Here is a 57,671-nt window from a genome sequence, read left to right as displayed (position 1 = left end):
ATCCGCTTCTTCGATGTGCCAAGCAGAACAGGATACCCGATGGCCACAAGCTTATCCAAATCCCTCATCATTTCGAGATTATAGTTCAAGTCCTTAGCAAAGCCGATGCCCGGGTCAAGGATAATATTCTCGTCTTTAACACCTGCAGACTTTACAAGCGCAATGCTTTCGTACAGGTCATTCATAACATCACGGAAAAAGGATGTGTATTCCATATCCTTGCGGTTATGCATTAAGATGATCGGCGCTCCCGTTTCCGCTGCGGTTGATGCCATTTCAGGATCCGCTTTGGCTCCCCATACATCATTGATGATATGGGCCCCGGCTTCAATGGCCTGCCTGGCGACTTCAGCTTTATAGGTATCAATGGATATCGGAACATCCACTTCTTTTGAAATTGCCTCGATAACAGGAAGAACACGTCTCAGCTCTTCATCTGCAGATACCGGATCGAATCCCGGACGGGTTGACTCTCCGCCGACATCGATGATATCTGCTCCGTTTTCAACCATCTCCAAAGCACGCTTGACGGCCAGATCCTGATGACAGTATTTGCCGCCATCCGAAAAGGAGTCAGGCGTTGCATTTAAAATTCCCATTACAATGGTTTTCTTCCCGTAATCTAGCGTATATGGCCCACACTGAATTGTTGTTTTAGACATTCTGAATCCTCCTACAGTTCATTCCTGCTCCATAAGTGTTCACAGTTGTTTTCATAGTGCATCTGGAGCTCCGATGTTTTCTTCCCGGATAACCCTGGCATTGAATGGCCGTCAAACGAGGAGATTGGCACAATTTCCTGGATGGAGTTCGTGACAAAAACTTCATCCGCATCTCTTACAGCTTCTGGTCTGTACAGGCCTTCCTCCACATTCATCCCCATCTTTCCGGCAAGCCTGATTACAAATTCCCGGGTAATGCCGTTTAGTATGCCGGTATGAAGAGACGGGGTAAATAAATGGCCATCACGAATCCAGAATAAGTTCGAAGTGATTCCTTCTGCCAGGTAGCCATCCCTGGTCAGGAAGATCCCTTCTATGCCTGGATCGTCCCCCGCTTCCTTTTTAGCCAGAATGTTATTTAAATAATGGTGGGACTTCAGACGTTCGGCCCCTTCAGGTGTATTGCGGGGAATCTCAAGCATCACTGCCTGCTTTTCTGCGCTTGCACTTCTTGGCGGAAGCGGTTTGCAGAAAATAATCGTATTCGGGTTTTTGTACGAATCTGTCTGCAGGCCAATCTCCCCGTTACCCGCTGACACATTCATCCGGATATAGGCATTATGGAATCCGTTTTTTCCGAGCAGCATATCCAGCGCTGCGAGCACCTGTTCCCTGGTATAAAATGCTTCGATATTTATCGCTTTAAGGCTTCGGTTCAGCCTCTCCAGATGATCGTCCAATAAAAAGGGATGCCCATTATAGACACGGAACGTCTCAAACAGCCCCATTCCATATAAAAAGCCATGATCAAAAGGAGAGATCCTGGCCTCCTCTTTCCTGACAATTTCCCCATTCATATAAATATACAAGGTTTACAGCCCCTCTGCCTGCAGTGAAGCTTTGTAATGCTGAATAAAATTCTGAAGGAGTTCCTTTCCGGCCGTGGTCATAATTGACTCAGGGTGGAATTGGACACCTTCTACAGGCAATTCCTTATGGCGAATGGCCATAATCTCTCCCTCAGCTGTCCATGCTGAAACCTCAAGACATTCAGGAAGTGTTTCCTTTTTGACAATCAGCGAATGGTAGCGGGTAGCAGGAAAAGGGTTGGGCAGGTCTTTAAATATAGACTTTCCATCATGAAAAATGTCAGAGGTTTTTCCATGCATCAGACGCTCTGCCTGCACCACATCGCCTCCGAATACTTGAGCAATTGACTGATGTCCAAGACAAACGCCAAAGACCGGGATTTTGCCTGCAAAAGCTTCAATGGCTTTCAGGCTGATGCCTGCTTCATTCGGGCTGCACGGACCCGGAGAGATCATCAGGAACTTCGGCTGCATACTGCCTATTTCAGAAATCGATGTTTCATCGTTTCTTTTGACAACTAGCTCTTCGCCTAATTCACCGAGATACTGTACGAGATTATACGTAAAAGAATCATAATTATCGATCATATAAATCATAGCTGATCCCCTTTTGCCTGTTCTGCGAGTTCTTTTGCTTTCCAAAGAGCAATTGCCTTTTTCAGCGACTCTTTGTATTCATTTTTCGGATTAGAGTCAATAACAATGCCTGCACCTGCCTGCACATGGGCCTGTCCATCTTTCACGAGCATGGTGCGGATGATGATATTCAGCTCAAGATCACCGCTGAAATTGATCCAGCCAAGAGAGCCGGTGTATGGTCCCCTTGTGACCGGTTCAAGCTCTTCAATGATTTCCATGGTGCGCACCTTAGGGGCACCCGTAATCGTTCCCCCGGGAAATACAGCGTCAATGATATCAACTGCATTTTTGCCTTCTGCCAGCTCGCCTTTTACATTGGAAACGATATGCATCACATGTGAGTATTTTTCAATGACCATGAACTCATCCACTTCAACTGTCCCATATTCGCAGACTCTGCCCAGGTCATTTCTCTCCAGGTCAACCAGCATTACGTGCTCTGCACGCTCTTTCTCATTTTCAATCAGTTCACTGGCGAGCTTGAGGTCCTCCTCATGATCCTTCCCCCGGGATCTTGTCCCGGCAATCGGCCGCGTGCTGACGGTGTTTCCTTTTTTCTTAATCAGCAGCTCAGGCGATGCGCTCACAAGCTGGTATGCAGGTGTATGGAAATACCCCATGTATGGAGAGGGATTTAACACCCTCAGCTGCTCGTATACATCCATAGCCTGTATATGTATCGGGCGGCTTTGTCGTACCGAAAGATTCACCTGAAAGACATCTCCCTGTGAAATATAACCCTGAACACTTCGGACAGCAGACTGGAATTCTTCTTCGTTCATGGATACACCAAGTGTTTGTTCTGCCGGTCTGTATCCGGCTTTCTTAGAAGGCTCTCCGCTCTCATTCTTCCATCTCTGCTCCCAATTATCTGCCCGTTCCTCGATCGAGTGCTCTTCCCCTTTTTCATATAAGAATAGAAGCCAGAGCTGTTCCGTTTCATGATCAAAGACAAAGCAATCTTTATAAATAAAAAAGTGGATATCAGGTATTTGCAGATCATCCCGGGCTTCATCTGGGAGCTTTTCGATATATCGTGCGTAGTCATAGCTGATGAACCCGATTGCACCTCCCTGAAAGTCAGGAAGTTCTTCAAGCTTATCTGCATTATATTGATTCAGCCATTCCTGCATCAGGTGAAGGGGGTTGCCTTCGAGCACCTGCTTTTCCCCGTCTGCAGTGATTTCAAGCTGTGAATTTTTGCCTGTTAAAATGGCTTCCGGCTCAAAAGCTGCAATACTGTACCTGCCGCCCCGTCCGCTTTCAAGTAAAACATGATGCGGCAATCCCTCAGACAGCGAGCGGTATGTGCGGAAAAACCGGTTATATGTGTATGGTATTTTTTTTGCATGGATCTGAAGATGCTTCACTAAAAGTCACCCCTATATATTTCTCTTTTTTCATCATACATGATACGGGGCATGCTTTCATAATTTTTATTACACAAAAAACAGCGGCCATCAGAGACCGCTGTCTTATCAATTATTCAGCTTCAAATTGGTATAAAGGAGTACTTAAATAACGTTCGCCGTTACTTGGGAGAATGGCCAGAACTTTTTTGCCCTTGCCAAGCTCTTTAGCGACCTTCAGTGCCGCACTGATCGCCGCACCGGAGGAAATTCCTCCAAGGATACCTTCTTCTTTGGCCGCACGGCGGGCATAATTAAATGCCTCATCGTTCGCAATCTGGATTACTTCATCATAAATCTTTGTATCCAGTGTATCCGGTACAAACCCCGCTCCAATGCCCTGGATTTTATGCGGGCCCGGCTTTCCGCCTGATAGGACAGGTGAATCAGTTGGCTCCACTGCGTAAATTTTGATGTTTTTATATTTTTCTTTAAGCACCTGGCCGGCTCCTGTAATGGTTCCGCCTGTTCCGATTCCGGAAATGAAGGCATCCAGCTGGTCGCCCATTTGCTCTGTAATTTCAGGTCCAGTTGTTAAACGGTGAACTTCAGGGTTCGCAGGGTTTTCAAACTGCTGAGGAACGAAATAGCCATGTTCCTTTGCCAGCTCCTCCGCCTTGCGGATCGCACCGCCCATTCCTTCCGGTCCAGGTGTGAGGACAAGGTCAGCCCCGTAAGCACGCAGCAGATTGCGGCGCTCCATACTCATTGTCTCCGGCATCACAAGAACGGCTTTATAGCCTTTGGCTGCGGCAATCATCGCTAATCCAATTCCTGTATTTCCGCTTGTCGGTTCAATGATGGTATCACCTGGTTTAAGACTTCCATCTTTCTCTGCAGCCGTAATCATTGCCAGGGCAATACGGTCTTTTACGCTGCTCCCCGGATTCATGTACTCCAATTTTAGATAAACATCTGCGCTATTATCATCAACTAGACGGTTTAGTTTCACAATTGGCGTATGGCCAACAAGATCTGAAATTGAATTTGCTACACGTACCATTTTCCCCACTCCTTATTTCCGACTATTTTTATTGGTTTAATCTAAATTTACCAATTTCCAATGGGAATGTCAATGAATTTGACTGCCATTTAAAAGAAAATTCATACTTTTGTCATTATAGATAAGTACCCATCTCTATTCATGATACTCAATTTATGCAGAAAAAAACACGGAATTCGCTCCGTGTTTTTATATTTACTGCTCACCGTAAAACCATTCCACATCCGTCTCTTTCCAAAATGGCTTGGCAGAGACAGGAACATCCATCTGCTCAAGAGCTATCTGGCGGCGAATCATGTTCTTTACCTCTTTAAAGGAATACTTTTCTCCCTTTAAATGCTCATGAAGCATGACAACAGCATAGCCATCTTCTGTTTTAACCGGTTTAGTCCATTTGCCGGGCTTCAGGTCTTTGACCTGTTCCAGTACTTCTGCCGGTATGTGCTCATCATCTTCACTGACATACCCTGCATTTCCCCCAAGGTTGGCAGTGAATTCATCAATGGATCGCTCCATCGCCAGCACAGAGAAGCTGGAGCCTTCTTCCAGCTCCTTCACTGTCTGTTCTGCTTCTTCTTTTGTTTTTACAATGATTTGAGAGATGTGATAGGTGTCAGGAATATGAAATTGGCTGCTGTTCTCTTCATAATAGCTCTTCATTTCCTCTTCTGAGACAGAGACATCAGACGTCAGCAGCTCTTCAAGAATAAGATTGTTCTTGATTTGCCTGCGCCATTTGTCTTCACTCATCTCATCAGTGAAATTGCCGCCATACATCGTCTTGACCATTTTCAGCTCAAGGTCTACTGCCTTATCAGAGATTTTCACCCCGTATTTTTCCCCGGCTTCTTCAATGACCTTCTGATCAATTAATTCGCTTAAGGTGCTTTTTCCGTACTTCGTTTCCATCTCACTCATCCAATCCTGGCGAGTGATTTTTTCTCCGCCGATTTTGGCTACTGCTTCCCTGCTGCCATCGCCTTTAAAAAGCAAAAAGGCTAATGTGATAAGATTCAGTAACACTAAACCGGCAATGATCATTAAAAGCTGTCTCTTTTCCAAGTGCTCCTCCCCCTAAGAAAAGCGCAAGCACCATCCCCTCCTCGACAATCGAGGAGGCAGGCACTGAAGCTGGACATTTCTCTAAGTTCAAAAAACAAAAGCGTTTGGCCCCGGCCTAAAGGGCAGACTTTTAGGAGACCGGCAAACGCTTATTTTATCACTTTACTTCGTTTTTTAATTCTTCCAGTTCTTCTTTTGTATAATGATATTTCTCGTTGCAGAAGTGGCAGGAAGCTTCAGCCTGGCCGTCTTCATCGATCATCTGCTGGATTTCGTCTTCACCGAGGCTGATAATCGCATTGGCAAAACGCTCTTTTGAACATGTGCAAGTGAAGGATACTGGAAGCTTCTCGAGGAACTTCACATTATCTTTGCCAAGAATCGTTTCCAATAGCTCTTCAGGCGTTAAGCCCTGCTGAATCAATTTGGATACAGGCGGGATTTCTTTCAGTCTGTTCTCAATTAAAGTAATCGTCTCTTCATCTGTTCCCGGCATAAGCTGAAGAATGAATCCTCCAGCAGCAAGAATAGAGTTATCAGGATTAACGAGAACCCCCACTCCAACGGATGAAGGAACCTGTTCAGAAGTAACGAAGTAATAAGTGAAATCTTCCCCAAGTTCTCCCGAAACCAGCGGAACCTGTCCTGTGAAGTGTTCTCTCATTCCAATGTCCTTCACGACCGTCAGGGTCCCTTCAGTGCCGACCGCACGGCGCACGTCAAGCTTGCCCTGCTCATTAAGGTCGAAGTGCGTCTGCGGGTTTGTTACATATCCGCGAACCTCTCCATTTGCATTGCTGTCTACCAGAATGGCCCCAATTGGGCCGCCGCCTTCGATTTTGATCGTCAGTTTGTTATCGCCCTTCAGCATGGCACCCATCATCACGCCTGCCGTCATGGCTCTTCCTAAAGCAGCTGACGCAGTTGGCCATGTATAATGTCTGCGCTGGCCCTCTCCAACTGTTTCGGTAGTGCAAGATGCATAGGCACGGACTTGTCCATCATATGCAAGTGCTTTTACTAGATAATCGCTCATTTTTTGCTCCTTTCCACGAAAAGCGCAAGCGCCTTGCCCACCCCCAATACCCTCAGGGGGGCAGGCTGCTTGCGCTAGACAATTTTCGAAGTTCAAAGTTTAAATCCTTGTTATCTTTCAGAGAAACTGCTTTATTAGCAGCAGCTTTTTAAGCTTACTATTTTTTTATGTTCTCCATATTTCGTTTATAAATAATCTGCAGGCCCTTTAAAGTTAAAAATGGATCCACAACATCGATGATATCCGACTCTTGAGCGATGAGCCCCGCAAGGCCTCCCGTGGCAATGACAGTCGGCTTTTCATCTGCCTGATCTTTCATTCTTTTTACTATACCTTCCACCTGGCCGACGTAACCATAAAGAATTCCCGCCTGCATGGCAGATACTGTATTTTTGCCGACAATATGATCAGGACGGGCAATTTCTATTCGTGGAAGCTTCGCTGCACGGGAATAAAGAGCCTCTGTTGAAATCCCGATTCCCGGGGCAATGGCGCCGCCCATATATTGTTTATTTTCATTGATATAGCAATAGGTAGTGGCTGTCCCAAAATCGACAATAACTAACGGGCTTCCATATTCATGAATGGCCGCTATAGCATTGACGATGCGGTCTGCCCCCACTTCTCTCGGGTTATCATACTTGATGTTTAAGCCTGTCTTGATGCCAGGACCTACAACAAGAGGCTTCACATGGAAATATTTCTGGCACATTCTTTCAAGCGAAAACATGATTGGCGGCACCACTGAGGAAATGATAATGCCATCTATATCTGAAAAGGAAAGATTCTCATGCTCAAACAGAGACTTCACAATCATTCCATATTCATCTTCTGTTTTATTCCGGTTGGTTTCAATTCGCCAATGATGCTTTAATTCATCTTGGTCATAGACACCCAGAACGATATTCGTATTCCCTACGTCGAAAACAAAGATCAACATTCTCACCACTTTATGATTATTTAAATGAAGTTTTATTTTTGGCTCTTTTTCAAAGATTATTGTTTTTTGCCTATGAACTCAGCCCGTTGATCTCCGCTCCAGGCACTTGCACTTGCTTTCCGCGGGGAGGAATGCGAGCCTCCTCGGCTTCGCCTGCGGGGTCTCACACTTCCCTCTCCTCCCGCAGGACATTGAATAGGCTTCCTCGATTGAACACCGCACGAAGGAAATGCGTCAGCATTTTCGAGGATCAAGTGCCTTCCGCTCCAATCAACTCAGAGGTCTAATTAAGTTACATGCCCAAATAACAACAAACCTTACGAATACAGCCTTATTTTTTCACTGAAAACATCATATCACAACTGCTGTTGTTTCGCGTAATCGAAAATTCCGGGCGGTCTTGGAATTGATGTTTTCCGGCAAAAAAAAAGCGCCCCTAGAGGCGCTTTTCGATTATTATTTGTCTTTGCGTTCTTCGTCGATGGCAGGTGGCACATCCGCTTCTGCGGGGCTTGAGCCTTCCCTTGTTTCAGGGATTTCGCCTGTTTCAGCAGGATCCTCTTTCTTGATGTTGATGTTTACTTTCACATCTTCATCCGTTGAAATGGAAGTTGCTGAACGGTCAGGCAGTCTGCCGTGGTCTGATAAGTGCTTGATTTGTTCCGCATCAAGCGTTTCAACTTCAAGCAATGTATTTGCGATCAGATTCAGCTTATCACGGTTTTCTGTTAAGAGCTTTCTTGCTCTTTCATATGATTCCTTGATAATGCGCTGGATTTCAAGATCGATTTCATATGCGATTGCATCTGAATAGTTCTGTTCATTATGGAAGTCACGTCCAAGGAATACCTGGCCGCCCTGAGACTGTCCGAACTGCAATGGTCCAAGCTTGTCGCTCATTCCGAATTCGGTTACCATGCGGCGGGCAATGCCTGTCGCACGCTGGAAGTCATTATGGGCACCTGTGCTTACTTCACCGAAGACGATTTCTTCAGCCACACGTCCGCCAAGCAATCCGACAATTTTGTCGAGAAGCTCAGGCTTCGTCTGGAAGTAGCGGTCTTCTTTCGGAAGCATTACTGCATATCCTCCGGCCTGGCCGCGCGGCACGATTGTAACCTTATGAACCATTTCTGCTTCATCAAGCACTAAACCGATGACTGTATGACCTGCTTCATGGAAAGCAACGATGTTTCTTTCCTTCTTAGAAATAACACGGCTTTTCTTAGCGGGACCAGCAATTACACGGTCTGATGCTTCATCTAAATCTGTCATGTCTATCTTTTTCTTATTTCGACGGGCTGCGACAAGGGCCGCCTCATTCAATAAGTTTTCTAAGTCTGCTCCTGAGAAACCAGGTGTACGCTGTGCAATAGCCTTTAGGTTGACACTCTCATCAAGAGGTTTATTGCGTGCGTGTACTTTAAGTACAGCTTCACGACCTGTTACATCCGGGCGGTCAACTGTAATCTGTCTGTCAAAACGTCCCGGACGCAATAATGCCGGGTCAAGAATATCCGGACGGTTAGTGGCAGCAACGATGATAATTCCTTCGTTTGCTCCAAATCCATCCATTTCAACGAGAAGCTGGTTAAGGGTCTGCTCGCGTTCATCATGTCCGCCGCCTAGGCCGGCACCACGCTGGCGCCCTACAGCATCAATTTCATCGATAAAAATAATACAAGGCGCGTTCTTTTTCGCATTTTCGAATAAGTCGCGGACACGGGAAGCACCCACACCGACGAACATTTCAACGAAATCAGAACCGCTTATAGAGAAGAACGGAACGCCCGCTTCACCGGCAGCTGCCCGTGCAAGCAAGGTTTTACCTGTTCCCGGAGGTCCTACAAGAAGAACCCCTTTAGGAATTCTTGCTCCCAATTCAGCAAACTTGCGCGGGTCTTTAAGGAACTCAACGACCTCAACAAGCTCCTGCTTTTCTTCATCGGCGCCTGCAACATCTTTAAAGCGCACTTTCTTTTTGCTTTCATCATACAGCTTGGCTTTGCTTTTGCCGAAGTTCATCACACGGCTGCCTCCGCCCTGCGCCTGGTTCAGCAGGAAGAAGAATAGTATGAAGATGATGATGAAGGGAATGATTGACGTAAAGAATGTAACCCAGCCGCTTGTTTCCTTAGCCGGCATCACATCGACATCCGATGTCTGGGCTAATTGATCGACACGGTCAAGGATATTATCATTGTTCATGATATAAGTCAGGAAGTATTTGCCTTCCTCATATCCCTCAAGCTGACCCCGTACTTCAAAAACACCTCTCTCAGGCTGAAGGGAAATGGACGTAATATCGCCGCTTTCCAAGTGATCAACAAATTTATTATAAGAGATGTGCTCCGTTGGTTCATTGTTGCCGTTAAAGAAGCTGACAACTCCAATAATGACTAAAAATATTAATAAATAAAAGATGGTATTCCGGAAGATCCGATTCATCCCTTACCTCCTCCCACGGTAAACAAACTATAGTGTATAGTATCATAGAAAATCGTGCCAATACAAGGAATTAGACTTCTTAAAACCGGGTGATTCTTGTTTCAGTAAAGGGCTTTAATCCAAGATCATACTTAGGATTTCCTTAATCGTTATTGCTGTATACTTCCGGCTTAAGCACTCCAATATATGGAAGGTTGCGGTACTTTTCCGCATAATCAAGGCCATAGCCGACTACGAACTCATCAGGAACAATAAATCCTACATAATCCGCTTTGATATCAGCCTTTCTTCCAGTTGGCTTGTCAAGCAGTGTTACAATCTTAATGCTTTTCGCTTTTCTGTAGCGGAACAGCTCAACCAGATAGCTGAGTGTCAAGCCGCTGTCGATGATATCTTCAATGATCAGAATATCTCTGCCTTCAACAGAAGTATCAAGGTCTTTCAGGATTTTCACTTCTCCTGAAGAAACCATTGAATTCCCATAGCTGGATACATCCATGAAGTCCATCTCAAGATATGTATCCACACGCTTTAAAAGGTCGCTCATGAATGGCATTGCCCCTTTTAAAACCCCAATGGCAAGCGGGAATCGGTCCTGGTATTCTTCAGTAAGTTCAGCAGCAAGGGATTTAATCTTATCCTGCAGCTCCTCTTCCGAAATCAGTACTTTTTCAATATCATTTTTCATCATTTATTGTGCCCCCTAGAAGATCATTGCTTTATGTATTTTAAAATAATATAACTGGTGCAGAATTGCTGCTGCCTATCATCATGCGATTTCTTCAAACCAGGCACCCATAGAATCCTGCCTTGTGCATCTGTCACGATTGGCCAGGTTTTCCGATCATGCAGCGGTATTTTATGATCGATGAAAATATCCTTAATCTTTCGGGAACCCTGCATTCCTTTAAGCGTCATGCGGTCTCCCTTTTCTCTCGTCCTGATGATGATTGGAAAATATTCACCTTCCCTGTCCAGTACCAGGGTTTCATTGTTTAGATTTCCTTCAGGACAGTCAGCATATTCAAGGATAATCGATCCGCCGTTTGGGAGTTTAATGCTTGCAGGTTTGAAGATTTCATATCGATAGGATTGTACAGGTTCCTTCGGGAATAAAAAGTGGCATTGCCGGTAGGAGCGTACAATATGTAAACCGCCTGGAAAATCTAAATTTCCCGATGGATGAGGACTTTTCATTAAGGAAAAAATACTCTCTATATGAGATGCCGATAACGATGCCGGCCTTTCCTTATAAAGATAGTTTAATATTAGTTGAATCCCTCTCCTTTGTAAAGGCATTGGCATTGCCTCAAAAGCATCGATATCCACACTAATTTCCTCATTGGCATTCTTTTTCATTACTGTATTCATTTTATGGACGGTTAATTCCTGCAGATATGCTTCATCACTTTGCAAATCTTCACTGAATTTTTGAAAATGCTCATGCACCTGGGGATTTTCTTTTCTCAGGAATGGGAGCACTTCCTGCCTGAAGCGGTTCCGGCTGTATATGCCTTTTTCATTGCTTGGATCCCGCCGGGGGTTCAGGTGTTCTTTCAGGCAGTAGCTTTCGATTTCCGCTCTATTCAAGCACAGAAACGGGCGGATGATCGTATAATCACCAAACAGACGCGTAACGGGGATACCTGCTCTTGCGCTGCCTGCGCTTCCCCTTGTGAGGCGCATTAAAATGGTTTCAACCTGATCATCACCATGATGCCCAAGCGCTATATAGTCTGCCCCATATTTCCCGGCTATTCTTTGATAGAAGCTGTAGCGGCAATCCCTGGCAGCTGTCTGTGAACTCTTCCCGGACTTCTCCATATACTCAGGCACATTCACTCTTTCCATTTCAAATGGAATAGCTTTGTCCCTGCAGTAATCCCTCACAAACATGGCGTCCTGAAGCGATTCTTCACCTCTGAACATATGATCGACATGTGCGGCAATCAGTTCTGTCTGATACTGCTGCTGTCTGCTCCAAAAATAATGGAGCAGGGCGATGGAATCCGGCCCTCCTGATACACCGATTACTATTTTCTTATTTTTTAAATCCAATCCCTTTTTCTTAAGGAAAGCACTCACTTTCTCTTCGAGCATAGGCTTCTTCCTTATCCAATTTAAATATATTTATTACTACCCCTGCAAAAGGCAGGATAATCCTTCCTACAGAAAAGCATATCATTTTTAAAGGGTAAATATCAAAAGGGATTAAGCTTATAATACGGATCACCGAAAAGAAAGTTTCATTTCTTTCAAATTCAAAGCAGCTGCCCATAAATATATAAGAAATATAGCACGGTTACAATAAGGGTGATGAGCAGAGTTTCAAAGAAGCTCCCTTTCTGTTTTTTCTGCCTGTGCATTTGCCTGCTGGCAGGCTGAGTGCTGGCGGTTTGTCCGGGATTCCTGCTTACCTTGCTCCTTTGCGCCGGGTTTGCACGTGTGAGCTGGAGCATATCATTTCTCATTTCACCGGCTGAGCTATACTGGCCCTGCAGAGCATTCAGGATAACATCTTCGTATTTCAGCAGTTCTTTCTTTTGGCGGACCATCTGTTTGAGCTGTTTAAGGTCACCAGTTGTCTTGGCAAATCTTTTAGGATAGGCCGTATTGATTAATACCATGGCTGCAGCAAAAAGATCATAAGCAGGATCAGCCTTTCTGGTCCCCATCCCCCAGTAGCCGCGATCATAAAACTCGGTGAATTCCTTTATTGCCCTGCCCTGAATGGTGGTACCGCCCACATCAATGGTGCGTATTTTCGATGGAGGGCCTGTTACGATCAGATTGTCCGGCTTTAAATCACCGAACACCCAGCCCGCTTTATGCAATGCATCCAGATCATTCAGGAGCTGTACAATTAAAACACCTGTCCAGGATGGCCCCTTTTGCTGTATGAATGTCAGCAAATCAGGACCCTGTATATATTCCATTACATAGAATGATACCTTACCGCTCCTTCTTTCCCAATCATCGACATCAAGCAAAGAAGGCCCGAGGGCAGAGCCTTGGACCTTTGCAAAGGATTTAAGGACGTTCACTTCGGACGTGATGGACATCCCGTTATCACTCATTTTCAAAGCAACCTGCTGATTTTGGTTTTTGGCGAGATAAACAATCCCATTAGCACCATACCCCAATTCCTTTACAATGGTATATCGGCTGCGGTGCCACTTTCCTTCAATCACAGTACCAGGGTTTACTTTACACTGACTCTTCAAAGAATGATTCATCATCACGGGAAAGCAGACTCCTTAATGAACGTTTTTTCTTGAAATGGTTTAGTGCCTCATGAATGGCCGGGCCTGTTGGCGTAATCCCGCCCGTTGTCAATTTCGAAAATATGCTGGTCAGCGATTCAAGATTTGGTGTCCAATCCAGCAGTTTTTCGACATCTTTCTTTTTCCCGGGAAATACGAATACAGAAAAACGGTTATCACCAGAGCGGGCATTCAGGCTCAAGGATAGATCCAGCAGGGCTTCCTTAACGGTCGGGAGCTTATGTTTCATGCTTGCACTGGTATCCACGAGGACCAGCACCTCAAGCTCGACAGTCTCACCCAATTCATCCACAACCTCCATCACTTCGCCGCGCTGGTCAGGCGGGAGGTCCTCCATCGTTTTTGCACCGCCCAGAATCTGCTGGAGCTCTTTATTGACCACTCCCTGAAGTGTCTGGGTCATGGCTTTTCTCGTCACCATCTGTACCGTCTGGGAAAGCTGCTGAGAGTAGACTACCTGACTGACTCCGCCTCCTGACATGGCGATTCCTTCAATTTCGTTCATTCCCTGTTCATCAATGACATCCTGCTCCATGACTCCGATGACATTCACGGTTATTCCCTGCTCCTTGGCGAGAGCCGCCATGGCAATGGGATCTTCACCCTGATTTGAACAGCCATCCGTTATCAATAAAATCTGCTTCAGTGTTCCTGTTTTCATTTGAAACTCCCCTCCACATATGAGTTGTTAGCATTTTCGACTGAAAGGAGGGGATTTATACATATAAACATGTCTCGATGAGCAAATTAATCAGTTGGCCTTTTGGCGGATGGCATGTACAGGGATGCTTGTCCATTTCGGTGTATTATGCTTAACCTTTGAGACCACCACTGTCATATCATCCTCTATATTTCCGGACCTTGACCTGATCACCTCTTCCATAATCAGATCGGCCACTTCCTGAGGATCATCCGTCTTCAGCTCGGAAATCTTGCGCTTCATCCACAAATCAAAATTCTCCACATGCTTCGGCCCTTCAAACACGCCATCACTCATCATGATCAATAAATCGCCGGCTTTGAGCTGCTCACTGACCACATCGACATCAAATTCCTGAATGATGCCCATCGGCAGGTTGCTGGCCTGAATTTTCATGACCTTAGGACCTCGTTTTACGAAACTTGGAGTTGATCCAATTTTCAAAAATTTTGCGTCAGCATTCTGCAGATCAATCATGGCCAGATCCAGGGTGGAAAAAATTTCGTCTGTGGTTCGTAAAGATAGAACGGAATTGACGGATTTAATAGCAACCTGCTCTTCAATGCCCGATTGTAGAATTTTCTGCAATAGCTGAAGTGTCTCCTGGCTTTCTGCATGGGCCCTTTCCCCATTGCCCATTCCATCACTGATGGCTATCGCATACTTTCCGCAGCCCAGCTCGATGGTGGAATAGCTGTCCCCGGACACTAAGCCGCCGTCCTTCGCAGCATGGGCCACGCCTGTTTCAACCACGAATGCCTTGGCTGACCGGAATGTGACATGGCAGTATCCATTCGGAAACGCGGCACATTCCTCTGAATTTACTAATATCGTTTCTCCCAAAATATCAGATAGCATCGGTGCAATGAGCTTTTCACATTCCCCATGTCCCTGGCAGTAGGGAATAGTCATATCAATGTCGACATTTCCCTGCTCCAGGCTGTAGATTTCCACCTGCTCGATATGAATGCCAAACTCCTGAAGCGCTTCAAGGATCTGTTCTTCCTGTTTATGATGATTTTCCCGCTCTCTCTGAATTTCCTTGGCAAAGTCACCCATCACCTCCGAAACACCCTTAAGCTGGTCGGCTACCAGCCTCCTGCTTTCCTGAACCTGTTTCTTCAGTCTTTGGTTCGCTTTATAATAAGTCAGCTCCTGCTGAACGGCTTCTGTCACTTTTTTCGATCTTGTGCAGTACTTTTCCCAATCCCTCGCAAGCTTTGGAGAAAGGGCACCTTCGTTGTTGTCCACATCATGCATAATATCCATCATATAGTCATAGGTTGTATTAAAGTTCTTTGACCAGCAGTGATCCTTCTTAAAGCAGGTCTGGCAGGTTTTTTCCGTTACATTGCTTAAGAAATAATCCACTTCCCTGTCACTGTCTTCTTCCCATTGGGACGGTTCATCATGGGAGGAAAAGCTTTTGGAAAGAGCCTGAAAGACGCTCGAAAACTGGGCAACGCGCTGTGCCGTCACATCACGCATTTTTCTCATATATTGCTGCTGTTCTGCGGCATATTCAGGTGTTCCCGGGATGTGCTTGGCCAATTTCAACGTTAAAGCCTGCGGGGTTAGTAAAAACAAAAGAATGGCTGCACCTGTTTCTGACAGAGTTTTCATGAGGTTTCCGCTGCCCTCTCCATACATGCCCATCAGGAGTGTCGCAACCAAAAGACCGAATGCCACACCAAACTTCCTGCCTTCTTTCAAAAGGCCGCCTAAAAGGCCCGCAAAAGCAAGCAGACTCATATGATAAAAGCTCGATATATTCGCAAGGGAGAAGATCAGTCCGGTTACCACCCCGACTGTCGAACCGACTGTAGCTCCTGCCACAAAGGCGAAGAGCAGGACCAGGTAGCGTGACATAATATGCTCCACCGAAAGATCATATACCGTCCAGCCGATCGTTCCCGTCATGACAGAAGCCAGCATAATGATCAGGCAGACGATTTCTTCGGTTTTCAGTGATTGTCTGCGTTTATTTATGGATAGAAGCGGCAATCCCTGCAGAAAAATAAGCGTCAGGATGAAACCAAGGCTTGATTCGACACCGGCCATCATGCCATCATATAAAGCCAGCTGGCCCTTCATAATGAAGGCCTCCAGGAGCTTGCCTGCCAAGAGAGTGAAAAATACATAAAAAGGCAGTGCCCTGATTTCATTAGACAGCCATTTCTTTGAGACCCGGAATGCAAATAAAAAGATGAAGGTAATTCCAAAAGCGGATACCGCATTAGATATGGATAATGTGGCGGCGCCAGCCATTAATCCCACCAGTGCCAGGGGCGCCTTATCTCTTCGTATGAAATATACCGCTGCAAAAAACGGAAGGCTAAATGGGGTAAGCTTCGCCAATATCAAGGCTCTTCCAAGCAAAAAGCCAATGATCAGCAGAACATAGCCTTTTTTCAGAAAGAAATTCTCCAGCCCTGATTGGAGCTTTTTTAAGCCTTTGGCAATATCCAGTTTCGGTTTGTTGAAGGGCACTTCCCCGATCGGCTCCATTACATTCCTTTCTACCTTTTCCATTAAACTACACTCCCCATATTTTTATCGTTGCTGACAATTATAAAATCAAGCGCTCCAGAAGTTTGTCAAAATAGCGGACAAGCCCTGGCTTTTCGTTCGACGGTTTTCCACTATATATGGGGATAGATAACAAGATTTAAAATGGAGCTTCCTGAGGTTCAGCTTAGTTCTGACAAAAAAAGTAAACAAACCGTTGGAATAAAAGCTTTCTGCGAAAAGCGAAGCATGGAAGAAATTGACGAAGAGGCAAGGGAGATATACGACATATTTCTTTTAATATCTTATTGACTTCCTTTTTAAAAATTTGTATTATAAATCTTGTGCTTCAGAGCACATCTAGTAATCTATTGAAATTTGGCGGTGTAGCTCAGCTGGCTAGAGCGTACGGTTCATACCCGTGAGGTCGGGGGTTCGATCCCCTCCGCCGCTATCAAAGAATGCGGAAGCGCCTCGGTCACCCCCGACCAGCACAAGACGATTCTCCCAGAAAGGTGTTCTTTACCTTTTTGGGAGGAGCGGCTTGTGACCTCGAGGGGGTAGGCGCTGAAGCTGGACTAAATGAAATGCGGAAGCTCGTTGTCCAAATTTATTATTATCCTGGCCCGTTGGTCAAGCGGTTAAGACACCGCCCTTTCACGGCGGTAACACGGGTTCGAATCCCGTACGGGTCATTTCAAAAGAGCGTCAGCCTTAGGCTGGCGTTTTTTTGATGGCTGAATTTGCGTTAAAAAGCACAAAAAAACAAGCCCAACCGGACTTGTTTTCCATCCTGCTATATAGATCGATCAGCAGCAAGTTAGCCTCGCTTAGCTCCTCTTCCTCCGCGTTTGGATTCAGTATGGCGTTTTAGCGATGACAGACGATCCTCGCTGTCCTTCAGGAAACGGGCCATTTTGGCTTCAAAGTTTTCTTTAGGGCGATGGTCATTTGATCGGTTATGGCGAGGGCGGCCAGAATTGGAATTCGGTCTGAATTCTTTTCTGTCTCCTCTTTCAGGTCTTTCAGAACGCTCAGGCCGGTCTTTTGCCTTTTTGATGGATAATCCAATCTTGCCGTCCTTTTCGACATTAATGACTTTTACTTCAACCACGTCACCCACTTTTAGGTGCTCATTAATATCTTTTACATATTTGTCAGCGACTTCACTTATGTGCACCAGACCGGTTGAGCCTTCCGGCAGCTCCACAAATGCTCCGAAATTTGTAATGCCTGTAACCTTTCCAGTTAACTTGCTGCCTGCTTCGATTGACATTAAAAAAACTGCCTCCTTGAAAGATATAAAGTGAAACTTCAATCAGTGGGGGTTTTCCTTATCCCCCACTGATTGTTAGTTGAACCAATCGGGCCTTTACGGGCAGTTTGATCCCCACTTATCCTCCTTTGATTCCTCAGAGTCTTGAAGTGGGGGTCTTACTGCCCGTTAGACTGCGATAAAGTGAAACTTTTTATATATTATACAGAAACCAAAAAAAGAGTGTCAATATAGCGTCAGTCGGCCTTTTTTTCTTTCTTCTTTTCTTTTTCCGCATCTTCTTCAGGGAGGTTAAAGATGATTTCGTTATTGTCAGATAGGAAATAATCCTTGCGGGCAAGCTTCGCGATATACTCATCATCATTCAGCTTAACAATTTCTTCTTCGAGCATAACTTCTTTTTTCTTCAGGTCAGAAAGCTCCTGATCCAGCCTGGTTTTCTCTTCCACTTTTTCTTCCAGAGCAGCAGACTGCGAAACGAGTGTTGTGATCATAAAAAATGAAACGACGGCTGCCAGTGTGAAAAATGCTGCTAATCTGCGAAATAAAAGCTTTTTCTTCCGGCCTGCACTGATCTCTGCTGCTTCCTGCTGTTTGACATAGCTGGTTTCCATTTTGGCTACATTTTTCTTCTTGGTGGCACTCACTTCCGCACTCCCTCCTTACTCTTTAGGTTTTTTCCACTTTGCTGTCCATTTTAAAACATAATTCTTTATCCGCTGTAAATATCCTGCCAATTTATTATATAACTTCTCGACTGTTTTTTTAATCTTTTTCGGCAAAAGTTTCCATAAAAGTGACAAAATCCATTTGACAGGCAGAAAAACGATCTTCAAGATGAACCAAAAGACTCGAAGTATAACTTTTAAAAGGGAATAAAGTCCTTTTCCAAGCATGACGGCAATCGCAATTAACGCCATAATCAGACCCTGGATGGGTTTATAAATGAGCAAAGTTAAGGTCTTCACGAAAAAGCGGTATATGGAGATCGCCATTCGGATGGATATCTCCAATACCCGCAGATACATTTTCTTAAATAAACTTTGATAAGCGGCAAACCCGCACAGCAAAGCAATGAAAATATAAAACCTCAGTTCACCCTTATTCACCAGGAATAAAATATAGAAGATTGCCAGACCCTGTACGATCCAAAAAAGAATATCATTAATGAAAACAAGCCAGCTTTTCCGCTTAGTCCTTTGCAGAAAACGATTATACGTATCAAGGGCAGCCCCAAATACACTTCCCATGCCAATCATCGCCAGCATGGTCACAAATTGAGTGGTCAGTGTCATCGGAACAACTTGCTAAAGAAACCTTTAGCTTTATCTCCATTCTGATCGTCAATATAAACAAGGTCAAATACCTTCCCTTTGATGGAAACAATTCCCTTGTCCACATCCAGATTCTTCATCTGCAGATTCTGCCCTCTAATCGCAAGGAACCCCATCACCGTCTCCAGCAAAAACTCTTCATTATCAAAGCTTTCCACCTGTTTAACACCCGTAATATCAATCAGCCTTCTGCCTCTCATAATGACATCATGTTCCTGAGTATTGGTTTTGTTTGAATTTGCCTCATAATATTGACTCATTATTCATCCCCCGCAATCACATAGTACAACCTTTTTGTACATGTTTATGAATGGGGGGATTAAAATAGAACAAGCCAACAAGAAAAGCGCAAGGCGCCCGCCTATCGGCGACAAGCATAAGACGAGCCGGCTGAAAGGTTGTTCTTTAACCTTTTAGACGGATTGAAAGAAATGTTGAGGCGACTGCCCAGGGACGACTAGCATAAGACGGTCCCTGTAAGAAGGTGTTTTTTCCTTCTGGAAGGGAGCGGCTTATGACCTCGAGTCCCTAGGAGCCGAAACAAGACAAGCTTATGACCTCGAGCCGATGGCGCCTGGAGCTAGACAGTTATCGAAGTTCAATGATATAAATTCTGATAATATAAGAAAAGCGGGAGCTCATACGTCTTATGCTTCCGATTCCACTTTTTCTTCCTTCACAATCGAGTACATGCCGGCCGCATCTTCCTTGCGGGTCGTTTCCTGCAGGCGTTCCACCTTAACCGTTACCAGCTTCTGGCCGAAGCGGACTTGTAGCTCATCTCCCACTTTAACAGTGGAGCTTGCTTTGGCCTGCTGTCCGTTTATCGTGATCCTTCCCTGATCAGAGACCTCTTTTGCCAATGTTCTTCTTTTGATAAGTCTTGATACTTTTAAAAATTTATCTAATCTCATGTAACGCCACTCCTCTATTAATAGCCTTTTGATTTTGCCTCATTCCAGAATTCATCAAGCTGTTCGAGCGTAAAGTCTTCAAATTTTCTGCCGCTCATCATTACCCGCTCTTCCACATACTTAAAGCGGCGGATGAACTTTTCATTTGTTTTTCTCACAGCGTCTTCGGCATCGATTTTATAAAAACGTGCAATATTCACAAGAGCGAACAGGATATCGCCAAATTCCGGCTCCATCTCCGGGCTGGAGTCCGCTGCTTCCTTTTCGAATTCGGCAATCTCTTCTTTTACCTTCTCCCAGGCAGGCTCAACTTCCTTCCAGTCAAAGCCTACTTTTGCTGCTTTCTTCTGAATTTCAGCCGCTCTCATTAAGTTCGGGAATGATTTCGGGACAGAATCCATCATGGATTCCTGTTTGTCACCCTTTTCTTCCTGCTTAATGCTCTGCCAATTTTTCAGGACATCTTCTTCATTTTCAGCCTGCACATCGCCAAAGACATGAGGATGGCGGCGGACCATTTTTTCGGAAAGGCCTTCAATCACATCATCAATGGCAAAATAGCCTTCATCCTCGCCGATTTGAGCATGAAGCATCACCTGGAGAAGGACATCGCCCAGTTCTTCCGTCATATGCTCGGTATCTTCATTATCAATCGCTTCAATCAGCTCATAGGCTTCTTCGATTAAATATTTCTTTAGTGATTCATGAGTTTGCTTTTTATCCCATGGACAGCCGTTTGGTCCGCGCAATTCAGCGATAATGCTGCGCAGTTTAGAAAAGTCTTTATAAAGGACAGTCTCATCTTTTACAGGGGGCACATATACGGAAGTTAAGTTATTCAGCTCCATATTATGATCCAATTCATGCAGCTGCACCTTTTTGATCACTTCTTCGCTGCTTCCGGCAGCTGTTACAATATAAACCTCGTAATCGTAAGGCAGTTTTTCCATCAATGTCAGCTTGACGTCACTCGCAATAAACTGATCATACACCTGTCCAATGATGACGTGCTGTACCACCTGAATTTCATCCCTTTTCAGATCGGTTCCATCCAGAAGCTGAAAACCTTCGATCGGATCGATCTTCAAAGACTGAAATAGAGGATCCAGGAAGCTTTGTCCTCCTCCAATGATAATCTCAATGCCTCTCTGCGGAGCCCGCTCTATGAGAAGCTGCACCGTACGCTCCGCAACAAGTGGATGCCCTGGAACTCCATATGTAATCTCTTTGGCAAGAGCTTCATTCAGGAGAAATTCACAAATCTCCTCATATACTTCTTCAAACTGCTCATGCTTTTCATAAATATGATCAAAAGACTGATACGTCAGCCCTTCTTGTTCGAGATCACGAAGAACCGGGTGCTCCTTAGTCCGCAGGTAAAGAGCCTCTGTATTTTTAAGCTGTCGATATACACCAAAAGGAAGCTGATTCAAATCTCCTGCTCCAAGTCCGAGGATGGTTATTTTTTTCATAAAGCGATTCATCTCCTAGTCTTTTTGGGAAGCAAGAACATGAGTTTGCTTCCAAGAGGCAGCAAAGCAAGCTCTTCCTCTTTAAAAGTATTGCCTTTAAACATGATATACAAATACGTAAAGCCTCCGAGCGCTACGCCGCTTAATGCCTGGAATCCGGCAAACGTTCTGCCCGGTTCCGGGATGGGCAGCAGTGCTGTCGCGTGCAGGTACAGCTGCAGAACAACTGACATTATTAGTGCTGCGAATCCAGCCGCTAATAGAAAGCGCAGTGAAATCAATGAAATTTTCAAGTATACCTGAAGCTTTCCTATAAGAAGCATGAGGACGGCCGTAAGGGCTATGCATGAGGCCACCGCTGCACCGATTGTGCCGTATGATGGCACCAATAGCGTATTCAGGATGAGTTTTGCCGCAAATCCAAGCAGAATGGCTCCTGCCGGGAAAAAGATGAATCCAAGTCCCTGTAAAATGCCGGTAATGGTGATGATCAGGCTGCTCAGCAAAATCAGCAGACTGAGAATCGCCAGGACATCCGATCCTGATGAGTTTTCAAACAGCATAATATTTGCAGGCTTTATGATATTCCAGAGCCCAACGGTTGCCGCAGCTCCGACCAGAATGCCGATTTGAAGGGCAAGCCTGATTTTACTATGAAGGAATGCGGGCTGATTTTTCATTTTTTCTTTGGAAATGAGCGGCACCAGCGACAAGGACATGGATGTTGCCACGACAATGCCCAGCTGGACAATCGGCTGTCCGCGGTCATACACGCCTTTTAGCGCCTTGGCCTCTTCCCCTTCAATTCCGGATGCCAAGAGGAGCGAGTATAAATTAAACGAATCTGCCAGCTGAATGAAAATAAGCACCAGACTGCTGATGCAGATGGCAAATCCCTGTATGATAATCGTTTTCGCCAGCTTGCCGCCTTGTTTAAAATCAATTGAAATGGAGGACGGCAGGCTTTTTCTTTCTTTTATATAAAAAAAAGTAATTAAAATCAGGACGGCGATGACTCCGCCGGTAACAGCCCCGAACATGGCCCCGCCTCCCACCATGTAGAGGGAATTTCCTCCCTTAACCAGCAGATAAGCGGCAAGCAGGATCGTAACGACCCTGATAAGCTGTTCTCCTACCTGGGAAACCGCGGTTGGAACCATGTCCCCTTTCCCTTGAAAATATCCCCGGAAGAGAGACAGAATGGGAAAAAGAAGAAACACGGCTGCCACCACTCTTAGCAGAATTGCCAGCTGCGGATCGCCCATCCTGACAGCCAGCCAGTCCGAGCCCCAATACAGGATGGAAAACCCGATAAAACCTATTATGAATAGAACAAAGGCAGATACGGCAAATAAATTTTGAATATCCTGCTCTTTCTTTAGAGCAGCCTGTTCGGCATAAAGCTTAGAAATAATGACCGGAAACCCGTATGTAGATAACACAATGATGATTCCATAGAACGGATAAACCTGCTGATATATATAAAACCCCACATCCCCGACAATATTCTGAAAGGGGACCCGGTAAATAGCGCTTAAAATTTTTGTAATCAAGGCAGCGACAGTCAGGATAAACGCACCTCTAAACAAATCGCCGGATGTCTGAACGGGCCTCAGGTTGCCCATCTCCTTCCAATTGAATTCGAAAGTATTATAGCATATTGGGGCTTTGTGCGGGATTTTTCGGTTGTGCACGGATGCTTCTTTGCACTGAGTTTACACGCCAAAGAAAAAAGGCAGCATTCCGCTACCCCTTTCATTAAGTATTCATTTTTATGATTCCATTTGTCTGGCAAGGAAGCCTGCTGCTGTTTCAACTGCTTTTTGTTCCACGTCGCCAAGTGAATCTTCTTTTGCAAAAATGATAACTGCACCAATTGGGTCGCCGTTTGCAATGATAGGGCCAATTGTATAAGCAGAGGAAGATTCAGTGTTCCCGTCCACCAGTGAAATATCGCCTGACTGGTTTACCAGTACTGAACTGCGTTCTTCCATTGTTTTTTCAACAAGATCGCTTATATTCTTGTTTAAATAGTCCTTTTTAGAACCGCCTGCAACAGCAATGTAAGTATCTCTGTCACAGATTAACACTGGATTTCCCAGGCTGTCATATAATGCTTCTGCATATTCTTTTGCAAAATCGCTCAGTTCACTGATTGGTGAATATTTCTTTAAGATGACTTCTCCATCACGATCTACGAAAATCTCCAGCGGGTCCCCCTCACGAATACGCAATGTTCTGCGGATTTCTTTAGGAATGACTACACGACCCAAATCATCGATACGACGAACTATACCTGTTGCTTTCATCCAACGTTGCCTCACTTTCATCTGATGATTTAATAGAAAAGCGGAAGCGCCCATCAAGATGTATGAACATCTGCTAAAAACCGCCACGTCCTGTGGCGAACGCAGATGCCAGCACATCCTGTGCCAGTCCGACAAGCATAAGACGAATCACGCAGGAAATCCTGATTTCTGGAGTGATTTGGCTTATGACTCGAGGGGCTAGGCGCTGGAGCTAGACATTCTCTTCAGCGCCAGCACTTGCTCTTTCCTCTTCTGGCTATGATCCATAATTGGGAGAAAATGAATGCATCGCCATGTTTGAACTTAGTATCTTTCATATGGAAAGTTATATACGTGCACAAAAACTTTTTCTCGTAGATGTTATTCATTCCATTTCCGGATAAACATTCCAAATGGTCTTCGTTTAAAAATACCCTTGTCAGAACGAGATAAACATTTCTAATATTTCATTTTTTTGACAGATTGATGTCCAAGAGTTACGCAGTTGGATGTTCTTGTTCCTTCTTAGCTTCCTGCATTCCCTTAATCACTTCGTAGGCAATGTTGAGCCATTCATTTGTTTTGACGCCTTTAATATGGAGGACTGCTTTCAGCTTCTTTCCATCCATGCCCAGGCCGATCATCCGCCCGTATTTGCTGGTGATCTGGAAAATCTTCTGTCCGTCTATATGTTCGCTGGCCTTTTCAGATAAAAGAATCAGCACTTCTTGTTTGGATTGCTTAACTATCTCGACTCCTGCCATTTCACCATAAGCCTTCATTTCGGCAATCTGAAATAAGTAGCCTACCTCATCCGGATATTCGCCAAAACGGTCGATCATTTCATCCTGAAGCTCTTCTACATCTTCAAGAGAGGAAATGCCGCGGAATCGCTTATACATTTCAATTTTCTGATGGCCATCAGACAAGTAGAAATCAGGAATATAGGCATCAACATCCAGATCAATTTCAATTTTAGCCGGCTTTTCTTCGATGCCATCCAGCTTATCTTTCCGTTCTTCAATCGCTTCTTTCAGCATTTGCGAATACAGATCAAAACCGACGGAGTCGATAAATCCATGCTGTTCAGCTCCAAGCAGATTGCCTGCGCCCCTGATGGATAAATCCCGCATGGCAATTTTGAAGCCTGAACCGAGCTCCGTAAATTCCTTGATGGCCTGAAGCCGCTTTTCAGCTACTTCTGTTAATACTTTATCTTTTCGATACGTAAAATACGCGTAGGCAACCCTGTTGGAACGGCCAACCCGGCCCCTGAGCTGATAAAGCTGGGACAGACCCATTTTGTCTGCATCATGGACAATCAGCGTGTTGACATTTGGAATATCAACGCCTGTTTCAATAATCGTTGTGCTGACGAGAACATCGGACTCGCCTTCAAGGAAGCTTAACATAACAGATTCTAACTCATTTTCCGTCATTTTCCCATGGGCATATGTTACCCTTGCATCTGGAACCAGCATGGATATTTCCTCGGCTTTTCGTTCTATATCCTCCACCCGGTTATATAGAAAATAGACCTGTCCATCCCGCGCCAGTTCCCTTTCAATGGCCTCACGAACCAGTGCACCATTGTATTCCATCACATAGGTTTGAACCGGGAATCGGTTTTCAGGCGGTGTTTCAATAACTGAAAGATCCCTGACGCCAAGCATTGACATATGAAGGGTTCTCGGGATTGGCGTGGCTGTCAGAGTAAGGACATCTACATTGGTCTTAAGCTGCTTGATCTTTTCTTTATGTGTCACACCAAAGCGCTGCTCTTCATCAATAATGAGCAGGCCTAAATCTCTATACTGGATATCCTTTGATAAAATCCGGTGTGTGCCGACAACTACGTCAATAGTCCCTGCCTTTAAGCCCTTTAGCGTTTCGGTCTGCTGCTTTTTTGTTCTGAATCGGCTTAATAGCCCGATTTCGATCGGGTAATCCTGGAATCGTTCTCTCATTGTTTCATAGTGCTGCTGAGCAAGGATAGTCGTCGGTACGAGGATGGCAACCTGCTTTCCATCTGCAATTGCCTTAAAGGCGGCACGAATGGCCACTTCTGTTTTCCCATAGCCCACATCTCCGCATAATAAGCGGTCCATCGGGCGCTCCCTCTCCATATCCTTCTTAATTTCATGGATGGAGCGGATCTGGTCCTCTGTTTCCTGGTAAGGGAAGGCCGCTTCAAACTCTCTTTGCATATCCCCATCCGGATTGAAGGCATAGCCTTTTGATGCCTCGCGCTCTGCATAAAGCTTGATCAGATCATCCGCAATATCCTGAACAGATGATTGAACCTTCTTCTTAACACGCTTCCAGTCGTTTCCGCCCAGCTTGTAAATTTTAGGCTCTTTTGCTTCGGAGCCGACATATTTCTGGACAAGATCAATCTGCTCCACCGGCACATACAGCTTGTCGCTGCCCTGGTAGCGGATATGGAGATAATCTTTATGGACTCCATTAATCTCAAGGGTTTCAATCCCCAGGTACTTTCCGATCCCGTGATTGACGTGAACGACATAGTCCCCAACCTTCAGTTCGGAATAGCTTTTGATTCTTTCCGCATTTGAAAGCTTTTGCCTGCGGGCCTTCTTTTTCGTGCGTTTGTTAAAAAGCTCTTCTTCCGTAATAACGGCCAGCTTTTGCCCTGGAAGCTCAAATCCGGTCTGCAGACTGCCCTCTGTAATTTGGATTTTCCCTGTTAAAACCGGGTCATTCTCACTCACAAATGCTGCTTCAATCTCGTAGTCTTCAAGCACTCTTTGCAGTTTTTTGATCCGCTCTTCATCAGGACCCAGGAATACGACCGAATATCTGCCCTTTTTCCATCTGTCCAGCTCGCTTTTCAGCACATGCATCTGTCCATGGAAATTCTGCATCTGTTTGCAGGTGACATTAATGATGTTTTGCGGGTTGGTATTCGGTACATGTCTCAGGAACAGCGACATATACGTAATCGGATGCCTGGAGCGGTGCAAAAACTCTTTTAACGTGTGTGACACCTTCACATCATGAATGATCTGGCCTTCACCTAAAAGGCTTGTATACCACTCAGCCTCTTCCTTATCCAGGGAGTCGTTCATTTCCTGAACACGGCTGATTTCATCAATGAAAATTAAGCCATTGGCAGGGAGATAGTCTACTAAACTACTTCCTTCCTCAAAGGCAAATGAAAGGTATTTGAAAAGCTGTTCAGGCTTGTTCCCCATTCGCAGCTGTTCTAATTCGTAGCCAACATTCTGGGCCAGCTGCGTTTTCGCTTTATCGTCTTTCAATTTTTTCAGGCTTGATCCCAAACCTTTTTCCAGTTTTTCAATTATGGTCTGGAAGTGCTCTGAATCAATAGGAATTTCGGTTGCAGGTCCAATCGAAATCTCGGTTAACTTTTCTTTTGATCTCTGGTCCTCCAAAGAAAATGTCCGGATCGAATCCACTTCCGTATCAAACAGCTCAATCCTTACCGGATCCGCTTCAGTCAGTGGATAGATATCAATGATCCCGCCCCTGACACTGAATTCTCCTGGCGAAGAAACCATCTCCGAACGGACATAGCCCATCTGAACAAATTTTTTTAATTGATCATCAGTCAAATCATCGCCTATTTTTAAAGACAGCTGGTAGTTTGTCCAGTGGTTTGGAGGCGGAAGAATTTTTCTTAGCCCAGCCATCGGGACAATCATGATACCTGTCTTATGTGTACTCCAATAATTTAAAGCCTCAATCCGCTGGGCCTTTAACTCTGGACTTGCAATCCCCATTTCAGCTGCGATCAATTCATTGGCAGGATACAAAAACACTTCTGATTCTCCTGCCAGATTGACGATATCATCATATAGCTTCTGTGCCTGCAGAAGGTTGTGCGTCACAACAAGCATCGGCCTTCCCGATTGCTCATATATGGAAGACAAAAACAAGGTGCGTGCCGATCCTGATAAACCGGCAAGCATCTGCTCCCTCAGCCCTTCTTCAATGCCAGACAAGATGGAACTTACATCATCCTGCCGGCTAATAATCTCTTTAAGACCAAACATGAAAGCCCCTCCTAAAACGAAAAGCGCAAGCGCCTTGATCACCCCCGACTCCTCGAGGGGGTAGGCGCTGGAGCTAGACAGTTCTCAATATTCAAAGTTTCTTTTATTTTTCAAAAGCGTAAGCGCCTTGCCCACCCCCGACTCCTTGAGGGGGTAGGCGCTGAAGCTAGACAGTTCTCAACGTTAAAATTGTACTTTCTTATCTTTTTAGAATAGCGCAAGCGCCTTGATCACCCCCGAATCCTCGAGGGGCCAGGCACTTGAGCTAGGCAAAATTTCATTTCTTTTATAAAAGCGCTCCGGCAGTAAAACCACCAAAAGGCAGATGTCATTCCAGGCCCCATTGAACCGGAAAACTGACAGTCTGCAAAATCCATTTTCCTATCATTAATCTTACTAAATAAAATAAGGATCCAACAAGAAACTATAGAACGGTTTCTATTAAATTTAATGATGCCTCAAAACAGAAATAGAAAAACGCTTTGGATTGCCTCCAAAGCTTGTTAATGAATAATAAAGTCCTGCTGATGATAATCCGGATTGCGTTCAAGTGATTCCTGGCAATCCTCACAGATCGCTCTTACATGCATATCTCCTGATTGGTCATATGAGATCATCTCCTGGCGTTCCTGATCGTTTAGCTTATGGAAGCCAAGCTGCTCTGAGTAAACAGAGCTGTTCTCTATTGAACCAATCTTTGTTCCGCAATGACGGCAATGATAATGAATAGCCATGCCTGTCCCTCCCGTTAAACTGTCCATATATCCTAGTATGGACTCCGGGCAGGGAAATTATTCACGCATCCGGCGCTGCTGCCAAAGGTGAGATACATTATTCTATGAAAAGATTAATAAAATATGAAGATTATTGATTAAAATCGTTCATAACCTGTAAAAATGGTTTTCTGAACCATTCCTCACAGGCCTCTGCGCACTTTTTAGCCGTTTCGTCCATGATGGCCTGTTCTTCTTTCGTGAATCGGCCGAGCACATAGTCCGGCACCTTCATGCCGCTTGGCGGACGGTCGATCCCGACTCGGATTCTGTTAAATTCCTGTGTTCCCAGATGTGCAATTGTCGACTTGATCCCATTGTGGCCGCCTGCGCTCCCTTTTTGGCGGAGCCGGATCTTGCCCACAGGAAGATCCAGATCATCATAGATGACCACAAGTTCATCATCATTAATCTCGAAGTAATCCATAACTGCCCGGATGGACTCTCCGGATAAATTCATATATGTAAGTGGCTTAAGCAAAAAGACTTTTTCCCCATTCACATACCCTGTGCCAAATACGCCTTTCAGCTTGGCCTGATTCAGAGGAATATTCAGCCGGTCGGATAAAACATCAATCACATCAAAGCCAATATTGTGCCTGGTTTTATCATACTGCTTGCCGGGATTCCCCAGCCCTACAATTAACTTCATTTTCTCACCCCATATTAGAAAAGCGCAAGTGCGCCTGTGAATTACCTGGCGTGTGCGCTGAGTTCATCTATTCTCTTTTTTATTATAGTAGAAAGTGTGTGGTTCGGTAAGAAGATTCTGTTTGGATGATGCCGGTTTGGACTCTGCGCGCGCTTTTTTCGGTCTCTCTGTCCGAAGTTGGGAAAGGTTCGGACTCTGACAACACTTTTTCCGATTTCTGTGTCTGAAGTTGGGACGGGTTCGGACTATGCGTGCGGTTTTCTGCTTTTTGTGTCCGAAGTTGAACCAGGTTCGGACTCTGACAACACTTTTTCCGCTTTCTGTGTCCGAAGTTGGACAAGGTTCCGACTCTAACGACTCTTTTCCTGCTTTCTGTGTCCGAAGTTGGACCAGGTTCCGACTCTAACGACTCTTTTTTCGCTTTTTGTGTCCGAAGTTGGACCAGGTTCCGACTCTAACAACTCTTTTCCTGCTTTTTGTGTCCGAAGTTGAACCAGGTTCAGACTCTAACGACTCTTTTCCTGCTTTCTGTGTCCGAAGTTGGACAAGGTTCCGACTCTAACAACTCTTTTCCTGCTTTTTGTGTCCGAAGTTGAACCAGGTTCGGACTCTGACAACACTTTTTCCGCTTCCTCTGTCCGAAGCTGCCCCAGGCTGTCCAAAGCCGGGCCAATGCAGGCTCATTTCAAACCCAAGCAAACAGGGGCTTGCCATAGTGCAAAGCCCCTGTAAGAATAGCTTCTCCCGAGCTTATTCTTCGCCTGATTTATCTTCATCTGCTGTTGTTTCTCTGCCTTCTTCATTTTCAGGTGTGCCCGCTTCCTGTTCTTCACCGCTGTTGATTTCTTCTTCCTGTCTTGGAGGAAGGATGGAAGCGATAACTGTGTCTTCTTCATTGTTTATTTCATAGCCCCGATTTACTTTGATATCGGCGACTGTCAGGGTTTCATTTACCTGGAGGTTCGTTACATCCACTTCAACAGAGGATGGAATATTATTCGGTGTCGCTGTGACTGAGACTTCATGCATGGATTGCTGCATAACGCCTCCATCTTTCACACCTGCTGCATCTCCAGTTAAGACGACGCGTACATCTGCCGTCATTTCCTTATTCATATCTACCGCAAGAAAATCCGCATGGACAATTTCATTTCTAATTGGATTGGATTGGTAGTCACTTAGCACCACTTCATGCTTGCTGCCATCTACATCTAATGAAAATACGCCGTTTCTGCCTACTTCCTTTATCGTCTTCAGAAAATCGGCTTCACTTAAGTAGATTGATTTGCTTTGCAGCTTTGAACCATACACAACGGCCGGAATATTCCCTTCCCTGCGCAGTGAGGTTAAGTTAGAGTTGCGTGAACCTTTTCTTTCTTTTGCCTGCAATACAGCTGTCATAAAAACGTCCCCTTCCTCATTTTAAAAATAGTCTTGTCTATATAAAAAAATGCCCTAAAATGAGGAAGTCTAAACGTTTTTGTTTTTTACAGATTTATTATTTTTCACAAAGAACGCAAATCAGGCTTGCTTTGCAGCAAGCCTGGGCAGTTATTTTATGACCGATCAATCAAACAGAGTGCTGACAGATTGCTCTTCATGAACGCGGATGATCGCTTCACCGATCAGCGGTGCTACGGAAAGTTCGACAATCTTGTCTGTTTTCTTCTCTTCCGGAAGAGTGATTGAGTTTGTTACAACCAATTCTTTGATGGTTGAGTTTTCAATTCTTTCGATGGCAGGTCCGGATAGAACCGGGTGTGTACAGCATGCATACACTTCTGATGCACCGTTTTCGATCAGGGCATTTGCTGCTAGTGTAATCGTTCCGGCAGTATCAATGATATCGTCGATTAAGATGGCCGTTTTTCCATCGATGTTCCCTACAATGTTCATGACTTCAGCCACATTTGGTCTTGGACGGCGCTTGTCAATGATGGCAATCGGCGCTTTTAAGCGGTCAGCCATTTTACGCGCACGTGTTACACCGCCGTGGTCAGGTGACACGATTACGATGTCGCTATCCATCATTTTGTTCTTAAAGTAATCAGAAAGGATTGGCACACCCATTAAATGATCGATAGGAATATCGAAGAATCCTTGAATTTGCGGCGCATGCAGGTCAAGTGTAATCACACGGGTTGCACCAGCAGTTTCCAAAAGGTTTGCTGCAAGCTTAGCTGTAATCGGCTCACGCGCTCTTGCTTTGCGGTCCTGGCGAGCATAGCCATAGTAAGGCATTACGATGTTGATGGTCTTGGCAGATGCACGCTTAAGAGCATCGATCATGATCAAAAGCTCCATTAAATGCTCATTGACAGGAGAGCTCGTAGACTGAATTACATACACATCGCATCCGCGGATGCTTTCTTCAATGTTAATTTGGATTTCGCCGTCGCTGAAGCGCGTTACGGAACACTTACCAAGCTCCACACCAATCACATTGGCGATTTCTGCAGCCAGCTTGCGGTTTGAATTTAAACTGAACACCTTTAAATTTGGATCTAAATACTGGTTTGACATTTTGGGCCTCCATCGATTTATTTCTTACAAATAGAAAGTTCGGTTTATTTTTTAATGTTTAAGTTTTGCGTGTAATTTTCCTTGTTCACCTGGCGTGCACGGGCAATGGAAAGGGCTTCTCCCGGCACATCTTCAGTAATTGTCGAGCCTGCTGCTACATATGCACCTTCCCCGATCGTTACCGGTGCCACGAGATTGGAGTTGCATCCAATGAATACACCGTCTTCGATTTTGGTCAGGTACTTATTTTTGCCGTCATAATTAACAGTGATTGAGCCGCAGCCCAGGTTAACATCCTTGCCTACTTCTGCGTCGCCAATATAGCTTAGGTGAGAGGCTTTGCTTCCTTTTCCGAAAACAGACTTCTTCACTTCAACAAAGTTGCCGATTTTCACTTCATCATGAATATCTGATTGCGGACGAATGTGAGCAAACGGCCCAATATTCACTTGTGAACCGATATGGCTGTCATGCGCTGCAGACTGGCGGATCACTGTGCCTTCTCCAATATGGCAATCAGAAATCTCCGTATTTGGTCCGATCACACACTCAGAACCAATGATGGTATTGCCGGAAATGATGGTTCCAGGGTAAAGAACTGTATCTGAGCCAATTTTCACATCCGCTCCAATATATGTGTTTGACGGATCGATAATGGTCACGCCGTTACGCATATGTTCTTCATTAATCCGCTGTTTCATGAATGATTCTGCCTGGGATAAGGCTACACGGTCATTGACACCCAGAGTCTCGCCAAAATCAGCTGTCTGGTAAGCCGTAACGACCTCACCTTCATTTTTCAGAATCTCAATTACATCCGGAAGGTAATATTCACCCTGCACATTATCATTTGTTACTTTGCTCAAGGCTTCAAACAAAGCCTTATTATCAAAGCAATAAGTTCCAGTATTGATTTCTTTTATTTTGCGTTCTTCCTCGGAAGCATCTTTCTGTTCAACGATTTTTTCAACCATCCCCATGTCATTGCGGATCACGCGTCCATATCCGAATGGGTTATCCGCATGAGCTGTTAAAATAGTCGCTTTGGCAGAAAGCTCTTCATGATGCTTGAAAAGCGCTTCCATCGTTTCATGTCTGATGAGCGGTGTATCTCCGCAGACAACGATGGTCACACCATCTTTGCCTTCAAGCATTTGGCGGGCCTGCATAACCGCATGTGCGGTGCCAAGCTGCTCCTCCTGAAGAGCATATTTGCTGCTGGAGCCAAGCTGCTGCTCCACCATTTCCGCTCCGTGTCCAGTGATTGTGACAATTTCCTTTATGTTAAGCTTTGTAACTTGATCAACAACATGTTGAACCATCGGTTTGCCGCATACAGGGTGAAGAACTTTGTAAAGCTTTGACTTCATTCTTGTCCCCTGGCCTGCGGCTAAAATAACCGCGTATCGATTAGACATTTACAGGCCTCCAATTTAACCTTTTTATCCATAACGAATATATCTTAAATGGGCTCTTATTTCAAGAATTGATGACAAAGTACATATATTTGTCATTACCTTAAACAGTATTTATTTAAAAATTGGTTTACTACTTTTAGATAAAGGGTAAAGAGGAAGAAAAGAAAAAGCCCTAAGCGCCGCCATTAACAAGGGGCTTAGAGCTAGTTTTTAACAGCTGAAATAAAAAAGAGCCTTACTTATGAAGTAGGCCCTTGTTGATTTATTTTCTTAGGAAGCACCGGCTTCTTCAAATTCAACTTCTAATTCACCTAAACGGTGGTACTCGGCTAAAACAGCCTCCTGGATTTTACCGCGCGTTCCTGAATTGATTGGGTGCGCGATATCTCTAAACTCCCCATCCGGAGTACGTTTGCTCGGCATGGCTACAAATAAGCCATTATTTCCATCAATCACACGAATATCATGAACAACAAATTCATGATCAAGCGTAATAGATGCAATTGCCCTCATTCGTCCATCCGTATTAACGCGGCGTAATCTTACGTCTGTCACTTCCATCCTGTTCACCACCTTTTCGAGAAGATATAATCCTAATTGTATAAATTCAACATATTTCCTAAATCTCCTTCTTTAATAAAAAATATTTTTTGAATATTTTGTTCAAAGAATTTTTTCAAATAAAAACGCCCGTTATATGAACGAGCGAGTGAATTAGCGAGTGAATTGCGGTTATTTATTTAACAAGAGCTACAACTTCAATTTCCACAAGGACATCCTTTGGCAGGCGTGCTACTTCCACACATGAGCGCGCAGGCTTGTGTGTGCTGAAGTATTCCCCATACACTTCATTAATAGCTGCAAATTCGTTCATGTCCTTGATAAATACTGTCGCTTTTACCACCGTATCAAATGACGCGCCAGCTTCTTCAAGCACTGCCTGAAGGTTTTTAAATACCTGATGCGTCTGCTCTTTTACATCCCCATCCACCAAAACGCCTTCAGCAGTAAGCGGAATTTGACCTGAGCTGTAGAATAGGTTATTTACTGTAATTCCTTGAGAATACGGTCCAATTGCTGCCGGTGCCTGATTCGTTTGAATGACTTTCATGAATTCTCCCCCTAAAAAATATGATTATTTTTTAAAATAGTTGCCTTCACTTACATTGATTTTCCTTTCCCTTACATCAACATCAGATAGACGTACTAAAGAAAGGTACTCATCAACCAGCCGTTCTTCTGCTTTTTCTGCTTCCACCAGGACTGCAATGCCTGCAAGGTTTGCTTTAAATTCTTCCAGCATGCTGACCATTCCATTAACCGTTCCGCCGGCTTTCATAAAATCGTCAATGATTAAGACATTGGAACCCTCTGCCAGGCTTCTTTTCGAAAGTACCATGGTTTGAATCCTCTTAGCAGAGCCTGACACATAGTTAATGCTTACCGTAGATCCTTCTGTCACCTTGCTGTCACGTCTGACGATAACAACGGGCACATTGAGATAATTAGCGGCCGCATAAGCAAGCGGTATTCCTTTTGTAGCTACTGTCATGACCACATCAACGGGCTTATCCGCAAAGGCTGAGGCAAAAAGCCTGCCTGCACGCTGGACAATTAAAGGATCTCCGAGAATGTCAGTCATATAGAGATAGCCCCCGGGAAGAAGCCTTTCCGGGCTGGCAATTAAACCGCAAAGCTCCTCTACAAATGGACGGGCTTCATCATCAGGCACTTTAACATGGAACTTGACGCCGCCTGCTGCTCCGGAAACGGTCTGCAGTGTGCCTATTCCTCTTTGCTCAAATGTTTCTTTGATAATGGCGAGATCTTCACTGATCGAAGACTTGGCGGAACCATACCTTTCTGAAAAGAAAGTTAAGGATACCAGCTGACGCGGATGGTTCAATAAATAATTGGTCATATCTATCAACCGTTCGCTTCTGCGAAATTTCATTGTGGAACCCCCATTTAAATCCGAATGTTTTAACGATAATATACCATTAATATACGGATTTAATCAAGCTTATGTCTTTCTCCGAGCATTCTGACTGCAAAAACCTGGTCACAAAACCCTCTGAGGCCATTATAAATCCGATGCATTCTTGAATCATGATGCACAAGCCCAAACACGGTTGGCCCGCTGCCGCTCATCAGGACAGCATCCGCACCAAATCGTTTCATCTGGTCTTTTATCTGCAGGACCTCGGGGTGCATACTCAGCGTGACATCCTCGAGTACATTGCCCATATTTCGGCAGACATCATCATAGCAGCCAGATTGGATCGCTTCGACCATTCCTTTTGTATTTGGATGCTGCACCTTCTCTACATCCAGTCTCCTGTATACATCCGCTGTCGATACGCCGATAAACGGCTTAGCAAGTATAACCCAGCAGGTTGGAGGTGCAGGAAGCTCCTGAATTTTCTCTCCCCGCCCTGTAGCTAATGCAGTGCCTCCGTATACGCAAAAAGAAACATCAGAACCGATTTCCGTTCCTATTTCAGCAAGCTGATCCAATGAAAGCCCCAGACCCCACAGCTTGTTAAGGCCCCTGAGAGCCGCAGCTGCATCACTGCTGCCGCCGGCAAGCCCAGCTGCAACCGGAATCATTTTTTCTATTGTAATGGCCACACCTTTTTTTACTTGAAACCGTTCTTTAAGAAGGTGTGCAGCCTGATATGCCAAATTCCGCTGATCATCCGGAACAAAACGGTTATGAGAGATAATCCTGATCTCGTCTTTATCTAAAAGTGTTAATTCCAGGCGGTCAGCTAAATCAATTGTTGTCATTATCATTTCCACTTCATGATAGCCATCTTCCCGTTTATGTAAAACATCCAATGACAAATTGATTTTAGCAGGCGCCTTCACCATGACCTTCAACATTTCCACCTACTTCTTTCCTTTAAATCGGACTCCTGTCCAGCTCCACAAGCGAAGCGCTTTGCCCTGCCGGTTCATTTAGAAGGGAACCCCTACCTTCATTCAGTATTGACTTTATTTTACGCGGCAATAAGCGGAGGTTTAAAGCTTTTCTTATAGAGCGTCTCCATTTTTTGTCCTATTTTACCACAAAATAAACATAAAAGCTCAGGTGGCTTGGAATATAGAGGGTGTCGCTGTTTGGCCAAAAGAAATGCCGAGGCATAAGCCTCGGCAGACGCAGTGCATATTAATGCTTAAACATATTCTGTGCGAATGCTATTTGTTAAGAAGGTTCTGCTGTGCGATTTCAACGGCCCGCTTAACCATATTGCCGGCATCTTTCGCACGGATGCCGCCCCAGCCTTCCTTTTGGACCACATCATAAAAGCCAAGCTCTTTCGCAATTTCTTCTTTTAAACCATCTGACATAACGCCGCGTCTTCTGCCCAACATTAACATCCCCTTTCGCACTGCGGTATGTATAGTATGTGGAAAGGTCCCGCTATTTTATGAAAAAAGGGCAAACAAAAAGCAGTAAACAATTGTTCACCGCCTGCTGTCATATATATTATTAGCTTAAAGCAACCTGTCCTGATGTATCTTCATAGAATGTAATTTGAACCGTTTCTGTTAAAACATCCGCATAGCTGTAAGATACCCGTTCAAATGCATTTTCATCCTGATCTAACTCAATCACAAATACTGAAGGATACGTTTCGGCCAGAACTCCTGAGCGTTCAATGGTCTTTCTGCGCCCGCCATTTGCTTTTAGCAGGAGCCTTTTCCCAAGATTTGAATCAAGAGCTTTTTTAATATCTGATAATGTTTTTGCCATTCGGTCCACCTCACTATGTTAAGTATATCACACTGACACAATACTGTCAAACAAAAATATAAATTATAACAGTGTTTAAATTTAAATGTCAATATGTTTTGTTCTACTTTTTCTTCTAATTTTCAACAATTTTAGGATTGCCTTAATTGGAAAAGATTATGTATAGTTTTTAGAAAGCTTATAAGCTTGCCGTTCATTACCTGGGAAATAGACGAATGCCCCCGCGCGAAATTTCTCGAAAAATGCTAAATACCCTATTACAAACAAACATAAAAAAACAAGCCGCAAATAATAAAAACGGCCCGCTCATTAAGATTCATTTAATTCTTCGTCATTAAATGGCATTCCTGTTCTCAGTACTCCCCGGGTTTCGATTCCTCCAAGCCCCTTTTCACCTGTCAGTGTATTTCTTAAAATATCCCATAAATTGATTCTTTCCATAAATGGAGTAAGGCTGACTTTCGCCACAATGTATACAGGGTCAAGGGCATGAATATTTACTCTGGAAGGAGAACTGGCAAAATTGGCTCCAGCATGGATCAGTGATTCGAAATGTGACTGGCATGCTCCGGCAAAAATGACAAGCTGATCAAGATGCGGTACTTTTTTGCGCGCTTCCCTTACCGCCTGCACAAATTCCCTGGAGTGCCTGTAAGCATTGATATCGGATTTTTTCCCCTTTGCCTTTGAATACGCATCATGACCTGTTACAACGAGGATATCCGGCCTGTAATGATCAATGAGCTGTCCGATTTTCATCGGCATTTCCTTTTCACTGCAATGGATCCCTGTTACGGGTATACCTATTTTTTCATACACACTCAAGCATTTTTTTAAATAAGAAGGATCACCATCCAGATGAAGCACCCTGCCTGGCATCTGAAAATAGTTTAGTGTCTTGCTGTAGCCGTCAGTCACTTCATACTCCTGCTTCTCCCTCAAGAGAGCCACGTCCTGCCTGAATAGCTGGAAGGACTGTTCTTCAAGTGACCTGAACTCCTCTTCGAACTTCATCCGCTGCGCCTGGTTAATGACGATTAAATCCTCACAGGGAGCATCCGCAACAAGACGGATATCCTCTCCGAATAATATGGCAATTTTTTTTCCGCCCTGTTCTCTAATATCAATCACGCGGAATAGAATATCACAATGATACGAAATTCTTCCGACGATATCCATCGTATTTATAGTCAATGTCGTCACTCCAATTTCCCGAGGTATACGCGGGCTGCATCTAAGCTCTTGTTTGTGATTTATTATTTATGTCATAAATTATGCATTTGACTATGAACATGTGCGTAGAAAAGGCGGTTGGGAAGATAGGCATGCGGGCGAAAAAAAAGCCCGCTGTCTACTCAGCAGGCTTGGTCTTTTATGAAAAATGGGGCAGCAGAGCATCGCTCAAACGGGCAAATTCTTCGATGGATAGAGTTTCCCCTCTTCTGCCCGGCTCGACATTCGCCTGTTCGAGAGCGGAGAGGATTTGTTCCTTCTTCTGTTTTCCTTCAGGCAGCTGGCTCGTTAAGTTATTCAGAAGCGTCTTGCGCCTTTGGGCAAAGCTTGCTTTTGTTACCTGGAAAAAGAATGGTTCACTTTTGACTGCCACTGCCGGCTGTTTACGCTTTGTCAGTTTAATGACGGCAGAATCCACATTTGGCTGCGGCACAAAAACCGTCTTCGGCACGATCATGGCCGTTTCAGCCTCTGTATAGTACTGGACAGCAATGGAAAGGGAGCCGTACTCTTTCGTGCCTGGACGGGCCGAAATTCTGTCTGCCACTTCTTTTTGCAGCATACAGACGATGCCTCTGATCGGAAGCTTGTCCTCGAGCAGTTTCATGATAATCGGGGTTGTTACATAGTAAGGAAGGTTGGCGACAACCATAATATCGTCAATGCCTTCAAACTCCCGTTCTATCGCTGTCTTTACATCTGCCTTCAATACGTCTTCATTGATGATGGATACATGGGGATATGGCGATAGAGTTTCCTCTAAGATGGGAAGCAGCCGCTGGTCAATTTCAAAAGCCAGCACCTTTTTGCTTCTCCGGGCCAGCTGTTCGGTCAGTGCCCCAATCCCCGGGCCGATTTCGATGGCGCCCGACTCTTCAGTTAAATCAGCATGATCGACGATTCTCCGGAGAATATTCGTATCAATCAAAAAGTTCTGTCCCAGGCTTTTCTTAAAAGAAAAGCCGTATTTATCCAAAATCGCCCGTGTTCTGGCTGGTGTTGCAATATCTTTATGCATTTTGTTCCTCCTTGCGAATAGCTTCTATTGCCTCAGCAAAATCCTTCTGGCTAATCTGAAACATCATTAAGCGCTTATGAAGCTGCTTGCCGTTTGTGTAACCGATTTTAAGAAGTCTGCCAAGCTTTTCTCTTCTTTCCTTGGCACCTTCCCCGCCAATCAGGCCTGCAGTGACCAGGTCTTCCTGGGTAATGGTTTCTTCATAGGTTTCCTGCATAACCTGTGCGTCCTTTAATGCCTGGCGGATCATTTCTGGCGATGCATGCTCAACACCCACTCCTCTGCCATGCTTGTGGAGGGCATCCGCTTTTTCTATAAAGGCATGCTTGCATCCGGGAACTTCATTGGTGATCGTATTCCGGATTTTTTGTCCGGGAAAGTCCGGATCTGTGAACACGATGACCCCTCTGGTCTTATGGGCAAGCTTTATTTTTTCAATGGTTACCCCGTTAATGGCAGATCCATTTGTTTCAATTGTATCGGCATCCAGCGCCCTCTTGATCGCCGCTGTATCATCCTTGCCTTCTACAACGATAATTTCCTTGATTTTCATGGTTCCTCCTAAGAAAAGCGCAAGCGCCTTGCCCACCGCCGACAAGCACAAGACAAGCCTCACGGAAAGGCGTTTTTTGCCTTTTGGGAGGCTTGCCTGAAAAGTGAAGGCGACTGTCCAGGGATGACAAGCATAAGACGAGCCCTGCAAGAAGGTGTTCTTTCCTTCTGGAAGGGATTGGCTTATGTCTCGAATCCCCAGGAGCCGAAACAAGACAAGCTTGTGACCTCGAGGCGGTAGGTGCTGGAGCTAGACAGTATCGATGTTCAAAATTAAAAACTTCTCATTCCGTTAAAAAATATAAAAAAATTGAAAAAAACTTGAAACATTTCTGTAATGTAATTCGTCTAAATAGATGTAAGAAGAATATATTTATAAAGAATAGTTCTTATTATATATGAACCAGCTTGAAAATGAAAAATGTTATCCATTAACCTTCTCTGCAATGAAATAAAAAATGCAGGGGAAGCCCCTGCATCATAAAATTTAATTCAGTATCTTAATTTTTACCGTTTTTCTTCCCCACTTGTATGCTTCTGATTTGGAGGAGAAGAATACATCGATTTTGTTTCCTTTAATCGCGCCTCCTGTATCAGCTGCAACGGCATAGCCATAGCCTTCCACATAGACTTTCGTTCCAAGGGGAATGACACTTGGATCAACCGCTATGACCTTAGCACCCGGATTGGCACGCAGGTCCAAACCGGTAGCCGTTTTGCCTGAGCATCCGCTGCAATTAGCCGTATAGGCAGTTGACGATACATATATTTCTTTACCGCTTGCCTTGCTGCTTGTTCCGCGCGAAACGACTTGTGTTGCTGCAGCCACCTTTGTTCCGACAGCAACGACTTTATCCTGCTTTTCCTTCACTTGCTTTTCACTGATCAGCTTTCTGGAAATTTCTTTGCCATTCTCCAGGACGACTTCAAACTCTTTCGTCTTAAGGCCTTTTTTTCCAGCATTCATCACTTTTTCAGTGCCCTTAGTTAAGTTATTATCCTTCTTTGTCACAACTGCGAAATTAATTGGTTCTTCCACTACATCGGTGACTTTTTCAACTCGAATGACTTTTATTTTGTCATTGGCTTTGACTGTCTCTTCCAACTTTGGTTCAACGCGGTCTAAATCATTGATCTTGATTCCCTGCTGTGATAAAAAGTCAGCGACCGTAGTCGAAGTTGACCAAACCTGCTTCTCTTTACCGCCATTATTAAGCGTTAAAGCGAATGCTTTCTCTACTTGAATTTCCAGGTTGTTTTTAACTGTATCCTCTGGCTCTGGCTGAACCTTATCATGTTCAGTCAGTGTAATATTCTGTTCTTTTAAAACGTCCCCGACCGTCTTTGCAGCCGTCCAAATCGTTTTCTTCTCGTTATCTGTTACAACTTTCACCTGTTTAGCCGGTTCATAGACAATTTCTGTATTGTCCTTAACCTCTGTGTTTACCGAGGGAAACACATAATCTTCTGAGCGGAGTGAAATATCTAGATCATCGAATATATCTTGAATCGTTGCTGCATGCGTTTTGATGACTTTCTCTTGGCCGTCTATCGTCAGTGCTACTGTTTTCTTTGTCGTTTCATACGCAATGAAACCACAGGCAGCAGCAAAAACTACTAAACTAGCAGAAAAAATGGCCAATTTCTTTTTACTCAAAGACTTGGATAACAGGTTTTTCATGTTTTGAATCACGATGAAAAACGCCTCCTTTTCTCTCGGAGTGATTATATAGAGTATCTTGCCGACTGTCAACTCTTTCAATTTTCCAGCTTCCGAAAGGCTGGAAAAACGCAGGCATTAGGCTTTTTTGCCTGTATTCTTAGAACTGCACTCTATCTCTATGTATGAATGATAGTTCCCTTCTATGCATGCCTTCTTGCATTTACCCTGTTTTCAGTCATGCTTGCCTTGGATTTATACTTTTCAACATCCATGTGAAAAATCCTTCTTTTTTTGATTTAGGAATTTTTCACGCATCTGGAAATCATTTGTTTTCCGGCTGACCAGGCGCTCAGCAATCGGGAGTGATTTTCTGAAATCCCTCAAGACTTCAGGCTTCCAGTCCTCCAACTGTCACGCTCCCCGATCAGCAGTAAACGCCCTCCGCTCGATCAGCAGGGGTGCTAAAACAGCACCTTTTTCTAATTATCCAACTAACTTTTTCTAGTAATTGGCAAGCAGTCCCGTAAACGTATTTCCTATTATGCAAAAAAACCGGATGAAAGGAAAGAGAGACTTATCGACATGGTTATCCTATGAGAAGAAGGAGACATGTAGAACTTTTTAGAATCAGAAAAGATTTGGACAAGCTCCTACAGGCTTCGACAAATTGAGCTATCAGTTTATGCCGAATAATTTTTTTGCATTTTCTGTGGTTGCCTGTGCAACTTCTTCTGTTGAAAGTCCTTTTATTTCTGCAATCTGCTCTGCCACCAATTTGACATAGCTGGGTTCATTCCGTTTTCCTCTGTGCGGATGAGGGGTCAAATATGGGCAGTCTGTTTCAATCAACAGCTTTTCAAGCGGAATAACATCGGCTACTTCCTTTGGTTTTTTTGCGTTTTTGAAGGTCACTGGACCGCCAAGGGAAATGTAGAAGTTCATATCCACACACTCTTGGGCAATTTCCGGGCTGCCGCTGAAGCAATGCATGATTCCGCCTACTTCTCCCGCTCCTTCTTCCTTGAGGATTTCGACTATATCGGATGTGGCATCACGGTTATGGATGACGATGGGAAGCTTGACTTTCTTCGCCAGACGGATCTGTTTTCGGAAGACTTCCTTCTGAATATCCTTCGGGGACTTGTCCCAATAATAATCCAGGCCCATTTCTCCCAGTGCCACCACTTTGGGATGGCTGGAAAGCTCTTCAATCCATAGCAAATCTTCCTCTGTCATATCAATGGCATCAACCGGATGCCATCCCACACAGGCGTAGATGAATTCGTATTGCTCAGTCAGCTCCATCGCTTTTTCAATGGTTGGACGGTCAAACCCGACGACCACAATGTTGGAAATTCCTTCACTAAGGGCCCGGTCGATCACCTCTTGTAAATCTTCGTTATATTGTTCGGCATTAAGATGTGCGTGTGTGTCGAAAAACATCAAAAAACTCCTTTTCCTTCATATTATTTTTCTATTACTATTATGTCAGTGATGTAACAAAACGACATTACTGTCAAAATGGTCCCAATTAGATAAATCAACCAGAAATTACTTTCCAAGAATAATTTTTTCCAAAAATAAAAAACATAGAAATGCTTACGGTATACGCTTAACACTTCTATGTTTTTTATGTTTAACAGGAAAAATAAATAATATTATTTTACCCTTGCACCTAGTGGAAGAGATTCAGCAATTGTGGCAAGTGAAAGTTCGCCGTCTTTTCCTCCTGCTAAAATCATTCCTTCTGAAAGCTCGCCGCGAAGTTTAACAGGCTTTAAATTGGTTACACAGATGACTTTTCTGCCGACCAGTTCTTCCGGCTTATAGAACTTAGCAATTCCGGAAACGACCTGGCGCTTTTCATAGCCAAGATCCAGCTGTAATTTCAGGAGCTTATCAGCCTTTTTAACCGGTTCAGCCTCAATGACCTGGGCCACTCTTAGATCGACCTTCATAAAGTCATCGATTGAGATTTCTTCGCTATCCGGCTTTTCCTCTGCTTTTGCTTCGGGCTTCGCTCCTTCTTTAGGAGCAGCGGATCCCTGCATTTTTGTTTTAATGAACTCAACTTCTTCCGTAATATCCAGGCGAGGGAAAATCGGTTCTCCCTTTAATACCTTTGTGCCTTCAGGAATCAGGCCGAATGTCTCAAGGCTTTCCCAGGATGTTAATGCTTCTTCATTTACATTAAGCTGTGTGAAGATTTCCTTCGGCGTGCGTGTCAGGAATGGCTGCAGAAGCACCGCGATTCTGCGCAGGGATTCTGCCAGATGAACCATCACACTTGCAAGTTCTTCTCTTTTCTCTTCGTCTTTGGCCAGTGTCCAAGGCTGTGTTTCATCTATATATTTATTCGTTCTGCTGACAAGCTGCCACACGGCAGATAAGGCAACAGAGAACTCCATTTTTTCCATGGCTTCCTCGTATTTGGAAACCGTCTCACGGTTCATTTGCAGCAGCTGCTGGTCGAACTCACCTTCTGAACCTGTATATGCCGGAATAACACCGTCAAAGTATTTATTCACCATCGCAATCGTACGGTTTAGCAGGTTGCCTAAATCGTTGGCAAGATCAAAGTTGATTCTTTCCACAAAACCTTCCGGCGTAAATACACCGTCTGCGCCGAATGGCACTTCACGAAGCAGGTAATAGCGCAGTGCATCCAGGCCATAACGGTCAATAAGGGTAACAGGGTCCACTACATTTCCCTTTGATTTGGACATTTTGCCATCCTTCATCAAAAGCCAGCCATGAGCAAATACCTTTTTCGGCAGTGGCACATCCAAAGCCATCAGCATGATTGGCCAGTAAATCGTATGGAAGCGCACAATTTCTTTTCCAACCAGGTGAACATCTGCAGGCCAGTAGTTCAGATACTTGGAATCATCATCGGTTCCATAGCCAAGTGCGGTAATGTAATTTGATAGTGCATCAATCCATACATACACCACATGCTTTGGATTATTCGGCACTTTTACTCCCCAGTCAAAGGTTGTTCTGGATACCGCCAAATCCTCAAGGCCCGGTTTAATGAAGTTATTGATCATTTCATTTTTGCGTGATTCAGGCTGTATGAAAGATGGATTTTCTTCATAATACTGCAGAAGTCTGTCAGCGTATTTGCTTACTTTAAAGAAATAAGATTCTTCCTTCACTTTATGAACGGGACGTCCGCAGTCAGGGCAGTTGCCGTCCGCAAGCTGGCGTTCTGTGTAATAAGACTCGCAAGGCGTACAATACCAGCCTTCATATTCGCCAAGATAGATATCACCCTGTTCTACAAGCTGGGCGAAGATTTTTTCAACGATCTGCTTATGTCTGTCCTGTGTCGTACGGATAAAGTCATCATAGGAAATATCAAGCTTGTTCCAGAGATCCTGAATGCCGGCAACAATTTCATCAACGTACTGCTGAGGTGTTACCCCTTTTTCTTCTGCCTTCTCCTGGATCTTCTGTCCATGTTCATCCGTTCCCGTCAGGTACATAACGTCAAAGCCGCGCATGCGCTTGTAGCGCGCCATTGCATCACCGGCCACCGTTGTATAGGCATGCCCTATATGTAAATTTCCACTAGGATAATAAATTGGAGTGGTTAAATAAAACGTCTTTAATTTGTCCTCCACAAGATTCCCTCCCTTATATTAAAAGCGCAAGCGCCTTGCCCACCCCCGACAAGCAAAAGACGAGCCTCACGGAAAGGTGTTCTTTACCTTTTTGAGAGGATTGCCTGAAAAGTGAAGGCGACTGCCCAGGGACGACAAGCATAAGACGAGCCCTGCAAGAAGGTGTTCTTTCCTTCTGGAAGGGATTGGCTTATGTCTCGAGTCCCTAGGAGCCGCAACTAGACAAGCTTGTGACCTCAAGAGGGTAGGCTGCTTGCGCTAGACAGTTATCGAAGTTCAAAGTAATACTTTCTTATCTCTGTAAAAAAATCCCGCCCCATTTGGACGAGAGTATTAATCAGAAAATCGTGCCGTTATTGGGCCTGCTATATCGATATTTTACAAGAAGTTATATTCGTCAGCATAACCTCTTATACCATCAAAATATACCTAAAAACTTGAAATTGTGCAACCAATAGGCAGAAAGGAACGGCAGGATTTTTCTCTAATAAAAAATTTTTTTAGTTTCTATCCCTAAAAAAGGAAACTGCCTTTCGAATATTATTATAGCAATAGCATGGATTTTTGTAGAATTTTGTCGAAATGTCGAAAAGAGTCATATATTGAATTTTTGGAAGTTTATTTCCATATTTTCATTTAAAATGGCTTTTATTTCGAAAATCGCAGTTATATCAACACTTCAGACAGTATCCTAAAATTTTCTATTCCATTCCAAAATAAAGTAATTGACGTATATGGGAATGGCTGGTATTATGAATGTAACAAAGATTTTGTCGAATAATGACGAAACGATATAGATAGAGAAAAATATTATTGGAGATTTGAGAGGAGACTTTTATTATGAAATCTACAGGTATTGTTCGTAAAGTTGATGAGCTTGGCCGCGTAGTAATCCCTATTGAACTAAGACGCACACTTGGAATCGCTGAAAAGGATGCTTTAGAAATCTACGTAGATGACGAAAGAATCATCCTTAAAAAGTACAAGCCAAACATGACTTGCCATGTTACCGGGGAAGTATCTGATGATAATATCTCACTGGCTAACGGCAAATTAATTCTAAGCCGTGATGGTGCAGAGCAGCTGTTAAAAGAAATTCAAAACACTTTTGAAACTGTAAAATAATTAGAAAAGCGGAAGCGCCTTGTCCACCCCCGACACGAGCCTCACGGAAAGGTTCTTTGCCTTTTGGGAGGATTGGCTTGTGACCTCGAGGGGGTAGGCGCTGGAGCTAGACAATGAAAAAAAGCTTCTCACTTGTGTGAGAAGCTTTTTTTATTCTTCGATATGATAAGCATGGTAAACATCCCGCTTATTTAATCCCCGATCTTTTGCGGTTAGCTTGATGGCTTCCTTGCTCGAGAGACCTGTTTCTTCTATATAATAGCTGACATGATCCTCAATCGAAAGATTCTCCCACCAGGCAGTTTCTGCATCCTGCACAGTCTCCGAAGTCCCTTCAATAATAATCACAAATTCTCCTCTCACTTCGCCGCTTGATGCCCATTCAATTGCTTCTTCTACAGTTCCCCGGATAAATTCCTCATATCTCTTCGTCAGTTCGCGGCATAATGCAATATTCCTGTTACCCATGATGTCCGACATCAGCGAGAGGGTTTCCTTCAGGCGGTGGGGAGCTTCATATAAGATGATGGTTGCCGATAGCCTGGAGAGATCCTCGAGTTCCTGTTTCTTGAGTTTCTTCTGCCTGTTCAGGAACCCATAGAAATAAAAGGGCTGCGTGTTGATGCCGGAAGCAATCAGGCCGGTCAAAGCAGCATTCGCACCGGGAAGGGGCACCACTGTCAGCTTTTCTTCAGCAGCCGCTGTTACAAGGTCATAGCCCGGGTCTGAAATCGCAGGCATCCCTGCATCACTGACAAGGGCAATTTTTGCGCCATTGGCCACTTTTTCAAGCAGCTTCTGTCCGCTGATTTCCTTATTATGTTCATGATAGCTGATGATGGGTGTGGCAATCTCAAAATGATTGCATAGCTTCTTTGTATTGCGCGTATCCTCCGCTGCAATAAAGTCCGCTTCCTTCAGGATTCTAACCGCCCTGAAGCTCATGTCTTCCAGATTGCCGATTGGAGTCGGGACTAAATACAGAATTCCTTTTGACTCTTCATGCTCAAAGCTTTTTTGCTGCCACATATGTACCACCCGTCTCTTTCTTGAAAAGCGCAGAGCGCCCGCTTATCGGCTTAAGACCTCGAGCCGATGGCGCTCGGAGCTAGACTGTTTTCAAATTATTAAATTGAAATATTGTGTTGTTTTAAAAACTCGTCCTTCTTCTTCCGGGACCATTGCTTGAATTCATATTCCGCTCTCATCGCTTCGCCTTTTTCCGAAAAAGAACGGGAGAAGACCAGCTCAACCGGTCCTCTTCCTCTGGTATACTTGGCCCCTTTTCCTTCATTATGGGCCTTCACCCGTTTTTCAAGATCATTGGTGTAGCCTGCATATAAGCTGCCATCACGGCAATGGAGAACGTAAAAAAAATGGCTATTCTCCATATAAAATCTCTCTCATTTCGGGTGTGTATTCATTTTCTTCATTATATACAAATAAAGGAGGCAGGATTTTCAGGTCTGGATTTCCGTTCTTAACTGCCTCAATCAGCAGCGTGTTTGCTTCTTTTCCGGCCTTCGGATAGACAAATTGCACCCTTTTCGGCTCCAGCTTATATTTGCGCATGAGCGTGACAATGTCCAGGAACCTGCCCGGCCTGTGCACAAATGCCACCTTGCCTCCCTGTCTCGCAAGTCCGCTTGACGCTTTAACCGCATCCTCAAGTGTACAGAGAATTTCATGGCGGGCAATCGCCAAATGCTCATTCTCGTTGATTTCTTCCTTAGAAGGAGTCGGAAAATAAGGCGGGTTGCAGGTGACAACATCAAATTTTCCATAACCTAATTCTCGATGGATCTCTTTAATATCCCCGCGAATCATCTTAATCCGGTCTTGAAGCTTATTGTATTCAATGCTTCTGACCGCCATATCATACAGACGCTCCTGAATTTCGACGCCTGTAATGGCCCCCTTTGTTCTTGTGCTTAAAAAAAGCGGAATCACGCCATTTCCGCTGCACAAATCAACGAGATTGCCTTTTTGAATCGGCACATACACAAACCGGGCCAGCAGGACAGCATCCAGTGAAAAAGAAAAAACGGCCGGGCTTTGAATGATTCTCATATCTTCAGCCAGCAAATAGTCCAGCCGCTCCCCTTCGTTTAAAAAATCCATTCTTGATCCTCCATGCTTCTCTGATTCTTTGCTTTTATGGAAAAATAGCCTTCCTATCACAGGAAGGCTAAAAGTTTACTTCTTATTCAGGAAAGACAGGCAAAACAGACAGTCTCCCTCTTTACGCGGGCTGCCGAAATGAAGATTGCAAATGTGAAAGCCTTCCTGATAGAGGCGGGCCAGGTTATCATAACCTTCGCCAATATCAATCACCTTATCCTCATCTGCAGCATCGGCCGACTGCTCTGACTTGCGTTTTTTCGCCGATGTGCTTTCCTTTTCCGCAGGTATGTCTAAATGACGTCGTAAATGTTCATTTTCCAGCTTTAAAGAGTTATTCTCTTCAAGTATTTCTGCCAAATGCTGCTTTAACTCACCAAGCTGCTGATATAACTCTCCAATTTGGGTTTCCATATTACTCACTGAGTCAAAGATTTCTTTTTTATCCACGACTTCCACCTCTTAATCTGTGGACTGAACTGATACAGCACCTTGTTTTAAAATTTCATCCAGTGTATATTCGAGGACGCGCTCGGCTTCTTTCACATCAACCTGCAGCACACGCTCCAATATATTCAAGCCTACCACTTTTCCGGCTCCATCCGGGGTCTGAATCCATTCCCCAAGGTCCGGAAGCATTTCTTTTGCTGCTTCATACTCATCATTTTCATATTTCAGGCAGCACATTAAGCGGCCGCATAAACCCGATATTTTCGTTGGGTTCAGCGATAGATTCTGGTCCTTTGCCATCTTAATGGATACAGGATCAAAGTCACCCAGGAAAGTGGAACAGCACAGCATTCTTCCGCATGGGCCAATTCCGCCCAGCATTTTTGCTTCATCCCTCACACCAATCTGGCGAAGTTCAATCCTTGTCCGGAAGATGGCTGCGAGATCTTTGACAAGCTCGCGGAAGTCAACCCGGCCATCAGCCGTAAAGTAGAAGATGACCTTATTTCGGTCAAATGTATATTCAACATCCACCAGCTTCATATCAAGCTGATGTGTTTGTACCTTTTCACAGCATACCTCGTATGCTTCCTTGGCGGCCTGCTTGTTCTCCTCAACAATCATGCGATCCTTTTGATCTGCAATACGAAGAACCTTTTTTAATGGAAGGACAACATCATGCTCATCGACCTGCTTCGGGGCAATTACCACTTTTCCGTATTCTACACCTCGGACAGTTTCGACAATGACAAAGTCATCCTTTTGTATTGAGAGATCTCCGGGATCAAAATAATAAATCTTGCCCGCTTTTTTAAAGCGCACTCCTACTACATCATACAAAGGAAGATCCCTCCTGCAATTTTAGCACAAGCTGTTCCATCAACAGCTGCGGATTCATATTTGCCTGCAATTTTCTTTTGGCTTCCAAAACAGCCGTCATCTGTTCCGTCAGGCGTTTGGTGGAAGATTGCAGCGCAAACTGCTCTAAACGTTTTCGTTCGTTCAGATGGACAACCTGGTCTTGTTTCCCAAGCTGAATATATAGTAAATCTTTAAAAATAAGAAGTAATAGATCCAAGCCGCGATCAATCTGCTCTTTTTCTCTAAAGTGCAAGAACCAGTCCTCCTGAAGGGCAACCATTGCCTCAAGCGGATTCTTCTTTACCACTTCATATAATTTTAACACTATTTTTTGTGCTTGTACAAACCAATCATCAGAACTATATTGTAAAGCTTCATCCAAATTATTGGTAATTTGTGCAAGTAATGGTGCCTGGACAGGATCCACTCCATTATTTTTTAATTGCTGAATCATTTCAGCAGGAGATAATGGTTTAAAAGAAATGGACTGACAGCGGGATAGAATAGTAGGAAGCATCTGCTGCGACTGCTCGGTAATCAGCACAGCGGTCGTCTCTGAATGAGGTTCCTCCAGAAATTTAAGCAGACTGTTGGCAGCGTTCACTGTCATTTTGTCAGCATGAACAATCACATAAAGTTTCCGCCTGGATTCTACCCCGGTCTTTGAAAACTCTTCCTGCAGGCTTTGAATCTGATTTTTTTTGATAGAAAGCCCGTCCGGCTCCAGAATATGAACATCCGGATGATTTCCGCTGTTTATCCTTTTGCAGTTTGAACATGTTTCACATGGAACATACCCTTCAAGCGGTTCATGGCAGAATCGGCTTTTCGCCAAAAGCATGCTTGCTTCCCGCTTTCCTGTTCCTTTCATCCCTTCAAACAAGTAGGCGTGGGCCAGCCGATTCTTCACTATGCTATTTTTAAACATTTTTAATACAACTGGCTGTATGGCCTCCAGCTGTTCCCACGTTTTTCCCACAAGTATCACTCACTTACATATATAAATTTATTAGGAGCCCCTTAATCTCTCCGACTTTTCCTAATATATCAATAGAAGATTCTTCTTTTTTCATTAATTCATCTGTCAGCTCTGAAAGCTTTTCATCAACCGTTTCCACCACTTTCAGAGATCGGCCCTGTCCATGCTGGTTCCAGCTGTGCGATTGCCTCAGCTCCATTCCAAAATCAACTGCTTCCTTCACAAATCGTTTCACAAGCGTTTTAAATTTGGCCAGATCCTTAAAGGTTCTGGAGCGGGCCAGCCGTTCTCCTGCGGCATCTATATCCTTTAACAGACCCTGAAGCTGGGAAGCCTGCATTTTCTGGTCCTGCTTCTGCACCATTTCAGAAAATTTAACGTCATTCCCGGCTGCCTGCTTCTGCTCATTGCGGACATTTTCCATCTTGAGCCGAAGTTCCTGATTAATTTTCATACCTGATCCTCCGCAAAGGGCTCTAAGCTCCCTCTGTAATGATTAAAAATGATGGAACTGCTCGACTGGCAGAACAAACACTGTCGCACCGCCAACCTCAACTTCAACAGGGTAGGGCACATAAGAATCAGCGTTTCCGCCCATCGGCGATACCGGTGCAACCAGCTGGTCTCTTGCTCTGCAATTTTCCTTAATAATCTGCAGGGCTCTCTCCACACGGATATCCTCTGTCCCGATCATGAACGTTGTATTGCCTGATTTCAAGAATCCGCCCGTGCTGGCCAATTTTGTCGCACGAAAGTTATTGTCAACCAGCGCATTCATTAGCTTATTGCTGTCCTGATCCTGAATGACTGCCAGAATTAATTTCATAAGCCCATCCCCTTTACAAAGTTTTCATCCGTTTTGTCTTACTTTTATTATATCAATTATTTTATCTTCAAGCAGAAATTAAGGGAATACAGAAAAAATATTTTAAAAAAGCCTTAAAGAAATATAATCTTTAAGGCAAGTTTTTATATTCGTTCTTTCAGCTTGCTCTCCGCCTGCTGATAGACTTCCTCCAATGGCTTTGAAGCATCAATCTTAAAGATGCGCTCCGGGTAAAGCTCCATTAGCTTCAGATAGCCCTCCCGCACTTTATGATGAAAGCCGAGCTTTTCCAGGTCCAGGCGGTTCACTTCCCGTCCTTTATGCTGATTGATTCTATCCAGGCCGGCTTCAGGATCAATATCAAAATACAAAGTCAGTTCAGGCATCATGCCTTCAATGGCAAAGCTGTTGATGGAGTAGACCTCCTCAATGCCAAGTCCTCTTGCATAACCTTGATAGGCAAGAGAGCTATCAATAAACCGGTCACATAAAATGATATATCCCTCATCCAGTGCCGGCTTTACTTTCTCAGCCAGGTGCTGCCTTCTGGCTGCCGCATACAGCAGAGCCTCTGTTCTCGGGTCCATCTTTGTATTCTTTTTATCAAGTATGACACTTCGGATTTGCTCAGCAATCTCAATTCCGCCAGGCTCTCTTGTCTGAAGCACCTGATAGCCTTCCTCTGCCAGATTGCTTGCCAGCATATCAATAATCGTTGTCTTTCCGGCACCCTCTGGTCCTTCGACCGTAATAAACTTACCTTTTTTCATTTTACTTCCTCCAGCTGCTGTTATAGATCCTCATAAACGTTAATGCTGCCTGCTTTTATATTGTCTCCATTTTGAAACCGCGCTCCGGCCTGAATTTGTAATCTGATGTTTGCTATATCTTCGCTCTCAATGATTTCACCCGGGTATAAGAGCGGAATGCCTGGCGGATAAGGAATTACCTGCTGAGCGCATATTTTACCGGCTGCCTCTTCCAGTGCCACCATTTTAATGGTGTGCTGACTCTGTTCCTTTTGCTCAAGGGCAAGGCCGGAAACAGGCTTTTTAATGAAAGTGATTCTTTCCTGGCGGTCTGCCGGTATGAATGATGTCAATTCCTCTTTCAAACATTCAATCACCCGGTCAAATGGATAATCCATATCGTTCTTCAAAAGAGGCAAAACAAACAGGACATTATAGGGATCCGCCATTTCCGTAAAGATCCCGTGCTTCTCCAGAAGAGTCTGCAGGTCAAATCCGCTGAGTGAGGTTTCCGACTGAATGGTTACCTTTAAAGGGTCGCCTTTGTGATATTGAAATGGCAGTACCTTAATGCCTTTAACCCTGTTTAGATCCTTCCTGAAACGCCCGATTTTTTTTAGCAGTGCTTCCTCATCCTTTTTCGAAAATGAAGCTAAATAAGCCCTTGCCAAATCAAGAGAAGCCATAATCGGATAGGAAGGGCTGCTTGATTGGAGTATCCCCAGATAGTTGGACACTTTCTCTTCCTTTATAAAACGGCTGTTAAAATGCAGATAAGCACCCATTGTCATAGCAGGCAGCGTTTTATGTGCCGATTGTACCGTGAGATCTGCCTGAAGCTGAACAGCCGATGCGGGAAAATGGCTCCCGCCTATTAAGTGCGCTCCATGAGCCTCATCCACCAGTACCGGAATACCGTGATCGTGGGCACACTGAATAATATTTTCAAGGTCGTATACCATTCCATAATAATTCGGATAGGTTAAGATGATTGCTTTTGCATCCGGATATTGCCTGATCGCCTCTTTTACCGTTTCTAAAGCCACTCCCCCGGCAACGCCCCACTCTTCATTAAACTCAGGCGCTAAAAAGACAGGCTTCGCCTTAGCCAAAGTAATGCCATTCAGGATGGACTTATGGCAGTTCCGCTGGACCAGTACAGTCTCCTTTTCTTCTGCTGCTGACAGGACCATGGCAAGATTCCCTGCAGTCGACCCGTTCACAAGGAAAAAGCTTTTTGAAACTCCATGCAGGCCGGCAAGCAGCTCTTGAGCCTCCAGGATGACTCCCTCAGGAGAATGCAAATCATCCAGTCCGCCGAGCTCCGTAGCATCAAGCTTTAAAATATGTTTAAAATAATCTGCTCCCTCACCGCCTGCAAGATAACCGTTCTTATGGCCCGGCACATGAAAGGACAACGGCTGGTGTGAAGCATGTTTTTGTAATTGGTTCCATAATGGAGTGTTTTCCTGATTCATATGTTCACACTTTCCTATGATTCTTCTCCTATTTTAACAAAACAAGTATGTAACTGCTACATAAGGGCGATATCTGCGCCAGTCCCTGAAACATCAGGCAAAATAATAAAAGAAATCCTTTATAGACATACACCCAAATTAGATTTCCATCATACAATATTAATCAAGTAACCTCAGAAAAACCCGCCAATGAAAATTCAAAAAATTGTATACAATAGTGTTAATCTGGGCAGACTAAGGGTATGGAGGTGGAGTGATTGGGTTCGCTATTAGCAAAGAAACAGGCAGGGGAAGAATGTGTCATATGCGAGCAGGCAAAAACCAGGGGAATACATCTATACACTTCTTTTATCTGCACAGATTGTGAGAATGATTTAATCACCACGGATACAAGTCATCCAAAATATAATTATTACTTAAAGAAGCTGCGGAAAATAACAATGCCGGAGATATTTTCTTGAAATGTAAGCCCTTTGATAGGGGCTTTTTATTTTTTTGTGCTGTCGGGGCAGCTGAGATGCACTGGATTACTGTCATGCTGGGATTTATTTGGGTGCATGCCTGGGCTTGGCGGTGTATCTAACAGGTTTTGGAGTTTATCTAGCATGTCTTGGGTTTTATCCGCAAATTTATGAATTTATCTAACAGGATTTTTAATTTACCTAGCACGTTTTGAAGATTACTTACATTTGGCACAATTCTTCTTACGGAGAACGAAATTGACTATGAAAACAGGGAACGCCGCATATAATACGATTCTGGCGCATATCCAGAAAAGGTGAGGCATATCTGCATTTTTCAATAAAAAGAAGAGTCCAGTTGATTCAGATACCTATAATCACACAAAAAAAGAACACCCATCAGGTGCTCTTTCATTTGCCCGGCAGCGTCCTACTCTCACAGGGGGACAGCCCCCAACTACCATCGGCGCTGAGAAGCTTAACTTCCGTGTTCGGTATGGGAACGGGTGTGACCTTCTCGCTATCGCCACCGGACTATTTGGTTTGAAGAAACTTCGTTCCCTCAAAACTAGATAATGTATGAAGAAGTATTTTTGCCGAGTATCACCAATGACTTGTCTAGCTTCGGCTCCTAACTTCTCGGCCGTTTCGATCCGTCCCTCCAAATCCCAAAACCAGGATTTGAATGGCCGGCTCTCCAACGTCTCTCGAAGTTGAACAGTCGCCTCCGCTTTTCGTTTTGGTTAAGTCCTCGATCGATTAGTATCAGTCAGCTCCACATGTCGCCACGCTTCCACCTCTGACCTATCAACCTGATCATCTTTCAGGGATCTTACTAGCTTGACGCTATGGGAAATCTCATCTCGAGGGGGGCTTCATGCTTAGATGCTTTCAGCACTTATCCCTTCCGCACATAGCTACCCAGCGATGCCTTTGGCAAGACAACTGGTACACCAGCGGTGCGTCCATCCCGGTCCTCTCGTACTAAGGACAGCTCCTCTCAAATTTCCTGCGCCCACGACGGATAGGGACCGAACTGTCTCACGACGTTCTGAACCCAGCTCGCGTACCGCTTTAATGGGCGAACAGCCCAACCCTTGGGACCGACTACAGCCCCAGGATGCGATGAGCCGACATCGAGGTGCCAAACCTCCCCGTCGATGTGGACTCTTGGGGGAGATAAGCCTGTTATCCCCGGGGTAGCTTTTATCCGTTGAGCGATGGCCCTTCCATGCGGAACCACCGGATCACTAAGCCCGACTTTCGTCCCTGCTCGACTTGTAGGTCTCGCAGTCAAGCTCCCTTGTGCCTTTACACTCTGCGAATGATTTCCAACCATTCTGAGGGAACCTTTGGGCGCCTCCGTTACTTTTTAGGAGGCGACCGCCCCAGTCAAACTGCCCACCTGACACTGTCTCCCGCCCCGATCAGGGGCGCGGGTTAGAATTTCAATACAGCCAGGGTAGTATCCCACCGACGCCTCCACCGAAGCTGGCGCTCCGGCTTCTCAGGCTCCTACCTATCCTGTACAAGCTGTACCAAAATTCAATATCAGGCTACAGTAAAGCTCCACGGGGTCTTTCCGTCCTGTCGCGGGTAACCTGCATCTTCACAGGTACTATAATTTCACCGAGTCTCTCGTTGAGACAGTGCCCAGATCGTTACGCCTTTCGTGCGGGTCGGAACTTACCCGACAAGGAATTTCGCTACCTTAGGACCGTTATAGTTACGGCCGCCGTTTACTGGGGCTTCGATTCAAAGCTTCGCTTGCGCTAACCTCTCCTCTTAACCTTCCAGCACCGGGCAGGCGTCAGCCCCTATACTTCGCCTTGCGGCTTCGCAGAGACCTGTGTTTTTGCTAAACAGTCGCCTGGGCCTATTCACTGCGGCTCATCAGGGCTATTCACCCTAATGAGCACCCCTTCTCCCGAAGTTACGGGGTCATTTTGCCGAGTTCCTTAACGAGAGTTCTCTCGCTCACCTTAGGATTCTCTCCTCGCCTACCTGTGTCGGTTTGCGGTACGGGCACCTTTTCCCTCGCTAGAGGCTTTTCTTGGCAGTGTGGAATCAGGAACTTCGGTACTGAATTTCCCTCGCCGTCACAGCTCAGCCTGTATGGTAACGGGATTTGCCTCGTTACCGGCCTAACTGCTTGGACGCGCTAATCCAGCAGCGCGCTTACCCTATCCTCCTGCGTCCCCCCATTGCTCAAACGGTAAAGAGGTGGTACAGGAATATCAACCTGTTGTCCATCGCCTACGCTTTTCAGCCTCGGCTTAGGTCCCGACTAACCCTGAGCGGACGAGCCTTCCTCAGGAAACCTTAGGCATTCGGTGGATGGGATTCTCACCCATCTTTCGCTACTCATACCGGCATTCTCACTTCTAAGCGCTCCACCAGTCCTTGCGGTCTGGCTTCAACGCCCTTAGAACGCTCTCCTACCACTGACATCGGAAGATGTCAATCCACAGCTTCGGTGATACGTTTAGCCCCGGTACATTTTCGGCGCGGAGTCACTCGACCAGTGAGCTATTACGCACTCTTTAAATGGTGGCTGCTTCTAAGCCAACATCCTGGTTGTCTAAGCAACTCCACATCCTTTTCCACTTAACGTATACTTTGGGACCTTAGCTGGTGGTCTGGGCTGTTTCCCTCTTGACTACGGATCTTATCACTCGCAGTCTGACTCCCATGGATAAGTCTTTGGCATTCGGAGTTTGTCTGAATTCGGTAACCCGATGGGGGCCCCTAGTCCAAACAGTGCTCTACCTCCAAGACTCTTACTACATGAGGCTAGCCCTAAAGCTATTTCGGAGAGAACCAGCTATCTCCAAGTTCGATTGGAATTTCTCCGCTACCCACACCTCATCCCCGCACTTTTCAACGTGCGTGGGTTCGGGCCTCCATCCAGTGTTACCTGGACTTCACCCTGGACATGGGTAGATCACCTGGTTTCGGGTCTACGACCACATACTCATTCGCCCTGTTCAGACTCGCTTTCGCTGCGGCTCCGTCTTATCAACTTAACCTCGCATGTAATCGTAACTCGCCGGTTCATTCTACAAAAGGCACGCTATCACCCATTAACGGGCTCTAACTACTTGTAGGCACACGGTTTCAGGATCTCTTTCACTCCCCTTCCGGGGTGCTTTTCACCTTTCCCTCACGGTACTGGTTCACTATCGGTCACTAGGGAGTATTTAGCCTTGGGAGATGGTCCTCCCTGCTTCCGACGGGATTTCTCGTGTCCCGCCGTACTCAGGATCCACTCTGGAGGGAACGAAGTTTCAACTACAGGGCTTTTACCTTCTCTGGCCGGCCTTTCCAGACCTGTTCATTTACCTCGTTCCTTTGTAACTCCGTATAGAGTGTCCTACAACCCCAGGAGGCAAGCCTCCTGGTTTGGGCTAATCCCGTTTCGCTCGCCGCTACTCAGGGAATCGCGTTTGCTTTCTCTTCCTCCGGGTACTTAGATGTTTCAGTTCCCCGGGTCTGCCTTCCATACCCTATGTATTCAGATAA

52 protein-coding genes, 2 tRNA genes and 2 rRNA genes (2 of these 56 cut by a window edge) are annotated in these 57,671 nt (G+C 44.8%); 4 read left to right on the top strand and 52 right to left on the bottom strand.

All coding sequences use genetic code 11. From position 1 onward, the window contains the following. From folP to spoIIE, 14 genes are all read right to left on the bottom strand, one after another. Positions 1 to 662, bottom strand: the 5' portion of a protein-coding gene (folP, locus tag NAF01_RS00450; protein WP_250801540.1) for a dihydropteroate synthase. It extends 175 nt beyond the left edge of the window; only the first 662 of its 837 coding nucleotides appear in the window; the start codon lies at positions 660 to 662; the stop codon falls past the left edge of the window. Positions 663 to 673: 11 nt separating this feature from the next. Further along, positions 674 to 1,531, bottom strand: a complete 858-nt coding sequence (pabC, locus tag NAF01_RS00445) for an aminodeoxychorismate lyase (protein WP_222501566.1) — start codon at positions 1,529 to 1,531, stop codon at positions 674 to 676. Positions 1,532 to 1,534: 3 nt separating this feature from the next. Continuing rightward, complete coding sequence (gene pabA / locus NAF01_RS00440; protein WP_048008791.1) at positions 1,535 to 2,128, bottom strand: aminodeoxychorismate/anthranilate synthase component II; 594 nt, start codon at positions 2,126 to 2,128, stop codon at positions 1,535 to 1,537. Continuing rightward, on the bottom strand, positions 2,125 to 3,540 hold the full coding sequence (gene pabB, locus NAF01_RS00435; RefSeq protein WP_197212402.1) for an aminodeoxychorismate synthase, component I: 1,416 nt from the start codon (positions 3,538 to 3,540) through the stop codon (positions 2,125 to 2,127). Before pabB ends, pabA begins: the two co-directional genes overlap by 4 nt. Before the next feature lie 112 nt (positions 3,541 to 3,652). After that, positions 3,653 to 4,582, bottom strand: a complete 930-nt coding sequence (gene cysK / locus NAF01_RS00430) for a cysteine synthase A (RefSeq protein ID WP_197212400.1) — start codon at positions 4,580 to 4,582, stop codon at positions 3,653 to 3,655. 195 nt (positions 4,583 to 4,777) lie between these two features. After that, complete coding sequence (locus NAF01_RS00425) at positions 4,778 to 5,644, bottom strand: peptidyl-prolyl cis-trans isomerase (protein ID WP_222501570.1); 867 nt, start codon at positions 5,642 to 5,644, stop codon at positions 4,778 to 4,780. A gap of 157 nt (positions 5,645 to 5,801) precedes the next feature. After that, positions 5,802 to 6,680 (bottom strand): Hsp33 family molecular chaperone HslO, encoded by an 879-nt coding sequence (gene hslO / locus NAF01_RS00420; RefSeq protein WP_250801539.1) that lies wholly within the window; start codon positions 6,678 to 6,680, stop codon positions 5,802 to 5,804. Positions 6,681 to 6,837: 157 nt separating this feature from the next. Beyond that, positions 6,838 to 7,617 carry a type III pantothenate kinase gene (locus tag NAF01_RS00415; protein WP_163145274.1) on the bottom strand — a complete coding sequence of 260 codons (780 nt, stop codon included), beginning with the start codon at positions 7,615 to 7,617 and terminating at the stop codon, positions 6,838 to 6,840. A 459-nt stretch (positions 7,618 to 8,076) separates the two neighbouring features. Continuing rightward, positions 8,077 to 10,068 (bottom strand): ATP-dependent zinc metalloprotease FtsH, encoded by a 1,992-nt coding sequence (gene ftsH, locus NAF01_RS00410; protein WP_250801538.1) that lies wholly within the window; start codon positions 10,066 to 10,068, stop codon positions 8,077 to 8,079. 142 nt (positions 10,069 to 10,210) lie between these two features. Further along, positions 10,211 to 10,756, bottom strand: a complete 546-nt coding sequence (gene hpt, locus NAF01_RS00405; protein ID WP_175609168.1) for a hypoxanthine phosphoribosyltransferase — start codon at positions 10,754 to 10,756, stop codon at positions 10,211 to 10,213. A 23-nt stretch (positions 10,757 to 10,779) separates the two neighbouring features. Further along, the gene (gene tilS, locus NAF01_RS00400) at positions 10,780 to 12,168 is read right to left on the bottom strand and encodes a tRNA lysidine(34) synthetase TilS (RefSeq protein WP_197212396.1); all 1,389 of its coding nucleotides are present in this window, start codon (positions 12,166 to 12,168) and stop codon (positions 10,780 to 10,782) included. Between the two features lie 161 nt (positions 12,169 to 12,329). Then, positions 12,330 to 13,307 carry a serine/threonine protein kinase gene (locus tag NAF01_RS00395; RefSeq protein ID WP_226620327.1) on the bottom strand — a complete coding sequence of 326 codons (978 nt, stop codon included), beginning with the start codon at positions 13,305 to 13,307 and terminating at the stop codon, positions 12,330 to 12,332. Then, positions 13,276 to 14,013, bottom strand: a complete 738-nt coding sequence (locus NAF01_RS00390) for a VWA domain-containing protein (protein ID WP_163145270.1) — start codon at positions 14,011 to 14,013, stop codon at positions 13,276 to 13,278. The genes NAF01_RS00395 and NAF01_RS00390 overlap by 32 nt, the downstream gene beginning before the upstream one ends. A gap of 90 nt (positions 14,014 to 14,103) precedes the next feature. After that, complete coding sequence (gene spoIIE, locus NAF01_RS00385) at positions 14,104 to 16,584, bottom strand: stage II sporulation protein E (protein WP_197249096.1); 2,481 nt, start codon at positions 16,582 to 16,584, stop codon at positions 14,104 to 14,106. A gap of 356 nt (positions 16,585 to 16,940) precedes the next feature. On the opposite strand from spoIIE, the gene NAF01_RS00380 reads away from it, so the two are divergent. Further along, positions 16,941 to 17,014, top strand: a tRNA-Met gene (locus NAF01_RS00380). A 169-nt stretch (positions 17,015 to 17,183) separates the two neighbouring features. Continuing rightward, positions 17,184 to 17,255 (top strand) — tRNA-Glu (locus NAF01_RS00375). A 125-nt stretch (positions 17,256 to 17,380) separates the two neighbouring features. On the opposite strand, the gene NAF01_RS00370 is transcribed toward NAF01_RS00375, so the two are convergent. From NAF01_RS00370 to metG, 26 genes are all read right to left on the bottom strand, one after another. Next, positions 17,381 to 17,836, bottom strand: coding sequence for a S1 domain-containing RNA-binding protein (locus tag NAF01_RS00370; protein ID WP_163145272.1), 456 nt, complete (start codon positions 17,834 to 17,836; stop codon positions 17,381 to 17,383). 236 nt (positions 17,837 to 18,072) lie between these two features. After that, positions 18,073 to 18,483, bottom strand: a complete 411-nt coding sequence (locus tag NAF01_RS00365) for an FtsB family cell division protein (protein ID WP_048009794.1) — start codon at positions 18,481 to 18,483, stop codon at positions 18,073 to 18,075. A gap of 15 nt (positions 18,484 to 18,498) precedes the next feature. Further along, the gene (gene yabQ, locus NAF01_RS00360; RefSeq protein ID WP_048009793.1) at positions 18,499 to 19,131 is read right to left on the bottom strand and encodes a spore cortex biosynthesis protein YabQ; all 633 of its coding nucleotides are present in this window, start codon (positions 19,129 to 19,131) and stop codon (positions 18,499 to 18,501) included. Continuing rightward, positions 19,128 to 19,430 carry a sporulation protein YabP gene (yabP, locus tag NAF01_RS00355; protein WP_197249098.1) on the bottom strand — a complete coding sequence of 101 codons (303 nt, stop codon included), beginning with the start codon at positions 19,428 to 19,430 and terminating at the stop codon, positions 19,128 to 19,130. The genes yabQ and yabP overlap by 4 nt, the downstream gene beginning before the upstream one ends. Positions 19,431 to 19,817: 387 nt before the next feature. Continuing rightward, positions 19,818 to 20,084, bottom strand: a complete 267-nt coding sequence (locus tag NAF01_RS00350; RefSeq protein WP_035332980.1) for an RNA-binding S4 domain-containing protein — start codon at positions 20,082 to 20,084, stop codon at positions 19,818 to 19,820. Between the two features lie 17 nt (positions 20,085 to 20,101). After that, complete coding sequence (gene mazG, locus NAF01_RS00345; protein ID WP_250801537.1) at positions 20,102 to 21,556, bottom strand: bifunctional methyltransferase/pyrophosphohydrolase YabN; 1,455 nt, start codon at positions 21,554 to 21,556, stop codon at positions 20,102 to 20,104. An 8-nt stretch (positions 21,557 to 21,564) separates the two neighbouring features. Next, positions 21,565 to 23,172, bottom strand: a complete 1,608-nt coding sequence (locus NAF01_RS00340; RefSeq protein WP_250802404.1) for a putative polysaccharide biosynthesis protein — start codon at positions 23,170 to 23,172, stop codon at positions 21,565 to 21,567. Between the two features lie 156 nt (positions 23,173 to 23,328). Beyond that, positions 23,329 to 23,865, bottom strand: a complete 537-nt coding sequence (spoVT, locus tag NAF01_RS00335; protein ID WP_009336655.1) for a stage V sporulation protein T — start codon at positions 23,863 to 23,865, stop codon at positions 23,329 to 23,331. A gap of 476 nt (positions 23,866 to 24,341) precedes the next feature. Beyond that, entirely contained in the window at positions 24,342 to 27,881 is a 3,540-nt protein-coding gene (gene mfd / locus NAF01_RS00330; RefSeq protein ID WP_250801532.1) for a transcription-repair coupling factor, read from the bottom strand. 503 nt (positions 27,882 to 28,384) lie between these two features. After that, positions 28,385 to 28,615 (bottom strand): anti-sigma-F factor Fin, encoded by a 231-nt coding sequence (locus NAF01_RS00325; protein ID WP_048009787.1) that lies wholly within the window; start codon positions 28,613 to 28,615, stop codon positions 28,385 to 28,387. A gap of 130 nt (positions 28,616 to 28,745) precedes the next feature. Then, positions 28,746 to 29,306: an aminoacyl-tRNA hydrolase gene (gene pth / locus NAF01_RS00320; protein ID WP_163145142.1), complete on the bottom strand. Its 561-nt coding sequence runs from the start codon at positions 29,304 to 29,306 to the stop codon at positions 28,746 to 28,748. Positions 29,307 to 30,056: 750 nt separating this feature from the next. Next, on the bottom strand, positions 30,057 to 30,707 hold the full coding sequence (locus NAF01_RS00315; RefSeq protein WP_197249101.1) for a 50S ribosomal protein L25/general stress protein Ctc: 651 nt from the start codon (positions 30,705 to 30,707) through the stop codon (positions 30,057 to 30,059). A 165-nt stretch (positions 30,708 to 30,872) separates the two neighbouring features. Further along, positions 30,873 to 31,829 (bottom strand): ribose-phosphate diphosphokinase, encoded by a 957-nt coding sequence (locus NAF01_RS00310; RefSeq protein ID WP_048009784.1) that lies wholly within the window; start codon positions 31,827 to 31,829, stop codon positions 30,873 to 30,875. Between the two features lie 44 nt (positions 31,830 to 31,873). Then, entirely contained in the window at positions 31,874 to 33,247 is a 1,374-nt protein-coding gene (glmU, locus tag NAF01_RS00305) for a bifunctional UDP-N-acetylglucosamine diphosphorylase/glucosamine-1-phosphate N-acetyltransferase GlmU (RefSeq protein WP_048009783.1), read from the bottom strand. 270 nt (positions 33,248 to 33,517) lie between these two features. Then, positions 33,518 to 33,808, bottom strand: coding sequence for a septation regulator SpoVG (spoVG, locus tag NAF01_RS00300; protein ID WP_009336662.1), 291 nt, complete (start codon positions 33,806 to 33,808; stop codon positions 33,518 to 33,520). A gap of 175 nt (positions 33,809 to 33,983) precedes the next feature. Further along, entirely contained in the window at positions 33,984 to 34,358 is a 375-nt protein-coding gene (locus NAF01_RS00295) for a RidA family protein (protein ID WP_250801529.1), read from the bottom strand. Positions 34,359 to 34,382: 24 nt separating this feature from the next. Continuing rightward, a complete protein-coding gene (purR, locus tag NAF01_RS00290) occupies positions 34,383 to 35,201 on the bottom strand; it encodes a pur operon repressor (RefSeq protein ID WP_250801521.1) in 819 nt (272 codons plus the stop codon). A gap of 59 nt (positions 35,202 to 35,260) precedes the next feature. Next, entirely contained in the window at positions 35,261 to 36,130 is an 870-nt protein-coding gene (ispE, locus tag NAF01_RS00285; protein ID WP_250802403.1) for a 4-(cytidine 5'-diphospho)-2-C-methyl-D-erythritol kinase, read from the bottom strand. Between the two features lie 318 nt (positions 36,131 to 36,448). Beyond that, entirely contained in the window at positions 36,449 to 36,622 is a 174-nt protein-coding gene (locus tag NAF01_RS00280) for a small, acid-soluble spore protein, alpha/beta type (RefSeq protein WP_197212422.1), read from the bottom strand. 121 nt (positions 36,623 to 36,743) lie between these two features. Further along, a complete protein-coding gene (veg, locus tag NAF01_RS00275; RefSeq protein ID WP_009336667.1) occupies positions 36,744 to 37,007 on the bottom strand; it encodes a biofilm formation stimulator Veg in 264 nt (87 codons plus the stop codon). A gap of 309 nt (positions 37,008 to 37,316) precedes the next feature. After that, positions 37,317 to 38,201: a sporulation peptidase YabG gene (gene yabG / locus NAF01_RS00270; protein ID WP_163145139.1), complete on the bottom strand. Its 885-nt coding sequence runs from the start codon at positions 38,199 to 38,201 to the stop codon at positions 37,317 to 37,319. Between the two features lie 178 nt (positions 38,202 to 38,379). Further along, positions 38,380 to 39,258: a 16S rRNA (adenine(1518)-N(6)/adenine(1519)-N(6))-dimethyltransferase RsmA gene (gene rsmA / locus NAF01_RS00265; RefSeq protein WP_048009779.1), complete on the bottom strand. Its 879-nt coding sequence runs from the start codon at positions 39,256 to 39,258 to the stop codon at positions 38,380 to 38,382. Further along, complete coding sequence (rnmV, locus tag NAF01_RS00260) at positions 39,251 to 39,811, bottom strand: ribonuclease M5 (protein ID WP_250801516.1); 561 nt, start codon at positions 39,809 to 39,811, stop codon at positions 39,251 to 39,253. The genes rsmA and rnmV overlap by 8 nt, the downstream gene beginning before the upstream one ends. Before the next feature lie 486 nt (positions 39,812 to 40,297). Beyond that, positions 40,298 to 41,491 carry a G5 and 3D domain-containing protein gene (locus tag NAF01_RS00255; protein WP_048009795.1) on the bottom strand — a complete coding sequence of 398 codons (1,194 nt, stop codon included), beginning with the start codon at positions 41,489 to 41,491 and terminating at the stop codon, positions 40,298 to 40,300. 657 nt (positions 41,492 to 42,148) lie between these two features. Further along, positions 42,149 to 42,916, bottom strand: a complete 768-nt coding sequence (locus NAF01_RS00250) for a TatD family hydrolase (RefSeq protein ID WP_048009778.1) — start codon at positions 42,914 to 42,916, stop codon at positions 42,149 to 42,151. A gap of 215 nt (positions 42,917 to 43,131) precedes the next feature. Further along, positions 43,132 to 45,099 carry a methionine--tRNA ligase gene (metG, locus tag NAF01_RS00245; RefSeq protein ID WP_048009777.1) on the bottom strand — a complete coding sequence of 656 codons (1,968 nt, stop codon included), beginning with the start codon at positions 45,097 to 45,099 and terminating at the stop codon, positions 43,132 to 43,134. A gap of 840 nt (positions 45,100 to 45,939) precedes the next feature. Between metG and NAF01_RS00240 the strand changes: the two genes are divergently transcribed. Continuing rightward, positions 45,940 to 46,224 carry a transition state genes transcriptional regulator AbrB gene (locus NAF01_RS00240; RefSeq protein ID WP_048009776.1) on the top strand — a complete coding sequence of 95 codons (285 nt, stop codon included), beginning with the start codon at positions 45,940 to 45,942 and terminating at the stop codon, positions 46,222 to 46,224. 150 nt (positions 46,225 to 46,374) lie between these two features. Here NAF01_RS00240 and rsmI read toward each other — a convergent pair whose 3' ends face one another. The 10 genes from rsmI to NAF01_RS00190 all read right to left on the bottom strand — a co-directional run bounded on the left by rsmI (position 46,375) and on the right by NAF01_RS00190 (position 53,688). Then, positions 46,375 to 47,253, bottom strand: a complete 879-nt coding sequence (rsmI, locus tag NAF01_RS00235) for a 16S rRNA (cytidine(1402)-2'-O)-methyltransferase (RefSeq protein WP_226620317.1) — start codon at positions 47,251 to 47,253, stop codon at positions 46,375 to 46,377. Positions 47,254 to 47,351: 98 nt separating this feature from the next. After that, positions 47,352 to 47,615, bottom strand: coding sequence for a GIY-YIG nuclease family protein (locus tag NAF01_RS00230; RefSeq protein WP_048009774.1), 264 nt, complete (start codon positions 47,613 to 47,615; stop codon positions 47,352 to 47,354). Then, positions 47,605 to 48,345 carry a tRNA1(Val) (adenine(37)-N6)-methyltransferase gene (locus tag NAF01_RS00225; protein ID WP_250801515.1) on the bottom strand — a complete coding sequence of 247 codons (741 nt, stop codon included), beginning with the start codon at positions 48,343 to 48,345 and terminating at the stop codon, positions 47,605 to 47,607. The genes NAF01_RS00230 and NAF01_RS00225 overlap by 11 nt, the downstream gene beginning before the upstream one ends. Positions 48,346 to 48,420: 75 nt before the next feature. Then, positions 48,421 to 48,795 carry a DNA replication initiation control protein YabA gene (gene yabA / locus NAF01_RS00220; protein WP_197212363.1) on the bottom strand — a complete coding sequence of 125 codons (375 nt, stop codon included), beginning with the start codon at positions 48,793 to 48,795 and terminating at the stop codon, positions 48,421 to 48,423. Positions 48,796 to 48,807: 12 nt separating this feature from the next. Beyond that, complete coding sequence (locus NAF01_RS00215) at positions 48,808 to 49,635, bottom strand: PSP1 domain-containing protein (RefSeq protein WP_035332950.1); 828 nt, start codon at positions 49,633 to 49,635, stop codon at positions 48,808 to 48,810. Further along, complete coding sequence (holB, locus tag NAF01_RS00210) at positions 49,628 to 50,635, bottom strand: DNA polymerase III subunit delta' (protein ID WP_048009771.1); 1,008 nt, start codon at positions 50,633 to 50,635, stop codon at positions 49,628 to 49,630. Before holB ends, NAF01_RS00215 begins: the two co-directional genes overlap by 8 nt. Positions 50,636 to 50,648: 13 nt before the next feature. Beyond that, a complete protein-coding gene (locus tag NAF01_RS00205) occupies positions 50,649 to 51,089 on the bottom strand; it encodes a YaaR family protein (protein WP_250801513.1) in 441 nt (146 codons plus the stop codon). 42 nt (positions 51,090 to 51,131) lie between these two features. Beyond that, positions 51,132 to 51,461, bottom strand: a complete 330-nt coding sequence (locus tag NAF01_RS00200; protein ID WP_009336682.1) for a cyclic-di-AMP receptor — start codon at positions 51,459 to 51,461, stop codon at positions 51,132 to 51,134. A gap of 143 nt (positions 51,462 to 51,604) precedes the next feature. Beyond that, on the bottom strand, positions 51,605 to 52,231 hold the full coding sequence (gene tmk, locus NAF01_RS00195; RefSeq protein ID WP_048009769.1) for a dTMP kinase: 627 nt from the start codon (positions 52,229 to 52,231) through the stop codon (positions 51,605 to 51,607). A 20-nt stretch (positions 52,232 to 52,251) separates the two neighbouring features. After that, a complete protein-coding gene (locus tag NAF01_RS00190; RefSeq protein WP_250801507.1) occupies positions 52,252 to 53,688 on the bottom strand; it encodes an aminotransferase class I/II-fold pyridoxal phosphate-dependent enzyme in 1,437 nt (478 codons plus the stop codon). A gap of 257 nt (positions 53,689 to 53,945) precedes the next feature. On the opposite strand from NAF01_RS00190, the gene NAF01_RS00185 reads away from it, so the two are divergent. Beyond that, on the top strand, positions 53,946 to 54,149 hold the full coding sequence (locus NAF01_RS00185) for a sigma factor G inhibitor Gin (RefSeq protein WP_035332946.1): 204 nt from the start codon (positions 53,946 to 53,948) through the stop codon (positions 54,147 to 54,149). A 417-nt stretch (positions 54,150 to 54,566) separates the two neighbouring features. On the opposite strand, the gene rrf is transcribed toward NAF01_RS00185, so the two are convergent. Together rrf and NAF01_RS00175 are read right to left on the bottom strand one after the other, a co-directional pair. Beyond that, positions 54,567 to 54,683, bottom strand: a 5S ribosomal RNA gene (gene rrf / locus NAF01_RS00180). A gap of 205 nt (positions 54,684 to 54,888) precedes the next feature. Continuing rightward, positions 54,889 to 57,671 (bottom strand): 23S ribosomal RNA (locus tag NAF01_RS00175); it runs 153 nt beyond the window's last position.

The organism is Cytobacillus firmus (assembly GCF_023657595.1).
GTDB classification, from domain to species: domain Bacteria; phylum Bacillota; class Bacilli; order Bacillales; family Cytobacillaceae; genus Cytobacillus; species Cytobacillus firmus_B.
The sequence above is the reverse complement of the archived record's forward strand: the minus strand, read 5'-3'. Positions and strand labels throughout refer to the sequence as shown.

What these genes read in the sequence shown, in the direction of transcription:
- pabA (WP_048008791.1), bottom strand. Translation starts at nt 2,128, where the DNA reads ATGATTTATATGATCGATAATTATGATTCTTTTACGTATAATCTCGTA.
- cysK (WP_197212400.1), bottom strand. Translation starts at nt 4,582, where the DNA reads ATGGTACGTGTAGCAAATTCAATTTCAGATCTTGTTGGCCATACGCCA.
- hslO (WP_250801539.1), bottom strand. Translation starts at nt 6,680, where the DNA reads ATGAGCGATTATCTAGTAAAAGCACTTGCATATGATGGACAAGTCCGT.
- ftsH (WP_250801538.1), bottom strand. Translation starts at nt 10,068, where the DNA reads ATGAATCGGATCTTCCGGAATACCATCTTTTATTTATTAATATTTTTA.
- hpt (WP_175609168.1), bottom strand. Translation starts at nt 10,756, where the DNA reads ATGAAAAATGATATTGAAAAAGTACTGATTTCGGAAGAGGAGCTGCAG.
- tilS (WP_197212396.1), bottom strand. Translation starts at nt 12,168, where the DNA reads ATGCTCGAAGAGAAAGTGAGTGCTTTCCTTAAGAAAAAGGGATTGGAT.
- NAF01_RS00395 (WP_226620327.1), bottom strand. Translation starts at nt 13,307, where the DNA reads ATGATGAATCATTCTTTGAAGAGTCAGTGTAAAGTAAACCCTGGTACT.
- NAF01_RS00390 (WP_163145270.1), bottom strand. Translation starts at nt 14,013, where the DNA reads ATGAAAACAGGAACACTGAAGCAGATTTTATTGATAACGGATGGCTGT.
- spoIIE (WP_197249096.1), bottom strand. Translation starts at nt 16,584, where the DNA reads ATGGAAAAGGTAGAAAGGAATGTAATGGAGCCGATCGGGGAAGTGCCC.
- NAF01_RS00370 (WP_163145272.1), bottom strand. Translation starts at nt 17,836, where the DNA reads ATGTCAATCGAAGCAGGCAGCAAGTTAACTGGAAAGGTTACAGGCATT.
- yabQ (WP_048009793.1), bottom strand. Translation starts at nt 19,131, where the DNA reads ATGACACTGACCACTCAATTTGTGACCATGCTGGCGATGATTGGCATG.
- yabP (WP_197249098.1), bottom strand. Translation starts at nt 19,430, where the DNA reads ATGAGTCAATATTATGAGGCAAATTCAAACAAAACCAATACTCAGGAA.
- NAF01_RS00350 (WP_035332980.1), bottom strand. Translation starts at nt 20,084, where the DNA reads ATGAGATTAGATAAATTTTTAAAAGTATCAAGACTTATCAAAAGAAGA.
- mazG (WP_250801537.1), bottom strand. Translation starts at nt 21,556, where the DNA reads ATGAAAAAAATAACCATCCTCGGACTTGGAGCAGGAGATTTGAATCAG.
- spoVT (WP_009336655.1), bottom strand. Translation starts at nt 23,865, where the DNA reads ATGAAAGCAACAGGTATAGTTCGTCGTATCGATGATTTGGGTCGTGTA.
- mfd (WP_250801532.1), bottom strand. Translation starts at nt 27,881, where the DNA reads ATGTTTGGTCTTAAAGAGATTATTAGCCGGCAGGATGATGTAAGTTCC.
- NAF01_RS00325 (WP_048009787.1), bottom strand. Translation starts at nt 28,615, where the DNA reads ATGGCTATTCATTATCATTGCCGTCATTGCGGAACAAAGATTGGTTCA.
- pth (WP_163145142.1), bottom strand. Translation starts at nt 29,306, where the DNA reads ATGAAGTTAATTGTAGGGCTGGGGAATCCCGGCAAGCAGTATGATAAA.
- NAF01_RS00315 (WP_197249101.1), bottom strand. Translation starts at nt 30,707, where the DNA reads ATGACAGCTGTATTGCAGGCAAAAGAAAGAAAAGGTTCACGCAACTCT.
- NAF01_RS00310 (WP_048009784.1), bottom strand. Translation starts at nt 31,829, where the DNA reads ATGTCAAACCAGTATTTAGATCCAAATTTAAAGGTGTTCAGTTTAAAT.
- glmU (WP_048009783.1), bottom strand. Translation starts at nt 33,247, where the DNA reads ATGTCTAATCGATACGCGGTTATTTTAGCCGCAGGCCAGGGGACAAGA.
- spoVG (WP_009336662.1), bottom strand. Translation starts at nt 33,808, where the DNA reads ATGGAAGTGACAGACGTAAGATTACGCCGCGTTAATACGGATGGACGA.
- NAF01_RS00295 (WP_250801529.1), bottom strand. Translation starts at nt 34,358, where the DNA reads ATGAAAGTCATTCAAACGAATCAGGCACCGGCAGCAATTGGACCGTAT.
- purR (WP_250801521.1), bottom strand. Translation starts at nt 35,201, where the DNA reads ATGAAATTTCGCAGAAGCGAACGGTTGATAGATATGACCAATTATTTA.
- veg (WP_009336667.1), bottom strand. Translation starts at nt 37,007, where the DNA reads ATGGCAAAAACATTATCAGATATTAAAAAAGCTCTTGATTCAAATCTT.
- rsmA (WP_048009779.1), bottom strand. Translation starts at nt 39,258, where the DNA reads ATGCATAAAGATATTGCAACACCAGCCAGAACACGGGCGATTTTGGAT.
- rnmV (WP_250801516.1), bottom strand. Translation starts at nt 39,811, where the DNA reads ATGAAAATCAAGGAAATTATCGTTGTAGAAGGCAAGGATGATACAGCG.
- NAF01_RS00255 (WP_048009795.1), bottom strand. Translation starts at nt 41,491, where the DNA reads ATGAAAAACCTGTTATCCAAGTCTTTGAGTAAAAAGAAATTGGCCATT.
- NAF01_RS00250 (WP_048009778.1), bottom strand. Translation starts at nt 42,916, where the DNA reads ATGTTTTTCGACACACACGCACATCTTAATGCCGAACAATATAACGAA.
- NAF01_RS00240 (WP_048009776.1), top strand. Translation starts at nt 45,940, where the DNA reads ATGAAATCTACAGGTATTGTTCGTAAAGTTGATGAGCTTGGCCGCGTA.
- rsmI (WP_226620317.1), bottom strand. Translation starts at nt 47,253, where the DNA reads ATGTGGCAGCAAAAAAGCTTTGAGCATGAAGAGTCAAAAGGAATTCTG.
- NAF01_RS00230 (WP_048009774.1), bottom strand. Translation starts at nt 47,615, where the DNA reads ATGGAGAATAGCCATTTTTTTTACGTTCTCCATTGCCGTGATGGCAGC.
- NAF01_RS00225 (WP_250801515.1), bottom strand. Translation starts at nt 48,345, where the DNA reads ATGGATTTTTTAAACGAAGGGGAGCGGCTGGACTATTTGCTGGCTGAA.
- NAF01_RS00205 (WP_250801513.1), bottom strand. Translation starts at nt 51,089, where the DNA reads ATGAAAATTAATCAGGAACTTCGGCTCAAGATGGAAAATGTCCGCAAT.
- NAF01_RS00200 (WP_009336682.1), bottom strand. Translation starts at nt 51,461, where the DNA reads ATGAAATTAATTCTGGCAGTCATTCAGGATCAGGACAGCAATAAGCTA.
- tmk (WP_048009769.1), bottom strand. Translation starts at nt 52,231, where the DNA reads ATGAAAAAAGGTAAGTTTATTACGGTCGAAGGACCAGAGGGTGCCGGA.
- NAF01_RS00190 (WP_250801507.1), bottom strand. Translation starts at nt 53,688, where the DNA reads ATGAATCAGGAAAACACTCCATTATGGAACCAATTACAAAAACATGCT.